49 protein-coding genes and 2 tRNA genes (2 of these 51 running past the window's edge) are annotated in these 57,053 nt (G+C 71.8%); 27 read left to right on the top strand and 24 right to left on the bottom strand.

Features of this window, described 5'->3' with window-relative positions; translation table 11 throughout:
• The 3 genes from ACIQM4_RS04235 to ACIQM4_RS04225 all read right to left on the bottom strand — a co-directional run.
• On the bottom strand, positions 1 to 156 hold the 5' portion of the coding sequence (locus ACIQM4_RS04235; protein WP_401585684.1) for an acyl carrier protein. 93 nt of this gene lie to the left of the window's left edge; 156 of the gene's 249 nt are visible here — the first part of the coding sequence; it begins with the start codon at positions 154 to 156; the stop codon falls past the left edge of the window.
• A 262-nt stretch (positions 157 to 418) separates the two neighbouring features.
• A complete protein-coding gene (gene cqsA / locus ACIQM4_RS04230) occupies positions 419 to 1,609 on the bottom strand; it encodes an alpha-hydroxyketone-type quorum-sensing autoinducer synthase (protein ID WP_401585681.1) in 1,191 nt (396 codons plus the stop codon).
• 259 nt (positions 1,610 to 1,868) lie between these two features.
• Positions 1,869 to 2,708, bottom strand: a complete 840-nt coding sequence (locus tag ACIQM4_RS04225; protein ID WP_401585678.1) for a hypothetical protein — start codon at positions 2,706 to 2,708, stop codon at positions 1,869 to 1,871.
• Between the two features lie 149 nt (positions 2,709 to 2,857).
• On the opposite strand from ACIQM4_RS04225, the gene ACIQM4_RS04220 reads away from it, so the two are divergent.
• Together ACIQM4_RS04220 and ACIQM4_RS04215 are read left to right on the top strand one after the other, a co-directional pair.
• Complete coding sequence (locus ACIQM4_RS04220) at positions 2,858 to 4,036, top strand: protein phosphatase 2C domain-containing protein (protein ID WP_401585675.1); 1,179 nt, start codon at positions 2,858 to 2,860, stop codon at positions 4,034 to 4,036.
• A gap of 156 nt (positions 4,037 to 4,192) precedes the next feature.
• Positions 4,193 to 4,489 (top strand): DUF6355 family natural product biosynthesis protein, encoded by a 297-nt coding sequence (locus ACIQM4_RS04215; protein ID WP_401585673.1) that lies wholly within the window; start codon positions 4,193 to 4,195, stop codon positions 4,487 to 4,489.
• A 22-nt stretch (positions 4,490 to 4,511) separates the two neighbouring features.
• Here ACIQM4_RS04215 and ACIQM4_RS04210 read toward each other — a convergent pair whose 3' ends face one another.
• From ACIQM4_RS04210 to ACIQM4_RS04195, 4 genes are all read right to left on the bottom strand, one after another.
• On the bottom strand, positions 4,512 to 5,114 hold the full coding sequence (locus tag ACIQM4_RS04210; RefSeq protein ID WP_401585671.1) for a hypothetical protein: 603 nt from the start codon (positions 5,112 to 5,114) through the stop codon (positions 4,512 to 4,514).
• Positions 5,115 to 5,296: 182 nt separating this feature from the next.
• Entirely contained in the window at positions 5,297 to 6,109 is an 813-nt protein-coding gene (locus ACIQM4_RS04205) for a VOC family protein (RefSeq protein ID WP_401585668.1), read from the bottom strand.
• Entirely contained in the window at positions 6,106 to 7,380 is a 1,275-nt protein-coding gene (locus tag ACIQM4_RS04200; RefSeq protein WP_401585666.1) for a metallophosphoesterase, read from the bottom strand. Before ACIQM4_RS04200 ends, ACIQM4_RS04205 begins: the two co-directional genes overlap by 4 nt.
• A 139-nt stretch (positions 7,381 to 7,519) precedes the next feature.
• A complete protein-coding gene (locus ACIQM4_RS04195) occupies positions 7,520 to 8,662 on the bottom strand; it encodes a serine hydrolase domain-containing protein (protein WP_401585663.1) in 1,143 nt (380 codons plus the stop codon).
• A 230-nt stretch (positions 8,663 to 8,892) separates the two neighbouring features.
• Here ACIQM4_RS04195 and ACIQM4_RS04190 point away from each other — a divergent pair, with 230 nt between their 5' ends.
• From ACIQM4_RS04190 to ACIQM4_RS04165, 6 genes are all read left to right on the top strand, one after another.
• A complete protein-coding gene (locus ACIQM4_RS04190) occupies positions 8,893 to 9,813 on the top strand; it encodes a phosphotriesterase (protein WP_401585660.1) in 921 nt (306 codons plus the stop codon).
• A gap of 92 nt (positions 9,814 to 9,905) precedes the next feature.
• The gene (locus ACIQM4_RS04185; protein ID WP_401586126.1) at positions 9,906 to 10,721 is read left to right on the top strand and encodes an SAM-dependent methyltransferase; all 816 of its coding nucleotides are present in this window, start codon (positions 9,906 to 9,908) and stop codon (positions 10,719 to 10,721) included.
• A 279-nt stretch (positions 10,722 to 11,000) separates the two neighbouring features.
• Complete coding sequence (locus tag ACIQM4_RS04180) at positions 11,001 to 12,185, top strand: mechanosensitive ion channel family protein (protein WP_401585657.1); 1,185 nt, start codon at positions 11,001 to 11,003, stop codon at positions 12,183 to 12,185.
• 133 nt (positions 12,186 to 12,318) lie between these two features.
• Positions 12,319 to 12,395 (top strand) — tRNA-Pro (locus ACIQM4_RS04175).
• 74 nt (positions 12,396 to 12,469) lie between these two features.
• Positions 12,470 to 13,042 carry a DUF309 domain-containing protein gene (locus tag ACIQM4_RS04170; RefSeq protein ID WP_401585654.1) on the top strand — a complete coding sequence of 191 codons (573 nt, stop codon included), beginning with the start codon at positions 12,470 to 12,472 and terminating at the stop codon, positions 13,040 to 13,042.
• A gap of 493 nt (positions 13,043 to 13,535) precedes the next feature.
• Complete coding sequence (locus ACIQM4_RS04165; protein ID WP_401585653.1) at positions 13,536 to 15,065, top strand: RNA polymerase sigma factor; 1,530 nt, start codon at positions 13,536 to 13,538, stop codon at positions 15,063 to 15,065.
• Positions 15,066 to 15,093: 28 nt separating this feature from the next.
• Here ACIQM4_RS04165 and ACIQM4_RS04160 read toward each other — a convergent pair whose 3' ends face one another.
• Both ACIQM4_RS04160 and ACIQM4_RS04155 read right to left on the bottom strand, forming a co-directional pair.
• A complete protein-coding gene (locus ACIQM4_RS04160; protein ID WP_401585651.1) occupies positions 15,094 to 16,338 on the bottom strand; it encodes a cytochrome P450 in 1,245 nt (414 codons plus the stop codon).
• 239 nt (positions 16,339 to 16,577) lie between these two features.
• On the bottom strand, positions 16,578 to 18,587 hold the full coding sequence (locus ACIQM4_RS04155; protein WP_401585648.1) for a beta-N-acetylglucosaminidase domain-containing protein: 2,010 nt from the start codon (positions 18,585 to 18,587) through the stop codon (positions 16,578 to 16,580).
• Between the two features lie 331 nt (positions 18,588 to 18,918).
• Between ACIQM4_RS04155 and ACIQM4_RS04150 the strand changes: the two genes are divergently transcribed.
• From ACIQM4_RS04150 to ACIQM4_RS04125, 6 genes are all read left to right on the top strand, one after another.
• Positions 18,919 to 19,341 carry a DUF350 domain-containing protein gene (locus ACIQM4_RS04150; RefSeq protein ID WP_401585645.1) on the top strand — a complete coding sequence of 141 codons (423 nt, stop codon included), beginning with the start codon at positions 18,919 to 18,921 and terminating at the stop codon, positions 19,339 to 19,341.
• 495 nt (positions 19,342 to 19,836) lie between these two features.
• Positions 19,837 to 21,531: a sensor histidine kinase gene (locus ACIQM4_RS04145; RefSeq protein WP_401585642.1), complete on the top strand. Its 1,695-nt coding sequence runs from the start codon at positions 19,837 to 19,839 to the stop codon at positions 21,529 to 21,531.
• Positions 21,528 to 21,935: a roadblock/LC7 domain-containing protein gene (locus ACIQM4_RS04140; RefSeq protein ID WP_401585639.1), complete on the top strand. Its 408-nt coding sequence runs from the start codon at positions 21,528 to 21,530 to the stop codon at positions 21,933 to 21,935. The genes ACIQM4_RS04145 and ACIQM4_RS04140 overlap by 4 nt, the downstream gene beginning before the upstream one ends.
• Positions 21,932 to 22,327: a DUF742 domain-containing protein gene (locus ACIQM4_RS04135; RefSeq protein WP_401585637.1), complete on the top strand. Its 396-nt coding sequence runs from the start codon at positions 21,932 to 21,934 to the stop codon at positions 22,325 to 22,327. Before ACIQM4_RS04140 ends, ACIQM4_RS04135 begins: the two co-directional genes overlap by 4 nt.
• Positions 22,308 to 22,922 (top strand): GTP-binding protein, encoded by a 615-nt coding sequence (locus tag ACIQM4_RS04130; RefSeq protein WP_401585635.1) that lies wholly within the window; start codon positions 22,308 to 22,310, stop codon positions 22,920 to 22,922. Before ACIQM4_RS04135 ends, ACIQM4_RS04130 begins: the two co-directional genes overlap by 20 nt.
• Before the next feature lie 42 nt (positions 22,923 to 22,964).
• Positions 22,965 to 24,545, top strand: a complete 1,581-nt coding sequence (locus ACIQM4_RS04125; protein WP_401585632.1) for a cytochrome P450 — start codon at positions 22,965 to 22,967, stop codon at positions 24,543 to 24,545.
• A 100-nt stretch (positions 24,546 to 24,645) separates the two neighbouring features.
• Here the strand turns inward: ACIQM4_RS04125 and ACIQM4_RS04120 are convergent, their stop codons facing one another.
• Together ACIQM4_RS04120 and ACIQM4_RS04115 are read right to left on the bottom strand one after the other, a co-directional pair.
• Positions 24,646 to 25,755 (bottom strand): hypothetical protein, encoded by a 1,110-nt coding sequence (locus ACIQM4_RS04120; protein ID WP_401585630.1) that lies wholly within the window; start codon positions 25,753 to 25,755, stop codon positions 24,646 to 24,648.
• A 635-nt stretch (positions 25,756 to 26,390) separates the two neighbouring features.
• Positions 26,391 to 27,314: a phosphotransferase family protein gene (locus tag ACIQM4_RS04115; RefSeq protein WP_401585627.1), complete on the bottom strand. Its 924-nt coding sequence runs from the start codon at positions 27,312 to 27,314 to the stop codon at positions 26,391 to 26,393.
• Positions 27,315 to 27,480: 166 nt separating this feature from the next.
• Between ACIQM4_RS04115 and ACIQM4_RS04110 the strand changes: the two genes are divergently transcribed.
• Positions 27,481 to 28,809, top strand: coding sequence for an LCP family protein (locus ACIQM4_RS04110; RefSeq protein WP_401585625.1), 1,329 nt, complete (start codon positions 27,481 to 27,483; stop codon positions 28,807 to 28,809).
• A 56-nt stretch (positions 28,810 to 28,865) separates the two neighbouring features.
• Here ACIQM4_RS04110 and ACIQM4_RS04105 read toward each other — a convergent pair whose 3' ends face one another.
• Together ACIQM4_RS04105 and ACIQM4_RS04100 are read right to left on the bottom strand one after the other, a co-directional pair.
• Positions 28,866 to 30,314: an NAD(P)/FAD-dependent oxidoreductase gene (locus tag ACIQM4_RS04105; protein WP_401585622.1), complete on the bottom strand. Its 1,449-nt coding sequence runs from the start codon at positions 30,312 to 30,314 to the stop codon at positions 28,866 to 28,868.
• A 270-nt stretch (positions 30,315 to 30,584) separates the two neighbouring features.
• Positions 30,585 to 32,030 carry an FGGY family carbohydrate kinase gene (locus tag ACIQM4_RS04100; RefSeq protein WP_401585619.1) on the bottom strand — a complete coding sequence of 482 codons (1,446 nt, stop codon included), beginning with the start codon at positions 32,028 to 32,030 and terminating at the stop codon, positions 30,585 to 30,587.
• 242 nt (positions 32,031 to 32,272) lie between these two features.
• Between ACIQM4_RS04100 and ACIQM4_RS04095 the strand changes: the two genes are divergently transcribed.
• From ACIQM4_RS04095 to ACIQM4_RS04080, 4 genes are all read left to right on the top strand, one after another.
• On the top strand, positions 32,273 to 33,292 hold the full coding sequence (locus ACIQM4_RS04095) for a hypothetical protein (protein ID WP_401585617.1): 1,020 nt from the start codon (positions 32,273 to 32,275) through the stop codon (positions 33,290 to 33,292).
• Positions 33,293 to 33,319: 27 nt separating this feature from the next.
• On the top strand, positions 33,320 to 34,855 hold the full coding sequence (locus tag ACIQM4_RS04090) for an amino acid permease (RefSeq protein ID WP_401585615.1): 1,536 nt from the start codon (positions 33,320 to 33,322) through the stop codon (positions 34,853 to 34,855).
• Between the two features lie 260 nt (positions 34,856 to 35,115).
• Entirely contained in the window at positions 35,116 to 37,005 is a 1,890-nt protein-coding gene (locus tag ACIQM4_RS04085) for an NAD-binding lipoprotein (RefSeq protein WP_401585612.1), read from the top strand.
• 155 nt (positions 37,006 to 37,160) lie between these two features.
• Positions 37,161 to 37,586, top strand: coding sequence for a pyridoxamine 5'-phosphate oxidase family protein (locus ACIQM4_RS04080; protein ID WP_401585610.1), 426 nt, complete (start codon positions 37,161 to 37,163; stop codon positions 37,584 to 37,586).
• Between the two features lie 188 nt (positions 37,587 to 37,774).
• Here ACIQM4_RS04080 and ACIQM4_RS04075 read toward each other — a convergent pair whose 3' ends face one another.
• Together ACIQM4_RS04075 and ACIQM4_RS04070 are read right to left on the bottom strand one after the other, a co-directional pair.
• A complete protein-coding gene (locus tag ACIQM4_RS04075; protein ID WP_401585607.1) occupies positions 37,775 to 38,422 on the bottom strand; it encodes a LuxR C-terminal-related transcriptional regulator in 648 nt (215 codons plus the stop codon).
• Positions 38,410 to 40,128, bottom strand: coding sequence for a histidine kinase (locus tag ACIQM4_RS04070; RefSeq protein WP_401585604.1), 1,719 nt, complete (start codon positions 40,126 to 40,128; stop codon positions 38,410 to 38,412). The genes ACIQM4_RS04075 and ACIQM4_RS04070 overlap by 13 nt, the downstream gene beginning before the upstream one ends.
• Positions 40,129 to 40,337: 209 nt before the next feature.
• Between ACIQM4_RS04070 and ACIQM4_RS04065 the strand changes: the two genes are divergently transcribed.
• The 6 genes from ACIQM4_RS04065 (at position 40,338) to ACIQM4_RS04040 (ending at position 48,801) form a co-directional block, all read left to right on the top strand.
• Positions 40,338 to 40,751, top strand: a complete 414-nt coding sequence (locus ACIQM4_RS04065) for a hypothetical protein (RefSeq protein WP_401585602.1) — start codon at positions 40,338 to 40,340, stop codon at positions 40,749 to 40,751.
• A 108-nt stretch (positions 40,752 to 40,859) separates the two neighbouring features.
• Positions 40,860 to 41,897, top strand: a complete 1,038-nt coding sequence (locus tag ACIQM4_RS04060; RefSeq protein ID WP_401585600.1) for an MBL fold metallo-hydrolase — start codon at positions 40,860 to 40,862, stop codon at positions 41,895 to 41,897.
• Positions 41,898 to 42,044: 147 nt separating this feature from the next.
• Entirely contained in the window at positions 42,045 to 42,956 is a 912-nt protein-coding gene (locus tag ACIQM4_RS04055) for a carbohydrate kinase (RefSeq protein WP_401585597.1), read from the top strand.
• A 182-nt stretch (positions 42,957 to 43,138) separates the two neighbouring features.
• Positions 43,139 to 45,259, top strand: coding sequence for an ATP-binding protein (locus ACIQM4_RS04050; protein ID WP_401585595.1), 2,121 nt, complete (start codon positions 43,139 to 43,141; stop codon positions 45,257 to 45,259).
• 33 nt (positions 45,260 to 45,292) lie between these two features.
• Positions 45,293 to 46,897, top strand: a complete 1,605-nt coding sequence (locus ACIQM4_RS04045; RefSeq protein WP_401585592.1) for an ABC transporter substrate-binding protein — start codon at positions 45,293 to 45,295, stop codon at positions 46,895 to 46,897.
• Positions 46,898 to 47,121: 224 nt separating this feature from the next.
• Entirely contained in the window at positions 47,122 to 48,801 is a 1,680-nt protein-coding gene (locus ACIQM4_RS04040) for a purine-cytosine permease family protein (protein ID WP_401585589.1), read from the top strand.
• A 117-nt stretch (positions 48,802 to 48,918) separates the two neighbouring features.
• Here ACIQM4_RS04040 and ACIQM4_RS04035 read toward each other — a convergent pair.
• Positions 48,919 to 48,992 (bottom strand) — tRNA-Pro (locus tag ACIQM4_RS04035).
• Positions 48,993 to 49,226: 234 nt separating this feature from the next.
• On the opposite strand from ACIQM4_RS04035, the gene ACIQM4_RS04030 reads away from it, so the two are divergent.
• Entirely contained in the window at positions 49,227 to 49,874 is a 648-nt protein-coding gene (locus tag ACIQM4_RS04030) for a transketolase (RefSeq protein ID WP_401586124.1), read from the top strand.
• Between the two features lie 43 nt (positions 49,875 to 49,917).
• A complete protein-coding gene (locus tag ACIQM4_RS04025) occupies positions 49,918 to 50,811 on the top strand; it encodes a transketolase family protein (protein ID WP_401585586.1) in 894 nt (297 codons plus the stop codon).
• 11 nt (positions 50,812 to 50,822) lie between these two features.
• Here ACIQM4_RS04025 and ACIQM4_RS04020 read toward each other — a convergent pair whose 3' ends face one another.
• From ACIQM4_RS04020 to ACIQM4_RS03985, 8 genes are all read right to left on the bottom strand, one after another.
• Positions 50,823 to 51,170 carry an MmcQ/YjbR family DNA-binding protein gene (locus ACIQM4_RS04020; RefSeq protein ID WP_401585583.1) on the bottom strand — a complete coding sequence of 116 codons (348 nt, stop codon included), beginning with the start codon at positions 51,168 to 51,170 and terminating at the stop codon, positions 50,823 to 50,825.
• 51 nt (positions 51,171 to 51,221) lie between these two features.
• Positions 51,222 to 52,139: an alpha/beta fold hydrolase gene (locus tag ACIQM4_RS04015; protein WP_401585580.1), complete on the bottom strand. Its 918-nt coding sequence runs from the start codon at positions 52,137 to 52,139 to the stop codon at positions 51,222 to 51,224.
• Positions 52,140 to 52,315: 176 nt separating this feature from the next.
• Positions 52,316 to 52,891, bottom strand: coding sequence for a GAF domain-containing protein (locus ACIQM4_RS04010; protein ID WP_401585577.1), 576 nt, complete (start codon positions 52,889 to 52,891; stop codon positions 52,316 to 52,318).
• Positions 52,892 to 52,904: 13 nt separating this feature from the next.
• Positions 52,905 to 53,552 (bottom strand): GTP-binding protein, encoded by a 648-nt coding sequence (locus ACIQM4_RS04005; RefSeq protein ID WP_401585574.1) that lies wholly within the window; start codon positions 53,550 to 53,552, stop codon positions 52,905 to 52,907.
• A complete protein-coding gene (locus ACIQM4_RS04000; RefSeq protein ID WP_401585572.1) occupies positions 53,530 to 53,901 on the bottom strand; it encodes a DUF742 domain-containing protein in 372 nt (123 codons plus the stop codon). The genes ACIQM4_RS04005 and ACIQM4_RS04000 overlap by 23 nt, the downstream gene beginning before the upstream one ends.
• A 2-nt stretch (positions 53,902 to 53,903) precedes the next feature.
• Positions 53,904 to 54,341, bottom strand: coding sequence for a roadblock/LC7 domain-containing protein (locus ACIQM4_RS03995; protein ID WP_401585570.1), 438 nt, complete (start codon positions 54,339 to 54,341; stop codon positions 53,904 to 53,906).
• A 26-nt stretch (positions 54,342 to 54,367) separates the two neighbouring features.
• The gene (locus tag ACIQM4_RS03990; RefSeq protein WP_401585567.1) at positions 54,368 to 56,377 is read right to left on the bottom strand and encodes an ATP-binding protein; all 2,010 of its coding nucleotides are present in this window, start codon (positions 56,375 to 56,377) and stop codon (positions 54,368 to 54,370) included.
• A gap of 447 nt (positions 56,378 to 56,824) precedes the next feature.
• Positions 56,825 to 57,053 carry the final stretch of an MBL fold metallo-hydrolase gene (locus ACIQM4_RS03985; RefSeq protein ID WP_401585565.1) on the bottom strand. It continues 980 nt past the right edge of the window, so the window shows 229 of its 1,209 coding nt (coding positions 981-1,209); the start codon falls outside the window, past its right edge; the stop codon is at positions 56,825 to 56,827.

The raw sequence follows: 57,053 nt of genomic DNA, 5'->3' as shown, positions 1-57,053 counted from the left end.
CTTCTCCAGGGCCGCCAGTACGCCGATGAGGGCAAGCGAGTCCGCGCCGTGCTCCTCGACGAACCGGTCCCATTCGCTGATCTCGTCCGGCTCCAGTTCCAGTCGGTCGCACACGATCTCGGTGATCCGGATCTGGCGCGTGTCGGTGGTCTGCATGGGGGTGGAGGCTCTCTTCTGTAGGTCCGCGCCGGCGCGCGGGTCGGCAGGAGGGGGTCTGCTCTGCGAGGGACTCAGGCCCGCAGATCGGTTGCGGATACTAGGCTCGATCACGGATCCGCGGTTCGGATGCGGATCCGCAGCTCGCCCACGGATCCGCGGTTCGGTTGCGGATCCGGTGATCGGTTCGGATCCGCGAGGGCTTCGGACGCGCACGGTCGGGCGCACGCGGACGGGTGCGCGGCGCCCGCCGGGCGGGAGGTCAACAGGCCGCGGTCAGCCTGCGGGTGGACTTCCAGTCCCGCAGGCCCACCTCCTCGCGCACGGCCGCACAGCCCGCCAGGATCCGGTCGAGTTCCTCGGCCGTGAGCTCGGAGTGCACGGACAGCCGCTGGACGCAGCGACGGGCCGGCACCGACGGCGGGACGAAGGCCGCGCCGAACACGCCCTGCGCGTCCAGGGCCCGCTGCAGCCGGCACAGCCCGGGTTCGGTGCCCGGCTGGAGGGGGATGATCTGGCTCTCGCTCGGCGTGATGTTGTACCCGAGTGCCGCGAGCCCGTCGCGGAGTTGGCGACTGTGCCCGTCCAGGCGCCTGCGGCGGTCGTCGGCCGCGGCGAGGAGGTCGAGGGCGGCGGCGAGGCCCGCCACGTCGTGCGGCAGCAGGGTGGAGGAGAAGACCGCGCCCATGGAGTGGTACGGGAGATAGCCCGCGACCTCCTCCGTACAGGCGACGAGTCCTGCCCGGCCGGCGAAGGCCTTGGCGAGGCTGGCGGTGCGGTAGGCGACCTTGCCGGTGAGGCCGAGGGAGGTGACCAGGCCCGACCCCTGGTGGCCGAGGACCCCGAGGGTGTGGGACTCGTCGGCGATCAGGTCACTGCCGGTACGGGCGGCGATCGCGGTCAGTTCGGGCAGCGGGCAGAAGTCGCCGGTGACGCTGTAGAGGGTGTCGAAAGCGATGAGGCCGGGGCCGTACCTGTGGATCGCGCGTTCCAGGTGCTCGGTGTCGTTGTGGGCGAACGGGCGGGCGACGGCCTGGGCGGCGGCAATGCCCTCCCAGAGGGAGGCGTGCGCGAGTTCGTCGACGTAGACGGCTCCGCCGGGCGGGCAAACGGCCTGGATGAGGCCGACGTTGGCCGCCCAGCCCGACTGGCAGAGCACGGCGGCCGGGGCGGCGAGCCACTGGGCGAGGTCCGCCTCCAGCCGGCGCAGGGGGTCGCTGTCCCCGGTGAAGGTCCCGGACATCAGTGCGCCGTTGCCGTGTGCGCGCAGGCTGCGCGTCTGGGCCTCGATCACAGCGGGGTGACCGCCCAGTGCGAGGTAGTCGTTCGACATGAGGGTGATGTCGGTGCTGCGCGGGGAGGCCCGGCCCCGGTAGAGGGGACCGCCCCAGCTCGCTCTGCGCACCTCCCAGGCCTTCAACCGCTGCTGGAGATGGGAGATTTCGCCTGACACGACACCTCGCACGGGTTCGACCGAAAGCGGAATTGGCAATTCCGCTTAGACTTTAGGGGGCGAACCGGATTTTCCATGCACCGAGGAGCCCTTAGGACATGTGTCCAGTCGAGTGGCAAATTCATGATCTTCGCAGCTCAGACACAACTCTGCAGAATCGTTCCTGGGTTCCGGCGCCACGCACACTTCACCCCCTTGGAGTCCCACGGTGTCCCACGGGCCCCCGGGCTCTCCCCCGCCGCGCTCCGCGGGCGGGCGGCTACGCCGCGTCCAGGAAGCGGTGCAACGAGGCCCGTACGGCGCTGACGAAGGTGTCGCGGGTCGCCTCGGGAACGCGGTCCAGGGAGAGGTAGGGGTTCAGGTCCTCCAGCTCGACCAGGAGGAGCTCTCCGTCCGGGGCGCGGCACGCGTCGACGCGCTGGATGCCGTGGCCGAGGGTGTTCCAGTCGATGAAGCGCCCGGCGAAGTCGAGGTCCGCCCCGGTGGGTTCGTAGGGCTGGAGCTCCCAGCGACGCTCGGGGTGCGGGGCGTACAGCGCGTACTGGAAGCTGTGGTCGACGTACGTGAAGGAGACTTCGTAGCGGAAGTCGACGCGCGGCTGGACGAGGATCTCGCCGTACGTGAGAGCGGTCAGTTCCTGGCCCGGCACGAAGCGCAGTCCGATGGAGTCGGCGCCCGCCTTCGGCTTGACCGCGTACAGCTCGCTCTCGGGCAGTGCGGACAGGTCCTGGAGCCGGTCGACAGTCGGGATGACCGGGTACCCGGCGGCGGTCAGGTCGATCAGGTACTGCTTTCCCGCCATGTCACCGCGCCCGTTCAGCGGGTTGTAGACACGCACGCCGTCCGCCAGGGCGCGGGCGCGGAACTCGTCGTACTGCTGCTGGTAGTGCAGAACGGGACCGCTGTTGCGCACCACGACCGCGTCGAAGGCGTCCATCAGGGCCGCGGCGTCCAGCGGGTGGCACAGGGCGATGTCGAAGTCCTCGCGCAGCCGGCAGGACAGGAGGATGTCCTCGTCGCAGTAGCGCCTGCCCCTGGCCGGATAGGCGAGGTCGGTGACGTACAGAACGCGCTGCCGGCGGCGGGGGCGGGAGGACACGACGGGCTCCTGGGGTAGTGGATCATCACCCTATCGAGGGACAGGTTGACCTTGCCCCTGGGGTAAAGCACAGCATCGGCGGTGCCGGGCGCAGTGCCCGGCACGACGAGGAAGAGAACGCGGGGGCCGGCATGCGTGGGGGGACGGGCGTGGATGAAGCGGACTCGGAGCTGCTGGCCATCGGCGCGTTCGCCAGGGCCTCACGCCTGTCACCGAAGGCGCTGCGGTTGTACGACGAGCTGGGGCTGCTGCCTCCGGCGCACGTCGACGCGGTGACCGGTTACCGCTTCTATGCCGCCGGGCAGCTGGAACAGGCACGCCTGGTGGCCTGGTTGCGCCGGCTGGACATGCCGCTCGCCCGGATCCGGCAGGTGTGCGCGCTGGACGCGGCCGGGGCGGCCCGGGAGGTACGTGCGTTCTGGGCGCAGGTCGAGGCCGACACCGCGGTCCGCCGGGACCTCGCTTCCTTCCTCGTCGGCCAACTGTCACGGAAGGACACCGTCATGACCACCGCACCACTTCTGGAAATCCGTTACGCGGCCCTGTCCGACTCCGGCACGGTCCGCGCCACCAATCAGGACGCGGTACACGCCGGGGCGCGGCTGCTCGCCGTCGCCGACGGGTACGGCGACGGCGGAGCACCCGCCGCGGCCGCGGCCGTCGGTGTGCTGAAGCGGCTGGAGAGCGACGACTCGCCGACGGCGAGCGGTCTGCTCAACGCCCTGCAGGACGCCGTCGAACACGCCCGGCGGGCCGTGCTCGTCACGGCGGCTGCGGGGTCCTCGCCCGGGGAGGGAGCGGCGACGGCTCCCGTCCCGGCGGGGCCCCGGCCCGGGAAGGGGGCGGGCGCCGGGTCCGAGAAGCGCAAGGCAGGCACCACGCTCACCGCGATGTACTGGACCGGGTCCCAGCTCGCCCTCGTTCACATCGGGGACTCCCGCGCCTACTTCCTGCGGGACGGGGGCCTCTTCCAGATCACCCACGACCACACCCTCGTGCAGTCGATGGTCGACCAGGGCCGGCTGACCCCGTCCGAGGCCGCCTCGCACCCGCAGCGGGCCCTGCTGGCACGGGCGTTGACGGCCGACGAGGACGCGGGGCCGGTCGTGGCGGAGACGAAGCTGCACGACGCGCTCCCGGGGGACCGCTATCTGCTGTGCTCCGACGGTCTCTCAGCGGTCGTGCCGGCCGAGAAGATCCGGGCGGTCCTGACGTCGTCCGACGGGCCTGACGAGGCGGTGCAGGAACTGGTCGCCCTGGCGAATGCCTCCGGTGGGCCCGACAACGTCAGCTGCGTGGTCGCCGACGTGCTCCGTTCGGGGGGATGAACCACCCCTGGGAGGGAGAGTGCGTGACTCCGCGGCCGGGCGGACGCCATGGTCTCCCTGGTGTACGGGTGATCAGCACCCGGGCGCTGTGTTCCCGGAGCGCCGCGTTGTCGACGCAGCGCGTTCTCACCGTTCCCATCTCATGAGGAGACCTCCATGCGTGTTCCCCGTTTCCTGCCGGCCGCCATCGGCGCAGCCGCCCTGCTCCTCGGTACGGCCACCGTGACGACCGCCGCGCCGGCCCCGCAGGGGGTCGCGATGAACCCGTGCGGCTTCTACAAGACGGGCAGTGACGCGTTCTACCACCACTGCACGTCGGACGGTTCGCGCGTCGTCATCAAGGTCGAGGCGAACCTCGCCCCCGACTACGAGCGCTGCGTCTACCCGGGTGAGACCTGGCTCGGCTCCGCCAAGAAGATCAGCGGGGCGTACTACACGGGGCGCACCTGCTGAACCCGGTGACCCTCCGGGGCGCTCAGGCTCCGTCGCCGTCGTCGCCCCGGAGGCCCAGGACGACGCCACGACCGGCGTAGAACCGGTCCAGGTCGGCCCAGGGGACGCGGGCGTACTCCTGCGTCTCGCCCGGGAAACCGGACGGGTTGTGGATCAGCAGGGCGTCGGGGGTGGCGCCGACCGCGAGGACGAGGTGGCCACCGCGACCGGGCGGGGACGGATCCAGTTCGCGCACCGAGGGGTGCACGGAGAGCATCAACAGCCGCCCTTCGGTGAGGAGTTGCGGGATCTCGGCGACGGAGAGCCGGGGCCGGCACTCCGCCGTCAGGGGCCAGTTCTCCTCGACGTGGCGGGCGAAGGGTGCGTAGATCAGTCCGTCGAGCCCGCCGTCCTCGCGTCGTACGTACGCCCCCGCCGTCACGCACCCGGCAGCGAGCTCCATCGCGGTGGGGACGGGCAGCCGCCAGTGGGCGAGGCACATGCGCAGGCAGGCCATGCCGCACAGCCGCCACGACCACCAGTCGTACTCCTCGGCCGTCCCCGCCCCGTACGCACTCCACCTCGGGTCGGCGGACGCGGGCAGCTCGCCCGTGACGTCGCCCGGACCAGTTCGGGCGAGGCCCACTGGGAGAAGTACGGGACGGGGTGGACCACCTCCGGCCACGACTGCCCCGGCGCCGGGGCGGCCGGGGGTACGGGTGCGGGGTGGGCGCTCGGGCCGTCGTCGGTGACATGAGTGGTCATGGTCCGGCATTGTGCCGGTCCGCGGGTCCCTCGTGACCGTGGGGGCGCCGCCCCCGGCCCGGGTCAGGCCGGTGTGCCGTCCGTCAGCAGGTGTACCGACTCCTGTTCGCTCGGGTCGGTGCGCGCCACGACGCACAGCACGGGCTCGTCATGGGTGACCGGCATGTGCGGGGTGTCCGCGGGAATGAACACCATGTCTCCCGGGCCGAGTTCGTCGCTCTCGGTCAGGCCCTCGCCATGCCGGATCTCGTGCCGTCCGCTGATCACGTAGATTGCCGACTCGTGGCCCGCGTGCAGGTGCGGCCGCCCGCTGGTGTGGGGCGGGATCCGCACCTCGTGGAGGCACAGCGCCTTGGTGTCGACCGTCTCGGCGGAGACACCCTGGGTGAACACTCCGCCCTGCACCCCGGGGTAGCCCTCGTCGGTGCGGCGCAACACGACGGCCTTCGGGGCGGGCAGCGGATGAGCGCCGCCGTACCGGTCGCCGGTGCCCGCGCAGACGCGGAACTCGTTGCCCGCCGGGTCGGCCAGAGTGACCCAGCCCCCTTCCACCACCGCATCGGCACTGCCCACGCGGGTCGCGCCGAGCGCCGTCAGCCGCCGGATCTCCGCCGCCCGGGTGCCCTCCGGCTCCAGGTCGATCAGTACCTGGTTCGGCTGCGCCTTCTTCTCCGTGACCCGTACGAACAGCAGGTCGGGGGCGCCCGGAACGGCCGCTAAGGAGACCACGTCGTCACCTGGTGCGTCCTGTTCCCCGACCGCTCTGCCCAGCACCTCGCTCCAGAACCCGGCGATCTCGTACGGCTCGTAAGGCTCGGTGCAGCCGAAGGTGATGTGCCGGATCCTGGACGCCATCCGCTTACTCCTGTCGCTCACGCATACGATTTTGCGGCGGACTCTACCCCCTTGTGAGCCACGGGAGTTGTGGTCCTGGTGCTGTGGGCGAGACGGGCGGTACGGGTGGGGACGTCAACGGTGTACACGTCCACGGTCATCGCCGTCTCGGAGACCTTCAGCACCATGAACCCGTGGTCGGAGAAGTTCTGCCAGCTTGCGGGGTGGCTCGAACGGGCCCTGCCGTCACCCGTCTTGGCGGAGGCACCGCACACAATCTGCCGGGTACCGGCGGTGCGGGTGGTGGGCTCCAGGTGCTGGAGGGTGTGATCGTGGCCGGACAGGATCAGGTCGGCCCTGCCGCACACCACTTCCTCGTACAGCTCCTTGAGGTGGATGCCGCGCGTGTAGTGCCCGACGAGGAAACCGTCGTACGAACCGGCGCTGCCGTGCTTGCCGTTGTTGAGGTACGGATGGTGACCGATGACCACCTTCCAGCGGGCCCGGGAAGCGGTGAGCGCGCCGTCGAGCCACGCGCGCTGGGCGCGCATGTACGGGCCGTCCCAATGGTAGTAGGGGTCGGTCTGGGTCACCGTGGAGGCGACCGGGTTGGTGTCGAGGGCGAAGAACTCGACGACGGGCGCGGTGTCCGCGGCCGGTACGGCGGCGGTGTAGTAGCGGTCCGGCATGTACCAGCGGGGGGAGTTCCTGGCGTAGGAGACCTCGCGGTCGCCGCGCGCGGGGTCGCCGCCGCTGCCGGGCAGCAAGCCGGAGCAGTCGTGATTGCCGAGGACCATCAGCCACGGGACGTCGATGCCGGTGTTGGGTTCCTCGAACTTGGTCCGGAACTCGTCGTCGTGGTCGGACTCGGGGCCGTTCTCGTAGATGTTGTCGCCGAGGCCGACGGCGAGGCCGACGCCCTCGCTGAGGCAGACCTGACGCGCCGCGGCGGCCACGGCGTGCTGGGCCTCGTCCCCCGTGCCCGCGTCGCCGGTGATGAGCACGGTGAACTCGCCCCGCCCGTTGGGGCGACCGGGAAGGGGGAACTTCCCCGCCCCCGCGGCCACGCCGCGCGCTCCTGGCGTCGCCCCGCGTGTTCCCGGTGCCGCCGGGCGGGCCTGTGCGGTGCCGCCGGCCGGCAGCACGGCCAGTGCGGCTCCGGCGACCGCACCCCCCAGCAGGGCACGCCTGCGCACCGCGCTCATCGCGCGCACCCGGTCCCCCACCGGCCCTTCGGCAAGGTCAGGCTCGGCGCGCAGCCACTGTTCTTCGGTCAGGTCCGCCCTGGGCGGTACGAGGTCGTCGTCGCACATGGATGCGTTGTCCCACATCGAGGCGAAAAGCGGGAGACAGAAGAGGCGAACGGGGGGCGGAGGTATGGCGTCGACTTCGTGTTCGGCTCTGGTGGGGGGTGGGGTGGGGTGGGGTGTTTCGGCGTGGTCGGCCTTCTCGTCAGTCGTCGCCCATGCACTGGCGCAACGCTGCGATCAACCGACCGGCGCGGGCGTCGCCATGGCCGATCATCCGGTTGCCCGTGTAGGCGAAGCCCACGCCGAACTCGTCGTCCCCGAAGGCGAACTGGCCGCCCGCCCCGTCGTTCCCGAAGCTGCGGGGGCCGAGCGTGGGACGGAACGGCGAGTTGAGCAGGAAGCCCGATCCCCAGCGCGCTCCCGCGTCGAAGCCGAGCCACGACTCGCCTGCGGACTGCTCCCATACGGCATCGGCCACGGTCTGCGCGGCGAGCAGCCGGGGAGCGCCGTCGACACCGGTCGCGGCGGCCGCGTACAAGGCGGCGAGGGAGCGCGCGGAGGCGACCGCGCCCGCGCCGGGGATCTCGGCGCCCAGCAGTTCGGGGTCGTTCCAGCCGTGCGGTGCGTCGAGTCCTGGGAAGGTGAACGCCCCGTTCATGGTGACCATACGGGTGAGGATTGACTCGGGGCCCGGCATCGGGGGACGCCCCTGTGCCTCGACGAGCCGCGCGAGCCGCCCGGTCTCGGCTTCGGGCAGACCGATCCAGCAGCTCAGACCGAGCGGATCACCGACGGCCCGGCGGAAGTACGCGCCGGGAGTGAGGCCGGTGACGCGCCGGATCAGTTCGCCGAGGAGGAAGCCGAAGACGTGCGCGTGGTACTCGTACGTGGTGCCGGGCGACCACAGCGGCGCCTGCTCCTCGATGGCGCGGACCACCGGCGTCCAAGCTGTGATCTCTTCGAAACTCAACGTCCGGTCCAGCACCGGGAGTCCGGCACGATGGCCGAGCACCGTGCGCGCGGTGATCGTCTCCTTGCCCGCCCGTGCGAACTCGGGCCAGTAACGCACCACGGGCGCGTCGAGGTCCAACTCGCCGTTCTGCGCGAGGAGGTGCACGCAGATGCTGACGATTCCCTTGGCGCAGGAGAAGACGGGGACGACGGTCTCCTCCTGCCAGGGGCGTCCGGAGACTTCGTCCGCGACGCCGCCCCAGAGGTCGACGACCTTGCGGCCGCCCGCGAACACGGTGACGGCGGCGCCGAGTTCACCGAACTCGGCGAAGTTGCGGGCAAAGGTGTCGGCGACCGGGCCGAATCGCTGGTCGGCCCATCCGTTGAGCTGCACGGCACTGTCTCTTCCGTCGTGGGGTGTGCGGTCGGCGCGCACGAGGGGTGGTCATCCCAGCCGCCGGTTGACCGGCACACGCTATGCGTCCCCACCGAACCTCACCAGCGGTTTTCGTGCCACGTATCGCCCCGGCAAAGATCGGCAGGGCCCCGGCCGCGACCGGCAGAGGCCGAGGGTGACCAGCAGGGCAGGATGAGGCCGTACCGCAGCACCGTCAAGGAGATCTCATGTCGTCCACCGCGGCCGTCCGTACCGTTCTTGGTGATGTCACCCCGGCCACGCTCGGGGTCTGTGACGCACACGACCACCTCTTCCTGCGCTCGCCACACCTCGTGGGGCAGGAGCTCGACGACGAGGCGCGGGCGGCGGAGGAACTGCGGGCCTACCGTGCCGCGGGTGGTGCCGCGCTCGTGCAGTGGACGCCCCGGGGGATGGGGCGGCGACGCGAGTCGCTCGCCCGGCTGGCCCGTACGGGTGGCGTGCGGCTGGTTGCCGCGACCGGCCTGCACCAGGCTCGGCAGTACGGGCAGCGGGACACGCTCCTCGACTCGGCGGCCCGGGACTTCGTGTCCGACCTGACCACGGCCGAGGTCCCGGCGGGGCTGATCAAGGTGGCCACGGGCCCCGACGGGCCCGAAGGCTCCGACGGCCTGGACGCCTGGACGCGCTCGGTCATGGCCGCGGCTGCCGAGGCGCAGCACGCCACCGGATGCGCCGTCGGCGTACACCTGGAGCGTCCCGATCACGCCGAAGGCGCGGTCGCGCTGCTGAGCGGGACGCTCGGTGTCCCGCCGGAGCGCATCCTGCTGGGCCATCTGGGCCGCACGGCCGACGCCGACACCTGGCTGCGGGCCGGGGCGACGGGCGCCTACCTCGTACTGGACGGCCCCTCCGCCGCCTACGGCACCACCGACGAGCGGGTGCTGACCGCGCTCGGCACGCTCGCCGCGGCGGGGCACGGGGACCGTCTGCTGCTGGGTGCGGACACCACCACCTCACGAGCCGCCCCCGGGCGGGCCGCCCACCTCCTCGAAGTCCTGCGCCCCGCCCTGGCGGACATGCTCGGCGTCGTCGCGGCGGACCGCGTGTTCGTCGGCAACCCGGCGCGGGCGTTCGCCACCGAGTGGGCCGTGCCGCGGGTGTTGTGAGCCTGCGGGATCGGCTGTCCCACGGGCCACGGCAGGGCACGATGGCCTCCAGCAGTTACTTCAACAACATCGCCCCGTTGAGGAGTTGGCAGATGACCGGCACCCCGCCCGCCGCAGAGCGCATCGACACGAGCAAGCCGCACCCCGCCCGGGTGTACGACTGGTTCCTGGGCGGCAAGGACAACTACCCCGTCGACGAGGAACTCGGCCGGCAGCTCGTCTCCTTCGAACCCGGGACCAAGTACGGCGCCCAGCACAACCGCTGGTTCATGCAGCGCGCCACCCGCCATCTCGCGGGCACGACCTCGATACGCCAGTTCCTGGACATCGGGACGGGCATACCCACCGCCCCCAACCTGCACAGCATCGCCCAGGCCGTCACGCCCGAGGCCCGCGTGGTGTACGTGGACAACGACCCGATCGTCCTCGCGCACGCGGAGGCGCTGCTGCACGGGACGAAGCAGGGCGCGACCGCCTACCTCCAGGCGGACGCGCGCGAGCCCGACCGGATTTTGCAACTCGCCTCCGAGGTACTGGACTTCGAGCAGCCGGTCGCGCTCTCCCTGATCGCCCTGCTGCACTTCGTCACGGACGACGACGGCGCGTACGACCTGGTCGGCAGCCTCGTGGAAGCCCTCCCTTCCGGGAGCCACCTGGTCCTGTCCCAGCTGGCCTCGGACTTCGATCCCGTGCGCACCCGGGAAGCGGTGGAGATGTACAAGGCGGGCGGAGTCACGCTGGTGCCGCGCTCGCGTGCCGAGGTGGAGCGGTTCTTCACCGGGGCCGGACTCGACCTCGTGGAGCCCGGCATCGTGTCGCTGCCCGACTGGCGGCCGGAGCTCGGCGTGGACGAGGTGCGCGACGGCTCGCCGGTGCCGTTGTACGCGGCGGTCGGCCGCAAGCCGTAGGACGGCGGATCGGCTGGCGCAAGACGTAGACGGCAGCCGGCAAGGCGTGGGGGCGGCGGCCCGGCACGGCGTGGGGGCGGCGGCCCGGCCGGGTACGGAGGTGGTTGGCCCATGGGGCAGGATGACGCTCGCGCCGCAGGACACCCACGTTCGCCGGCGTGACCGCACAACCCGGAATGAGCAGGTACAAAAGGTGACGTCACCTCAGATATGGTGCCCGCAGGGGCATTTCCTCCCGCCCGTGCCGACCGGGGCGGGCCCCCGTCGGGGCGTGCGCCGATGAAGCGGACCCTCGAACTGGGCGATCTCGCCGTCGCCGGAATCGCCGTGGCCGCCGGGCTCCTCGCGGCGCTGCTGCTGCGGGCCGTGCTGCGCTGGCTGGGGGAGCGCGCCAGCCGGACGCGGTGGGGCGGCGACGACGTCATCGTCGACGCCGTACGGACGCTGGTCCCCGTCGCGGCGGTCGCCTCGGGTCTCGCCGTGGCCGCGGCGGCGCTGCCGCTGACCGAGCGGACCGGGCAGAACGTGACCCGGGCGCTGACCGCGCTGCTCATCCTGGCCGGGACCGTCACCGCGGCCAGGATCACCACCGGGCTGGTCCGCTCGGTGGCCCAGTCCCGGCAGGGCGTGGCCGGGTCGGCGACCATCTTCGCCAACATCACCCGCGTCGTGGTGCTGGCGATGGGCTTCCTCGTACTCCTGCAGACCCTCGGCGTCTCCATCGCCCCGCTGCTCACCGCGCTCGGCGTGGGCGGCCTCGCGGTGGCGCTCGCCCTGCAGGACACGCTCGCCAACCTCTTCGCAGGCGTGCACATCCTCGCCTCGAAGACGGTGCGCCCCGGCGACTACATCCGGCTGAGCAGCGGCGAGGAGGGCTATGTCGTCGACATCAACTGGCGCAACACGGTCGTGCGCCAGCTCTCCAACAACCTGGTGATCATCCCGAACGTCCAGCTGGCCGGCACCAACATGACCAACTTCAGCCGCCCCGCGCAGGACCTGGAGATCTCGGTGCAGGTCGGCGTCTCGTACGACAGCGACCTGGCGCAGGTCGAGAGGGTGACGACCGAGGTCGTCTCCGCCGTGATGCGTGACGTCACCGGCGCGCTCCCCGACCACAAGCCCGCGGTCCGCTTCCACACCTTCGGGGACTCCCGGATCGGCTTCACCGTGATCCTGGGGGTCGGGGAGTTCAGCGACCAGTACCGGATCAAGCACGAGTTCATCAAACTCCTGCACGAGCGCTACCGGGCCGAGGGCATCCGGGTGCCGGCGCCCGCGCGGAACGTGACCGTCATCCAGGGCGACGTCCCCGAGGGGGCGCTCCCCGACGGCCTTCGCACCGGGGCACCCGTCCCCGGCGGCGACGTGGCCCCCGTGGGCATCCCGCAGGAGACCGTCGCGTCCGCGATCCCCCAGCAGCGTCGCGCCCCCGGCCAGGAGCCGCTGCACCCCACCCACTGACGCGCCGTGCCCACCGGCGGGGCTCCCCCTCGGGTGACGGTCCCCACGGTGGCCGCGGTTCTTCCGCCCGCCCAGGTTGGGGTATTGTTCTCATGCGTGCCCAGCCAGGGGAAACCCCAGGTCAGGCACGCACCGGGACGTGGCGCAGCTTGGTAGCGCACTTGACTGGGGGTCAAGGGGTCGCAGGTTCAAATCCTGTCGTCCCGACCAGCGATCCATCGCAGGTCGGAGCCCGTATCAGAGCATTCTGATACGGGCTTTTCCGTGTCCCCCGGGAGGAAATCATGACCGGTCCTGACGGTACGAACACACAGCGTGACCGGGATCCCGAGGGTCGGGCCCGCAACGCCCGCCCCCGTGACGGTCTCGGCCGGCCCCTTCCGTACGGCGCCCCCGGTGTGGAGCGGCAGCCCGAAGGAGTGGTCCGCTCCCCCGCCGAGACGGTCGTCGAAGCACAGCGGCTGCTGGACGCGGGGATGCCGTTCCACGCGCACGAGGTGTTCGAGGACGCGTGGAAATCGGGGCCGGAGGAGGAGGCTCCGCTGTGGCGGGCGCTGGCCCAGACAGCCGTCGGACTGACCCACGCGGCGCGCGGCAACGCGACGGGCGGCGCTCGGCTGCTGCGTCGGGGTGCCACGAATCTCGCCGGGTACGGGGGCCTCACCTCGGACGGAGGTCCCGCCGACGACGGGAACACGGTGTCCGAGCAGGACGGCGCTCGGGCCGCGCTCCAGGTGCACGGCATGGATCTGGCCGCTCTGGTGCGGTGGGCGCGGGAGCTGGCGGAACAGGTGGGCGCGCCCGGCGCGGACCCGGTGGACGCGGCGGCGCACGCCCCGCGACTGCGTGGTCATTGAGCTCGGGGCTGACGGTTTCGGCGACCCATTGCGCTCCGGGCTGACTGTTTCAGCGGGCCGTCGAGCTCCGGCTGACGGATTCGGCGACCCACCGAGTTTCGGCCTGTCGGCCGAAAGGTGGCGGAAGGCGTCGGAAGGTGTCGAAAGTACGAATCACCCAGCCGGGGGAATTCCGGACGAAAGCTACGGGAGCCGGGGAGGAATGACGCCCCGGGGTACCCTTGGGGTTTGCGCTCGACCCGTTCGGCAAGGGTCCGAACCACCCGACAGACCCCGGTCGTCACGCATCCGGAGCACCCGTAGCAGGCCGGGGCCGGACCGGGAAAGCAAGAGTGGCTCAGGTCACTTCGTAAAAGGCGTAACGAAACAGCGCGGGTGCGCGATGAACCGACAGGTGCCGTCGCGCAGCCAGGCTTTCCGCACGACAAAGAGAGGCCCGGCCAGGGCCTCGCCCCGCCATCACACTTGTATTTCTCGCTACGAGAGGCTCTTCGTGTCGCTCAGTCCGTCCCGCCCGTTCCCACAGGAGATCGCCGAATCGCCGTCCTTGGTCTCGCTCATCGAGCGCGGCAGGGACCAGGGCCACATCAATGGCGACGACGTGCGCCATGCCTTCGAAGCGGACAGCATCCCGATCGACCAGTGGAAGCGGGTCCTGCGCAGCCTGAACCAGGTCCTCGACGAGGAGGGTGTGACGCTGATGGTGACGGCGGCCGCTGCCGCCAAGCCCGCGAAGGCCGCCAAGCGCGCCCCGCGCAAGGCCGCCGCGAGCAGCGAGGCCAAGCCGGCCGCGAAGCGCGCCGTCGCCAAGAAGGCCGCCGTCAAGAAGACGGCAGCCGCCGCACCGGCCGCCCCCGCCGAGGAGGCCGTCACCGCCGACGAGCTCGACGAGACGACCGCCACGGCGGAGAAGCCCGCCCCGAAGAAGCGCGCCACCAAGAAGGCCGCCGCTGCGAAGAAGACCGCGGCGAAGAAGCCGACGGACGAGTGGGCGGGTGACGGCGAGGAGGAAGAGGAGACCCCCAAGCCCGGTACCGCCGGCTACGTCCTGTCGGACGAGGACGAGGACGACGCCCCGCCGCAGCAGGTCGCGGTCGCCGGCGCCACCGCCGACCCGGTCAAGGACTACCTCAAGCTCATCGGCAAGGTGCCGCTGCTCAACGCCGAGCAGGAGGTGGAGCTCGCCAAGCGCATCGAGGCGGGTCTCTTCTCCGAGCACAAGCTGGAGGGCGAGGACGGCGAGGGTGACGACCTCACCCCGCAGTTCCGCCGCGAGCTGGAGATCCTCGTCGAGGACGGCCGCCGTGCGAAGAACCACCTGCTGGAGGCGAACCTCCGCCTCGTCGTCTCCCTCGCCAAGCGCTACACCGGCCGCGGCATGCTCTTCCTGGACCTGATCCAGGAAGGCAACGTGGGTCTGATCCGCGCGGTCGAGAAGTTCGACTACACCAAGGGCTTCAAGTTCTCGACGTATGCGACCTGGTGGATCCGGCAGGCGATCACCCGCGCGATGGCCGACCAGGCCCGCACCATCCGTATCCCGGTGCACATGGTCGAGGTCATCAACAAGCTGGCCCGCGTCCAGCGCCAGATGCTCCAGGACCTGGGCCGCGAGCCCACCCCCGAGGAGCTGGCCAAGGAACTCGACATGACCCCCGAGAAGGTCATCGAGGTCCAGAAGTACGGCCGCGAGCCGATCTCCCTGCACACCCCGCTGGGCGAGGAGGGCGACAGCGAGTTCGGTGACCTGATCGAGGACTCGGAGGCCGTGGTTCCGGCCGACGCGGTCAGCTTCACGTTCCTGCAGGAGCAGCTGCACTCGGTCCTCGACACCCTCTCCGAGCGCGAGGCGGGCGTCGTCTCGATGCGCTTCGGCCTGGCCGACGGTCAGCCCAAGACGCTGGACGAGATCGGCAAGGTCTACGGAGTGACGCGTGAGCGCATCCGCCAGATCGAGTCCAAGACAATGTCCAAGCTGCGCCACCCGTCGCGTTCGCAGGTGCTGCGCGACTACCTCGACTGAGCGGCTTGACGCGACGCGTCACGGGCCGTCAGAAGGTCAGGTGCAGCGCCTGGGGCGAGCGGTGGATCAGAGTGGGTCGCATGACGGCCCGCTGGTCCGCCGCTCGCCCCGGGCGTTTGCCGACCGACAGGCGTACGTCAGGCAGTCTGCGGGCGAACAGCTCCAGGGTGATGCGCACCTGGGCCTTGCCCAGCTGTGAGCCGGGGCAGCCGTGCACGCCGTGGCCGAACGCGACGTGGCGCGCGCCCGCGGTACGGGAGAGGTCGAAGCTGTCGGGGTGCTCGTGCCGCTCCGGGTCTCGGTTGGCGGCGCCGTAGGCCACGAACACGACGGCGCCTGCGGGCAGTTCGGTGCCGGCCAGGGTCACGGGGCGGGTGGTGACGCGGCGGAACCCCTGGATCGGGCTGTCGTAGCGGGCCGCCTCGTCGATCGCGGCGGGAATCCGGCCCGGTGCCGCGCACAGCCGTTCCCACCGGGTGCGGTCGCTCAGCAGGTGCAGCATCGTGCTGCCGATCAGCGCGGTCGTGGTGAGGTGTCCGGCCAGGAGCAGGTTCTGCAACTGGGAGACCAGGTGGCCGCGTTGCTCGCGGGTGAGGTCGCCGGTGCCGGGGACCAGGGCAGTGTTCATGGTGGAGACCAGGTCGTCGCGGGGGTGGGCGCGACGATCACGGATGTAGTTGTCCAGCAGGTGCTGGAGGGTGACGACGTCGCGCGCGCAGGCGATCTGTTCGTCCTCGGCCAGCGGTCGGAACAGCAGTTCCTCGGCGCGCCGGCCTCCGTGAACCGCCGTTCGGGAGTCCTCTTCGGTGAGGCCCAGGAGCCTGCCGATCACGTCGCCGGGCAGCAGTTGTGCGTACTCCCCCATCAACTCGACGCGGCCACGCGGCGCGAAGGCGTCGAGGAGTTCCTCGGCGCGGGCGGTGGCGTACGGAAGGACGGCGTTGACGCGGGCGGGTGAGAGCCCGCTGTTGAGGGGCGCACGCAAGGCTCGGTGGGCGTCGCCGTCGGCGGTGACGACCGTGCCGCGTCCGCCGATGCCCTTCGCGAGCTCGGCAAGGGCCGCGGGGCCCGGGCGCACGTCCGGACTCAGCGAGTTGGCGGAGGAGAAGTCCTCGGGGCGCCGCAGGACTTCGCGCACGTCCGCGTCCCTGGCCACGAGCCAGGAGTCCAGTTCGGGCACGAAGGTGAGACCGTCGGCCGACCGGGCGCGGGCGTACAGGGGGTACGGGTCGCGCTGCAGGGCGTCGAGGGCGCGGTGTTCGGCCAGATCCACGGGGATCATCGTGCCCGAGTGCGCGGAGCGGGGGAAGGGGCCACGGGGAGCGGAGTGCGGGGAGCCGGGAGCGGAGTGCGGGAGCCGGTCGGTTCACCGGCACCCGCGCGCCGGGAAACTCGCGATCGCGCGCCGGCGAGCGCGCGATCGGCTCGCCGGAACCCGCGGCGTGACGGGTCCCGCCCGAGCCCGTCGCGGGCACGACCGTGAGGCCGTGCCCCCGTCCTTCGGTGAATGTCCTACGACTCGTCGTGCGCGGCGCGTACCCGGGTCACGAAGTCCTGGATGAACGGGTCACCCAGCTTCACCTGCCCCAGCTGGTGGTGTTCCTTCGGGTCGACGGTGATCTTGGCGGCGGCCTCGGCCCGCTCGTCCATGGCCTTGCGGGCGGCCGCCGCCTTCGCCGAATCACCGACCTGGAGGGCGCTCAGCGCGTCGAGCCCGTACGCCATCGACCGGCCCCACAGCTCCGTGGCGTCCAGCCAGTTGGCCGCGTCGGAGAGGAACAGCTTGTCCGGGAGGCCGCGCCGGAGGGCGGCGGGTACGCGGGTGATCTCGTCGACCGTCGGCCGGAACGCCCGGATCGCACCGCGCGGATCGGTTGCGTACCGCTGCCAGAAGGCCTCGGTCTTCGGGCCGAGGACCGGCGACTGCGGCTGCCACGGGGTGTCGCCGAAGGTGGGCGCGAGGTGGTTGAGGTCGACGAAGACCTGCACCGCGTCGGCCAGCCGCGGGTCCCCGCCCGCCAGTTGGAGCGCCGCCTGCCGTCCGGAGCGGATGCGGTCGTAACCGCGGTCGTTCCATGCGAAGTCGGACATCGTGAGGACGGCGGGCTTGCTGGCCGCCTCCTGGTTCATCGGGTTGGAGATGAGGCCGGTGAGGTGGTCCGAGAGCCCGGGTTCGCGTTTGTCGTACGGCGCGAGGAGGAGGCGGCCCGCGGTACGGGCGAAGTCGTTGACCGGGTAGTTGTCCCAGACGAAGACCTTGCGGCCGAAGAGGTCGGATGCCTTCTTCGCCTGGTCGACGGTGATGGACGGCGGCACGACGTCGGTGCCCGTCCACATCACCTCGATCGGCTTGTCGAGGGTGGAACGCAGGATCTGCTTGTACGGGGAGTCCTTGAGGTCGCCGTACTCGGTGGGCACCATCTGGAGCGGCCGCATGCCGGGGTGGGTGGCCACGAAGTCCCTCTGGAGCGTGTTGAGCAGGCCGACCTGTGCCTTGGCGGCTGGTCCCTGGCCGGGAGCGCCGAAGGCCGCCTGGTCGGCCTCGCAGTTCCACTTGGTGTAACTGATGTCGTCCAGGGGGACGGAGACCGTGCGTACGCCCAGGTCGTACATGGCCTGGAGCTTGGCGGTCAGCGCCTGGGTGTCCGCGGGGTCGGAGTAGCAGATGGACGCGCCCGGCGAGACGGCGAAGGCGAAACGGACGTGGTTCGCGGTGGCGCGCTCCACGAGTTCGCCCAGCTCGGCCGCCTTGTCCGCGGGGTAGGGCTCGCGCCACTTGTCACGGTGGTACGGGTCGTCCTTCGGCGCGTAGACATAGGTGTTGGACTTGACGGTGCCGAGGAAGTCCACGTGGTCGAGGCGCTCGGCCTTCGTCCACGGCGGGCCGTAGAAGCCCTCGATCGAGCCGCGCAAGGGCATTGAGGGGAAGTCGGAGACGGAGGCACCGGCGATGACGGTCCTGCCGTGGCCGTGGTCCCCGCCCTCCTCGCGGCCGTGGCCGTGTGCCCGCTGCGGCACGATCAGCCGCTTCAGGGTCTGTACGGCGTAATACTGCCCGGTCGCGTCGGTGCCGCCGAGGGCGACAGTTTTGCGGGCGGCGCGCAGCGCGTACCCCTCGGCGTGCTGCGGCACCGCGGTGCCGGTGAGCGCGCGGGCGATGTCGGGGCGGGTCGCGGGGCCGAGCAGGATGCTCAGCCCGGCGTGCCGGGACGGGCTCTCGCGTACGTCCGTGTGGCGTACGCCGTGCTCGCTGAGGGTGCGGGTCAGCAGGGTGCGGGCCGCCTGGTCGGTGTCCTTGCCGACGATGATCTCGACATGGGAGGGGACAACGATGTCAGCACCGGCGCGGGTCATGCTCTGCGGCGTCGGGGAGACCACGGGGAGCGGGGAACTCGCGGTGGCTCCGGCAGGTGCGGCCGGCGACGGGGCGGCGGTCGCCGCGGACACCGCCAGACTCAGCGAGCCGAGCGAGAGGGTGAGCGCGAGACTGCGCACGGCGAGGGATCGGGATACGGCGGTCATGCGGCCTCCGGTGCGGGGGGTGTGCCGTGACGTGTGCGGGCGGGATGTGTGCCGTGACGTGTGGGGGGCGGGGTGTGTGCCATGACGCATGCGGGCGGGCGGCGTGCGCGATCGTGAGCGGTCCCGTGCGAAAGGTCGGGTCTTTCCGAACTACGTTCCAGCGTCATTCACTTGACGATGGCCCGTCAAGAGTGGGTCGCCGACGGTTGTGGGGGCGGGTCCTCTGCGACAGGTCCCTTGCCGCCGCCCGGTACCCGTGCGATAAGTTTTGCGTCTCTTTTGACACGCGCATCGTACTGGTGTGCCTACACCACGGGGACTGAACTTCTCAATGGAAGACATCGTCAACGGAATTGGCCGTGCCGCCGCCTACGGCGCCCTCGGCGTCGTCCTCCTGACCCTGGGCATTTTCCTGGTGGACGCCCTGACACCGGGCAAGCTCGGACGGCAGATCTGGGAGCAGCGCAACCGCAACTGTGCGGTACTGCTCAGTTCGGCGCTGCTGGGTATCGGCGGGATCGTCTTCACCTCGATCTGGACGACGTACAACGACTTCGGCAAGGGCCTGGTGTCGACGGCCGCGTTCGGTGTGCTCGGCCTGGTGATGATGGCGGTGGCCTTCTGGGTGGTCGACGTGGTGACGCCGGGCAAGCTGGGCAAGACGCTGGTCGAGCAGGAGCCGCACCCGGCGGTGTGGGTGACGGCATCCTGCAACATCGCGGTGGCCGCGATCATTTCGGCGTCGATCGCCTGACCCGGGGGGCAGCGCCCCCGGGACTCCCCTGACCCGGGGGGCAGTACCCCCGGACCTCCTCCGTCTTCGCTCGGCCCGCAGCACCGTTGCTGCCGCGCTCGTAAGCCGAGTCCCGCTCGCCGCCGACGGCCGGCCCGCTCGCCCTCCGGGGCGGGCGGGCCTTTTTTGTGTCCCGCGTCCCGTGGTCCCGCGCCCCGCACCCCAACAGCCTCTGGCGTGTGCGTTATCAAGCCCCGCCGACGCCTGTCCTGCGCTTGCGGCATATTCCTTCCATCCGGTGACTCGTCGTACACAACCGAGCGCCGAACGTACAAAGTCGGTGAGTGTATGCCGGGGACGACGATCGGTGCAGGGGGTTGGAGGAACCGGCCGACGGGCTGATCCCACCGGGCTAAGCTCGCTGCGCAACAAGCCGAGTTGATGTGAATTCATCCACTTGTTCCCCTAGGTCGTACTTGTTGGAAGACATCCCCCAATCACCGCCAGAGGCTCTCCATGGTTCGGGTTGAATCCCCATCACGTCAGGCAGCACATCAGACACGCAGGGCCCCGCAGCAGAAGTCACCCTTCGTCCGTCCGCTCGCGCTGGCCGTCGTCCTGACGGTCGCCGCGACAGCGGCCGCGGTGTTCACCGTCGGTGAGCCCGCCCGGATACCCGTCATCTGGGCGGGTGGTCTGGCGACCGTGGTGGTCGCCGTGCTGACCGCTCAAATCGTCCATCGTGGGCGGCTGTTGAGCCGCGCCAAGTCGGAGCACGCCCAGCGGACCGCCTCGCTGGAACGGCGGCTCGCCGAGCACGACGACGAGACGGTGCGGCTGGCCAAGGAACTGATGCCGGCCGCCATCCGGCGGCTGCGCTCGGGCGAGTCGCCCGCCGAGGTGATCAGGGACGTCGTCGACGCGGACGAGCGCTACCGCGATCTGCCGTACGCACAGCGTGAGTTGCTGCGTACGGTGCTCGACATCATCGACCTCGAAGAGGCCAGGCGAGAGTCCGCACAGCGTGCGTTCGTCAACATCGCGCGCCGGGTGCAGGCCATCGTGCACCAACAGGCCAGCGAACTGCGGCAGATGGAGGAGGACCACGGGCGCAACCCGGAGGTCTTCGACGACCTGCTGCGGATCGACCACGGCACCGCCCTGATCGGCCGGCTCGCCGACTCCATCTCGGTACTCGGCGGCGCCCGCCCGTCCCGCCAGTGGCCGCGTCCCGTACCGCTGTTCAGCGTGCTGCGCGGCGCCATGTCCCGGATCCTGGAGTACCGGCGCGTCGACCTGCACTCGATCGCCAAGGTCGCCATCATCGGCACCGCCGTCGAGCCGCTCATCCACGCGTGCGCCGAACTCCTCGACAACGCCACCCGATACTCGCCGCCGCAGACCCGGGTGCACGTCACCGCGGTCGAGGTGCAGACCGGCATCGCCATCGAGATCGAGGACGGCGGCGTCAGTCTCAGCGAGGAGGCCCGCGGCCGGGCCGAGAACATGCTCGCGCAGGCCCAGGCCGGCATCGACCTGAACGCGCTGGGCGACACCCCCCGCCTCGGCATGGCCGTAGTCGGCCGGCTGTCCCAGATGTACAACCTCCAGGTGTCGCTGCGGCAGTCCGCCTACGGCGGCGTCCGGGCGGTCCTGATCGTGCCGCGCGACATCGTCACCACGGGGCCCGCCCCCGGCATCGCCCACGGCATCGGCGCCTCGGCCGTCCCGCGCGGCGGGGTGAGCCAGGGGATGTCCCCGGAGGAGGCACGGGCGCCTCAGCGCAAGCCCCGGCCGGCCGCGCCGAAGCCTCCGGCCCCCCAGGCACCTCAGGTGCCGGCGCCGGCCCCGGCGGCGCGACCCGTCGCCGTACCGAGGCCGGCCATGGAGGAGGACGTCCCCGTGGTCACGGAATGGACCGAGAACGGGCTGCCGCAGCGGCGCAGCCGGGGCCGGGCGCCCCTCGGTTCCCACAACCTCCCGGCGCAGGAGCGCCAGGCCGCCGCCGAGGCGGCGGCAGCGGCGGCGGCCCAGGCCGCGGCGGCCGGTCAGCCGGTCAAGGAAGAACCCGAGCCGGGCATCTGGCTCGAAGCATTCACCAAGGCGGCCAACGGAGTGCCGCTGGATCCGTCGGCCGAGGCGGACGGCCCGCCCTCGCAGCAGGCCGGCCACCCGGGCGACGACATGTGGGACAAAGGAGATCTGAAGTGATCCAGCAGCGGGCCAACTTGGACTGGATTCTCAAGGACCTGGCCACCGGTGTGCCGCAGATCTACCAGATCGTGGTCCTGTCGGCGGACGGTCTGCGCATCGCGCGGCACGGTGGCGACCCGGACGTCGCCGACCGGCTGGCGGCCGCCTGTGCCGGGCTGCAGAGCCTGGCCGCTGCGGTCGCCGCGGAGATCCCGGACAGCGACGGCCGGATGCGGCTGGTCGTCATCGAGGTCGACGGGGGGTTCTTCTACCTGATGGCGGCGGGCGCGGGCGCCTACCTCGCGGTGCTCGCCGACGAGACGGTGGACGCCGGCCTGGTGGGGGCCCGGATGCGCGACCTGGTCGTACGGATCGGAGCCCACCTGACCAGCCCGCCCAGGCACGAGGGGCACCACGGATGAAACAGCCCCGCCGCGAACGCCGGGACAAGCTGTCCGGCTCCGCCGCCGACGCCGAGTCGTCGAAGGGGGACCCGGAGCGGCTGTACGTGATCACCGGCGGCCCGGACGGCGGGGAGCGAGCCGCGCTCGACCTGGTCACCATGGTCGTCGCCTGTTCCACCCCGTCACCCACGGTGCAGCCGGAGCAGGCCGCGATCCTGCGGCTGTGCCGGGCCCCGCTGTCGGTGGCGGAGATCTCCGCGTATCTGCGCCTCCCGTTCAGCGTGGTCACCTCGCTGTTGACCGAACTCCTCGGCTCCGAACTGGTCGAGTCACGGGCGCCCATCGTGCGCGCCGTGCTCCCCGACCGGTCCCTCCTCGAAGCGGTGATGCATGGACTACAAAGGCTCTGACACCATCACGGGCCCCCGGTCCGAGGACGTACTGCCGAGCACGGCCACCGCCGCGGTCAAGGTGGTGATCGTCGGCGGCTTCGGCGTCGGCAAGACCACGATGGTCGGCTCGGTCTCCGAGATCCGCCCGCTGACCACCGAAGAGACCATGACCCAGGCCAGCATCGGCGTGGACGACAACTCGCGGATCGAGGGCAAGACCGCCACGACCGTCGCCATGGACTTCGGCCGGATCAGCATCAGCGAGCAGCTGATCCTGTACCTGTTCGGCACGCCGGGCCAGGAGCGCTTCTGGTTCCTGTGGAACGGCCTGTTCGAAGGTGCGCTCGGTGCGGTCGTCCTCGTCGACACCCGTCGCCTGGAGGTCAGCTTCGACGTGATCGGGCGCCTTGAGGAGCGCGGGGTGCCCTTCGTGGTGGCGGTGAACACCTTTCCCGACGCTCCGAGCCACCCGATGGAGGCGTTGCGGCACGCGTTGGACCTGCCCGACGAGGTGCCGATGGTCAACTGCGACGCGCGGCTGCGAGCCTCCAGCCGGGATGTGCTGATGACGCTCATGCACTATCTGCACTCGCTCGCCCTGCAGCGGTCCTGAGCTGCCCGGCCGCCAACTTTTCTTCCTCTTCCAGGAGTTGCCGTGACTTCCCCGTTCGATCCCTCACCCGTACCGCCCCCCGAGTGCCCTGCCCACGCCGTGGGCACCGCGTTCGGGACGTCGGAGAGCGCCGAGATCGCCGAGTTCGGCCCCGGCGGGCTGCGCCGGCTCTACGGGCCGGCGCACGAGAAGGACCCGATGGGCCTCTACGAGAAGCTGCGCGCCGAGCACGGCCCGGTGGCCCCCGTCCTGATCAACGGCGACGTCCCCGCCTGGCTGGTGCTCGGCCACAGCGAGAACCTGCACATGACCCGGACCCCCTCGCTCTACTCGCGGGACTCGCGGCGTTGGCGGCTGTTGCACGACGGCACCGTCAGCATGAACAACCCGCTGGCGCCGATCTTCGCGTACCAGCCGATCTGTGTGTTCGCGGACGGCGCGGAACACGAGCGGCAGCGTGGCGCGGTCACCGACTCCATCGCCCGCATCGACCACCGCGGGGTGCGCCGCTTCATCAACCGGTTCAGTAACCGGCTGGTCAACGACTTCTGTCAGGACGGACACGCCGACCTGGTCAGCCGGTTCGCCGAGCACCTGCCGATGATGGTGATGTGCCAGATCCTCGGCATGCCCGAGGAGTACGACGAGCGGCTGGTGCAGGCGGCCCGCGACATGATCAAGGGCACCGAGACCGCGATCGCGAGCAACGAGCACGTCATGGCTGCGCTGACCCGCCTCGTGGTGCGCCGCAGGGCCGAGCCCGAGGAGGACTTCGCCTCCTGGCTCGTGCACCATCCGGCCGGGCTCTCCGACGACGAGGCCGCCCAGCACCTGCGGCTGGTGTTGATCGCCGCGTACGAGACGACGGCCAACCTGATCGCCAACGTGCTGCGCATGGTCCTGACCGACCCGCGCTTCCGTGCCCAGCTCAGCGGCGGTCATATGACACTGCCCGAGGCGGTCGAGCAGACACTGTGGGACGAGCCGCCGTTCACCACGATCCTCGGCCGGTGGGCGGCCGGGGACTCCGAGCTCGGCGGGCAGAAGATCAAGGCGGGCGACGCGCTGATCGTCGGTATGGCCGCCGCCAACGTGGACCCGGTGGTACGCCCCGATCCTTCCGCCTCGATGCAGGGCAACCGCGCCCATCTCGCCTTCAGCGGCGGACCGCACGAGTGCCCCGGGCAGGACATCGGACGTGCCATCGCCGACACCGGGGTCGACGCGCTCCTGATGCGCCTGCCGGACATCCAGCTCTCGGTGGCGGAGGAGGAACTGAGGTGGCAGAGCGCACTGATGTCCCGCCACCTGATCGAGCTCCCGGTGTCGTTCGCGCCCCGCCCGCCGCAGGAGATCACCGGGCCCGCGGCGCCGACGCCACGCAGTGCGCGGCGCCAGGAGTGGCAGGTCGGCTCGCGCCCGGCGCCCGTACCGGCGGCGGCGACGGCGTCCGCCCCCGGCAACGACTCCTCCGTGCCGCAGCCGGGGGCCGTGCCGCATCCGGAGTCCGTGCCACTGGCTCCCACGGCCGCGCCTCCGGCGCCCACGATCCCCGCCCAGCGCCGGGGGTCCGCGCCGGTACGGCTGTGGCGGCGCCTTGCGACCTGGTGGCGCGGCTACTAGGCGGCGCGGCCGGCTGTCGGCCTGCCGCCCGGCCGGGGCGGCAGGGGGCAGGGGCCGGTGCGGCTGGGTGCCGGCGTGTCGGGCCTTCCGGGCGGCGCGTTCACGCGGCGTGTCGTGCCGCGGTGCCTCCCTGCTCCAGCTGGTCCCACCACCAGGCGATCGTGGGCAGGGGCAGCGGCTCGCGGCTGTCGTCGGCCGGCCGGTGCTTCCACCAGCTCACCGGTTTCACCTCCACCCCGGGGGGCGACGGCACGATGTAGCGCGGGCAGCGCGACGCCCAGTCGAGGTGTCCGCGGACGAACTGCCCCAGGTCGTGGACGTAGCGCCGGAGTTCGGCGCCTCCCGAGCACAACACCTGTTCGCGCAGCCGCAGGAAGAGCACCATGACGCGGTCGCGCATCGCGATCGCCTGCTCCAGTGCCTCCTCGGGGCCGCAGCCCAGTTCGTGGCAGAGCACGTCGATCAGGTTCAGGTCGTCGTCGGCCCGCAGCAGCTCCTTGTTGCGCGAGTAGAGGTCGTTGTCCCAGCTGACCAGGGTCCAGGTGATCTCGGTGAGGGCCCGCACGCGCGGGTCCTCCATGTCCTCGTCGGGCACCGAGTAGCCCGCGACGATCTCCATCATCGCGGTGGAGGGCGCCATGCCGATGGCGCGCATCCACAGGGTCACGTAGTCGTCAAGTGAGGGCTGTCCCGGGGTGCGGCGGCAGTCCGCCTCCCAGACCAGTCCCGAGGTGTAGACGCGCATGGCGTCGACCCAGCGGCGCAGCTGGCGCGGCGTGGCGTACGTCTCCAGTTCGAGGCGCAGGTCGCGCAGCGCGTCGGCGTGTCGCGACGCGCCGGACGCGGGCACGCCGGGCGCCTCGACGGCACGCATTATTCGGGAGGTCTCCCGGGCCAGCCGCCCCGCGGTGGGCCGGGCCTCGTCGCAGACGCCGTCGTCGAGCGAGAAGAGCACGGCGTGGAACTTCGCCATCAGGGCGAGCGGGGCGAGGCGGCCATAGGGCATGGTCGCCGCGGTGAGTCCGCCGAAGTCGCAGAGCGCGAGGCGCTGTCGCTGCGCCTCCTCGTCGTCGAGCTGCTGTCGGAGCATCCAGTCGACGGTCATCTCGTTCAACACGCCGGAGGCCGGATGGGCGGCGGGCGGCACCGGGCAGTAGAAGGGAACGTGGGGCAACTGCTGAATCAGCCGGTGATCCGAAGCGATGCTCATGAGAAATCCCCCTGGAGTCCAGGTTTCAACGTGCAGTGTGGGGTTCTGCTCTGTGCTGGGGCCTATATGCCCATGTCCGATCGTCAATAACGATGCAACTGCCCATGAGCTGACTCAAGTTGAGCACTCGTTGTCCGGACACGGCGGCTGGGTGTTTTTCGGACCGTTTGGGCGCTGCGGATGATCTGTGGGGGGCGGACGGGGCCATCGGGGCGGATCTTTACGTGTACACCTCTTGCCATCAAGACATGACGGAGTGTTCAACCTCCCAGGTCAGGCCTGAAAAAAACTTCTTTGCCCGCGCGCCGCCCCGGTCGGCGACAACGGGGTCCCAGGACCTCCGTCAGGTGACCGATCTGGCGGGAATCGGTCTTGCTGCGGGCCTTGCGTTCGAAATATCCCGTCCCTTACCGCTCCGGCCTGCGCCGTTCGTACGCCGCCCGGTGCGCCGTGCGCGCCCGTCGTGACCCGACTTCGCACCCCGTGCCGCGTTCGAATTCTTTCGGAGGGGTGCGGAGCTGTCCGAAAGGGCGTCCACGGTGTGGGACACCCCGACCGGTCGTGAACGGGTGTCAACAACGGCATCCCGCCGTACGGCTTGTTTCGGGTGGTTCCGATCGGCGCGTCGCTCTGCCTCAGCCGGCCGCGAACCACGCCTCCGCCACGGCCTCCCAGGTCTGCTCCGCGGGCATGGGCAGCTCGCGGAAGTACCAGGTGAAGTTGGAGTAGACGTGCAGCAGGGCGTGTGCGAGGAGTTGGCGCGCGTCGAAGGAGGCGCCGTAGGCCTGTTGGAAGCGGGCCATCAGGCCGGGCTCGCCGCGGGTCACGAAGAGGCCGACACCCACCAGGTCGTACGCCGGGTCGCCGATCATGGCGGGCTCGAAGTCGATGAGGCCGGTGAGCCGCCACGTTCGCGGGTCGACGAGAAGGTGCTGGCGCATGAACTCGGTGTGCAGCAGGACACGCCGCGGGCCGGCCGGCAGCTCGACGGTGTCGAGAAAGGCGGGGATCCGCGCGATCCACTCCTCGGGGAGGCCGCAGGCGCGCTGGCGCGCGACGGCGCCCGCACGCTGCCCGGCCAGGAAGCCGTGCCAGTCGTCCGGGCCGAGGTGCGGGGCGAGCGGGGCCGGGTCGAGCGCGTGCAGTGCGGCGAGCGCCTCGCCCGCCTGCGCCACGAGGTCTGCGCGGACGGCGGCCGGGACGCGCGGCCAGGCGAGGGCCAGGTCCTCGCCCGGCAGTTGGGACATCAGCACGTACCGCCAGCCCCGGACGTACGGGCCCGAGGAGAACACCTCGGGGGTACGGAGCGGAAGCCGGCCGTGCAGATGGCGCAGGACGCGGCCCTCCCGGATGCCGTCCTCGGCGGCGGAGCCGGGGTACAGCTTGAGGACGTGGTCGCCGCCGACGGCATACACCGGCTGGGAGCCCTCGGCGTAGCGGGTCAGAGCCGCTCCGGGCAGGCCGAGGCGGGCACACACGTCCTCCGCCGCCGGCCGCACGAGCGCCTCGTCCGGGACGACGGCGTCCCATTCCTCGTCGGTGTTCACCTCGGGAAGCATGACGCGGACGCTAGGCAGATGATCAGCCCGGCTGCAATCGATTTGCGGACGGACTGCGCTACGCTGCGAGACACCTTGCCGCTTTTGTCCCGTATTGCGGGTCATTCGGAGCGTGCGTCGCCTCGGAGTCCCGCGTGTCGCCACGGATTGCTTCCTGGAGGTCCCCTTGCTGTCCGGCCGCCGCCGTCTCGCACTCGCCGCACTGCTGGTGGCCTCCCTCGCCGCCGGCCCGTTCCCCGCGACCGCGGACACTCCCGCCCCTTACCCCCTCCCCTACACCATCGAGCACGCCGGCACCCTGTCCCCGAGGGCCGCTGCGGCGCCCGGAACCAACCTGCTGGTCGTCGGGGTCGACCGGCGCAGCGGGATGGCCCCGGAGGAGATCCAGCGGCTGCACGTCGGCGGGCAGGAGTGCGACTGCACCGACGTCATGATGCTGGTGCACCTCGCGCAGGACGGCCGGCGGATGAGCGTGGTCTCCATCCCCCGTGACTCCTATGTGCAGTTCGCCTCGCACGGCCATCCGCAGCACGCGGGGAAGGTCAACGGCGCGTACCAGCACGGCGGTCCGGACCTCGCGGTGCGGACCGTGGAACAGGCCACCGGGCTGCGTGTCGACCATTACCTGGAGACCGACTTCGCCCGTTTCACCGAAGCGGTGGACGGCCTCGGTGGCGCACAGGTCTGCACCGACCGGCCCCTGGAGGACTTCAACTCCGGGCTCTCCCTGGCTCCCGGCACCCAGGTGCTCGACGGTCCGCAGGCCCTGCGTTACGCGCGGGCCCGCAAGCTCTCCCCGCCCGGGGACCTGGGCCGGGTGCGCCGCCAGCAACGGCTGCTGCTCGGCATGGTGACCCGGCTGTCCGAGGCCGGCACCTTCCGCAATCCGGTGGCTCTCGCCGGGGCGGCCCACGCCCTGCTCCCGCGGCTGCGCACGGATGCCGGAACAGGTCTCGCCACCTTGTTCTCGCTGGGCTGGACCCTGCGTGAACTGAGCCCCGGACAGATGGAGTTCGCGACCGTCCCGATGTCGGCCTTCGACCACCGGGTACCGCAGTGGGGATCGACCCTGGTGTGGGACGCGGCGCGGGCCGAGCGGCTGTTCACGGCGATGCGTGAGGACCGGCCGGTGGCCGCGGAGGTCACCCTCCAGGCGGTGCCGGTCGAGAAGGCGCCCAGCACGGTTCCGGTGCGGGTGGACGACCCGGACGTGGCGGAGGCACTGCGGCGCAGCGGCTTCGACGTGACGAAGGCGGAGCCGCCCGCCGTCCGGACGGACGGCCCGACGGTGATCACGTACGACCCGTACTGGGAGCGGTACGCCTCCACCCTGGCCGCCGCACTGCCCGGCGCGCGGCTGCGCCCGGTCGCTGGGCACGGACGCGTCTTCCAGGTGGCGGTGGGCTCGGCGGACCGCGGCGTGACCGAGGTGCGGTACGACCGGAGCATGGTCGAGGGGGCTCCGATGACGGGCGAGCAGCTGCGCTGCCGGTAGCGAGGGCGCCGCAACCTGGCCCGGCGGACCCGGATCAGGGCCAGGGACCGGCCGCGTCAGCCCTTCGGCACGTGCTCCTCGTACAGGGCGCGGACCACCGCACCGCACTGCGCACCGCGACAGTGGCCGGACTCCACCCGGGTGCGGCGGCGCAGACCGCCCAGGGAGCGGGCGGGGACGGTGGCGGTGAGGGCGTCGCGGATCTCGCCCCGGGTGACCGACTCGCACGGGCAGACGACGTCCCCGTAGGCCGGGTCGCGGGCGATGAGGTCGGGGCGGCGGTGGGGGCGGGGAAAGGCTTCGCCGATGTTCGGCATCCGGAGCGGCGCCGGGCCGGTGCGCCGGCCGGCGTCCGGCAGCTCACCCTGCTCCTCCAGCAGGCCGACGACGTACGAGGCGATGCCCATCGAGGCGCTGAGTCCGGTGGACCGGATGCCGCCCACGGTGACGTACCGCAGGCCGGGGTGGGCCCGGTTCCGGAAGTCCTCGTGGCCGGTGGCCGCGCGCAGCCCCGCGTACGACGTGATGACCTGCTCCTTGAGGAGGTCCGGCATGATGCGGCGGCCCTGGTCGAGGAGGTACGCGCGGCCTTCGGGGGTGGTGTGGTGGGCCGTCTTGGCGTCCTCCCCCGTGAGGTCCTCGGCGGTGGGGCCGAGCAGCACGTTGCCGAAGACGGTGGGCGTGACGAGCACGCCCTTGCCCAGTGCGGTCGGGACGGGCAGCAGGATGTGCCGGACGAGGGCCCGGGACGGCTTGGCGAAGACGAGGAGCTGGCCGCGGCGCGGGGTGACGGTGAAGTCGTTGATGCCGAGGAGGCGGTCGATGTCGTCGGCGTGGAGCCCGGCGGCGTTGACGAGGAGGCGGGTGCGCAGGGTGCCTCGGGTGGTGCGGACCTCGTGGCCCTCGGGGAGCGAAGTGAGCGCGACCACCCTGGTGTTGAGGTGCAGGTCGACTCCGGCGCGGACCGCTTGGGTGGCGTAGGCGAGGGTGGTGGTCCAGGGGCAGATGATGCTCTCGTCCGGCACTGCGAGCGCGCCGAGGGCTCCGGGCCCGAGGTGCGGTTCGCGGAGGTAGAGCTCGGCGGGCGTGAGCTGGCGGGTGTCGGTGCAGCCGTTGCGGGCGGCCTTGTCGGCGAGGGCGGGGAGGGCGGCCAGCTGTTCCTCGGTCCAGGCCACGAGGAGGGCGCCGACCTGCTCGACGGGAATGCCGCACCGGCCCGCGTAGGCGAGCAGCTGACGCCGTCCCTCCCGTACGAGCCGGGCTTCGAGCGTGCCGGGGGTGGCGTCGAACCCGGTGTGCAGGATCGCGGTGTTGGCCTTGGACGTGCCGTTGCCGACGTCGTCGGAGGCGTCGACGAGAGCGATCCGAAGTGCGGAATACCGGGCCAGCTCACGCGCGACGGCGGCACCGACCACGCCGGCACCGATGACGGTGATGTCGTACGGGGCAGGGTCGGCGGACGGCATGGAGCTCCGCGTGGGGTCGTGCTGCCGGGCGGACGGCATGCGGCTCCTCGGGGGAGGTTCTGCGCCGGGCGGGCAGCTCGGAGGCGGGAGGGCTGGGAAAAGTGGGCGGCGGGCCCGTCGTGCGTAACAAGGGACGGGCCCGTCCTGCGCAACAAGGCGGGACAGGCGGGCCGCCCGGTGGGGGGGCAGGGCCGGGCCGTACGGACGTGCGAGCCGGTGGCGGCAGGCGGGGTCCTGGAGGGTCCCTGGGCGCGGGTGAGGAGTGACGGGTGAGGGGTGACGGGTGGCGGGTACGGGCAGCCGCGGCGGTCAGTGGTTGTCCACCGCCCTTCGGAACGACGCCCTTCGTTGTTGTGCTTCGTCCGCCGACATCCTCGGCTCGTAGACCGCCGAGGGCTTTCCGGTCGGGGGCAGCGCGTCCGTGACGCCGAGGTGCGGGTTCAGGCCGAGGCGGGCGGCCGTCGCCACTCCGAGCGCTGTCGCGTCGGGCAGTTCCGCGACGACGACCGGGAGCTGCAGCAGGTCTGCCTGCGCCTGCATCAGGAGGGCGGAGCGGGTCAGACCGCCGTCCACCCTCAGTTCGCCAAGACCCGTGCCCAGGTCCCGGCCCATCGCGTCCGCCAACTCCGCCACCTGGGCCGCGATCCCCTCGCACAGTGCGCGGACGAGGTGGCCGGGCCCGGTGTCCAGACCGAGGCCGGTGAGTGAGCCCCGCTGCTGCGGGCGCCACCACGGCGCCGCCAGTCCCGCCAGCGCCGGTACGAACGTCACTCCCCCGCTGTCGGGGACCGTGGAGCCCACCCGGTCCAGGTCCTCGGGGCCGCTGATGACACCGAGTTCCGTAAGCCAGCGCACCGCCGACGCCGCCGTGTAGACCTGGCCGTCGAGGCAGTAGTCGGTACGGCCGCGCAGCTGCCAGGCCACACAGCCGGCCAGGCCCGTCGTGGGGCGCACCGGCCGCCCGCCGGCCTGGGCGAGCAGGAACGCCCCTGTTCCGTAGGTGCACTTGGCGGACCCCGCCGCCACCGCCCGTTGCGCGAGGAGCGCGGCCTGCTGGTCCACCATAAGTCCCGTCAGCGGGAGTTCGGGGCCGAAGGCCCTCGTCGTACCGACGTGCCGGTCGCAGGAGACGACCTCCGGAAGGTCCTCGTGGGCGAGGCCGAACACGTCCAGGGCGGCCCCGGACCACTCCACCCGGTCGAGGTCGAGGAGCTGGGTGCGGCCGGCGGTCGACGCGTCGTTGACGAACACCCCGGTGAGACGGTGGACGAGCCAGGCGTCACTGGTGGTGACCACCCCCGCGCGGGTGAGCCGGCGCCGTATCCAGGCCATCTTGGGCGCGGCGAAGTAGGGGTCCAGGGGGAGGCCGGTGAGTTCCTGCAACCCGGCTGCCTGGTCCGCGAGTTCCTCGCACAACCCTGCGGCTCTGCGGTCCTGCCAGACGATCGCCTCGGTGAGCGGTTCGCCCGTCGCCTGGTCCCAGGCCAGTACCGTCTCGCCCTGGTTGGCGAGCCCGACGGCGGCGACGGGCTCGCCCGCCGCGGCGAGTGCGCGCCGGCCGGCCTCCAGCACGGAGGCGTACAGCTCGGCGGGGTCCACCTCGACGCGACCGCCGGGCAGGTGGCGGGGGCGTACCGGCGCCTCACCCGTACCGATCACTCCTCGCCCGGGGCACACGACGAGGGCCTTGGTCGCGGATGTGCCCTGGTCGACGGCCAGCACCGGGGCGTCCCCGCCCGCAGATCCCCTTGCCATCCCCGCACCCCTCGCCCTGTGATCGACGCCGAAAGACTGGGCCAGCCCCGCTGCCGTAGTCAAGGGGCCGCCGGGGAAGTGGGCTCCGAACCCGGGGCCTTCGCGGCAAAAGCTGGACCGGAACGCCGCATCCATGGTCAACTACACGGCGTCCCAACCGGGTTGACCCGACAGAATCGCGCGGCGGAACGGGCTCTGCCGGACCGTCCCCCCACCCCGCCGCACCTGAGGAACCAGTAGAGATGCCCAGCGACGAGTTCCGCCCGGTGTACCACCCGGCCGGTCATGACGCCGAATTACGGTTTGCCGTACAGGAGTTACGCACCGGCCGGTGGGTGGCCATGCGGAACCTGCTGGCCGGTACCGCCGACTGGGCGTCGTGGACCCGGCGCACCCAGGTGCTGGCCGCGGTGGCCGCCGGTACCGACACCGTACGCGCGTGGCGCACGGAGGAGCCGCACAGCCTCGCCGCGACGGTGATGCACACCCGCGTCGCGGTGGAGCGTGCCTCCCGCGCGCACCGCGAGGGACATCCGCGGACCGCCGAGCTGTGGCACGAGGCGTGGGAGGCGTGTCAGGTCTGCGCCCAGCAGGCGCCCGACGATCCGGTGCCGTGGGTCTGCCTGCTGGCGCTGTCGCCGCTCGACCGCCGACAGCGGGTGGCGGAACACCGGGTGCCCCCGCCCGGGCCGATGCTCTTTCCCGGCCCGTGGGGTCTGCTGGACGAGGTCGTCAAGCGCGATCCGGACAACCGCGAGGCCCATCACCGGATGCTGCAGTTCGTGTACGCGCGCAGTCCGCGCGGCTCGCTGCCCGAGGCCGTGAACTACGTGCGCTGGGCGGTCGGCCCCGCCCCCTTGGGGTCGGCGGTGCACGTGCTGCCCCTGTACGTGCGCATCGAGCGCTACCGCCGCGAGCGCGGCCAGGACAGGGCCCTGGACCTGCACTGGGTGACGGACGACGCGATCCGGGACGCACAGCAGGCGCTGCACCACTGGTTCGACGGGGCCGAGGCCGTGGGCCGCGGCGACCCGGCCGGTGCTGGCGCACACTCGCTGCTCGATCTGAGCCACCTCGCGCACGCCCTGTGGGGCGCCCACCAGTTCTCCTCGGCGGCGCGGGTGTTCGAGGCGCTCGGGCCGTACTACGCCGCCGCCCCTTGGACGTACCGCATTCCCGACGACCGGGGTGACACCGCGCGCGAGGCGGAGGAGCTGTTCCTGCGCGCCCGCACCCGCTCGCTCCAGGCACCTCCCCCGTAACCGACCACCCCCACCGGAGGAACACCCGTGTCCATATCGCCACCGAAGCAGCCCCGTACGAGGCCGCCCGCCCAGCGCGACGAGGAGCAGCGGTTGCGCGAGCTCGGCTACCAGCCGGTGCTGGCCCGCCGGATGGGCGGCTTCGGCAACTTCGCCATCAGCTTCTCCGTCATCTCGGTCCTGTCCGGCTGCATGACGCTGTACGGCTTCGGCCTCGGCACCGGTGGGCCCGCGGTCATGATGTGGGGCTGGCTCGGGGTCGGCCTGTTCGTGCTGACCGTCGGTCTGGCGCTGGCCGAGGTGACGAGCGCGTACCCGACGTCGGGCGCCCTGTACTACATGGCCGACCGGCTCGGCGGCCGCAAGTGGGGCTGGTACACCGGCTGGCTGAACCTGCTGGGGCTGCTCGGGGCGATCGCGGGCATCGACTACGGCGCGGCGCTGTTCACCGGCGCGCTCCTCAACCTGCGGTTCGGCTTCGAGCCGACGCCCGGCTCCACGATGCTCATCTTCATGTGCATCCTGCTGCTGCACGCCGTGCTGAACCTGTTCGGCGTCCGGCTGGTCAGCGTGCTCAACTCGATCAGTGTGTGGTGGCACATCGCGGGCGTCGCGGTGATCGTCGGCGCGCTGGTGATCGTTCCGGACCACCACCAGTCGGCGAAGTTCGTCTTCACCGAGTTCGTGAACGACACCGGTATCGACAGCCCGGTCTACGTGGCGGCCATCGGGCTGCTGCTCGCGCAGTACACCTTCTGCGGTTACGACGCTTCGGCGCACCTGTCGGAGGAGACGTCGAACGCCTCGGTGGCCGCCCCGCGCGGCATCGTGCGCGCGATCTGGGTGTCGTGGATCGCGGGCTTCGCACTGCTGGCCGGTCTCACCTTCGCCATCCAGGACTACGCGGGCACCGTGGGAAGTGCGACCGGGGTGCCGCCGGCGCAGATCCTGCTGGACGCGCTGGGTTCGGGCGGTGCGACGGCGCTGCTGCTCGTGGTGATCGTGGCGCAGTTGTTCTGCGGCAACGCCGAGGTCGCCGCGGCGAGCCGGATGGTGTTCGCGTTCAGCCGTGACAACGCGCTGCCCGGCTCGAAGCTGTGGCGCAGGGTCAGCAGCCGCACCCAGACGCCCGTTCCCGCGGTGTGGCTGTCGGTCGGTGTGGCGTGCCTGATCGCGGTGCCCTCGCTGTACTCGGCGACGGCCTACGGCGCCGTCACCGCCATCAACGTCATCGGCATCACGCCGGCGTACGCCATCCCGATCTTCCTCCGGCTGCGGGCGGGCGACCGTTTCGAGCCGGGGCCGTGGAACCTGGGCCGGTGGAGCAAGCCGGTGGGCTGGTTCGCGGTGTCGTGGGTGGCCGTGGTGACCGTGCTCTTCCTGCTGCCGCAGAAGGCCCCGGTGAACTGGGAGACGATGAACTACGCGGTGATCGCGCTGGCCGTGGTGCTGCTGCTGTCGACGGCGTGGTGGTACGCGGCCCGCAAGTCGTACGGGACCCCTTCGGAGGCGGCGTACGGCACCAAGCGGGAGCGGGAGGAGATCGCGGAGGGCATCGTCTGACCCGCACGGCCAGGCCGGGCCAGGCGCGTCCACCGGTAGGGCAGTTGGCCGGTCCCGGCGCAGGAGGGGCACAACCGGGCACAGTTGGCTGAAAAGCGCCGGTGAACGCACCCGTTCGGGCGGGGCGCCGCCAAGTCAGCTGCGGCGGCCCCGCTTCCGGTGGAAGATCGGGAACGCGTGGGCGGTTCGCCGCTTGCGCCCCCTTGTTCCCGATCGCCCGCTTGGCTCAGGTCGGTGCGTTCCCGGAGGTGAACTGCGGCATGGCCCGCACATCTGTCGTCGGATCCCGGCTTCGGTACTGGTTCGACAACACCATGACCCGGGGCACCCCGGCCCTGATCGGCTGGCTCTCGTTGATCTGCCTGGCGATGGTGGTCCCGCTGAGCTCACTGCTGGTCTGGGTGGACACGAGCAGGCCCCCCACCCTGCACAACCAGCTGCTGGAGATCTGGAAGAACGTGAGCGCGGCGTTCAAACTGGGCGGCGCTGTCGGCGCCCCGGTGTTCGTGCTGCTCTCCGTTCTGCTGGCGCTGGTGGGACTGCTCTTCGCGAGCGCGCTGATCGGGTTGATCGCGGCCGGCGTCAACCGCCGGATCATGGATCTGCGGCGTGGCAGGTCGGTGGTGCTGGAGAACCACCACACGGTGCTGCTGGGCTGGTCGGAGCAGGTCTACCCGATCCTCGCGCAACTGGTGGAGGCGAACAGCAACAAGCGCAGGAGCGCGGTCGCCGTCCTCGCCCCCGGGGACAAGGTCGAGATGGAGGAGCTGATCCGGGCCCGGGTGCCGGACACCCGCAACACGCGGGTGATCTGCCGCACCGGCAGCCCGGTCGATCCCGCGGACATCGAGCGGGTCAATCCGAGCGGCGCCCGCGCGGTGATCGTCATAACGCCGGGTGGTGACGACGGAGACGCCGACCTGGTGAAGACCCTCCTCGCCGTCACCAGGAGCCCCGGGATACAGGACGGCCCGCACCATGTGCTGGCGGCCGTGCGGGACGTACGCAACCGGGACACGGCCCGGCTCGCGGCGGGCCCGGGGGCATGCGTGCTCAGCATCGACGACATCGCGGCCCGTCTCATCGTGCAGACCTGCCGCCGGCCCGGTCTCTCGGTGGTCTACACGGAACTGCTCAGCTACGAGGGCACCGAGTTCTACCTCGGCGCCGAGCCGGGCCTGGTGGGCCGCACCTACCGCGAGGTGCTCATGTCGTACGCCACCTCGGCCGTGGTCGGCCTGCGGCGGGCGGACGGCTCGCTCGCCCTCAACCCGGACTCCGCGGCCGTCGTCCACGAGGGCGACCAGATCGTGGCGATCTCCTGGGACGACGACACGCTGGTCCTCTCGGATCACAGCTGGACGATCGACACGGCGGCGATCGTCACCCCGCCACCGCGCGTCCCGCAGCCCGAGCGGACCCTGATGCTGGGCTGGAACCGGCGTGCCGCCATGGTGATCGAGCAGCTCGACGAGTACGTCGCCGACGGCTCGACCCTCGACGTGGTCGCCCGGGAGCGCGAGGTCGCCGACACGGTCGCCTCGGTGCCGCTGGGGCGGGCCGCGCTGACGGTCGGGTTCCGGCCGGGCGACGTGACCGAGCCCGCGGTGCTGCGCGCTCTCGACGTCGGCGGGTACGACCGTGTGATCGTGCTCGGTGACGACGCCGACGGCACGATGGGACTGCGCGCCGACAACCGGACCCTGGTGACGCTGCTGCAGCTGCGGCACCTCGCGAGCGGGCTGCCCTGCCCCCTGCCGGTCGTCGCGGAGCTGAGCGACGACCGCAACCGCGCGCTGGCGCCGATCAGCGAGAGCGACGACTTCATCGTCAGCGACAAGCTGATCAGCCTGCTGATGACGCAGGTCTCCGAGAACCGCGACCTGGCCGCGCTCTTCGAGGGCCTCTTCCGGGCGGGAGGCAGCGAGATCTACCTCAGGCCCGCCCGTGACTACGTGTTGGCGGGGCACGAGACGGACTTCTACACGGTGGTGGAGTCGGCCCGCCGCCAGGGGCAGTCGGCGATCGGCTACCGGCGGATGTCGGAGGCTGCGGTGCCTCCGAAGTTCGGCATCCACCTGAACCCGGACAAGAGGCTGCCGCTGAGCCTCGCCGAGGGCGACAGCGTGATCGTGCTGGCGAACACCTGACGACTTGCCACTCCCCGCAACGCAGCGCCCCGTGCGGGCATTTGGGGCGTGGCGGCAATTCGCCTGCCGGGTCGGTCGTTTGCGGTGTCGATTCGGACCGATGTGATGTAGTTGATGACGCAAGTGGCCGTGTCCCCCGCACCGAAGGAGTCCTCGTGGCACTCTCCCGCGAAGAACGCGCACGCTTTCTGGCCGAGCCGCACACCGGCGCCCTCTCGGTGGACGCCGGCCCCGGCCGCGCTCCGCTGACCGTGCCCATCTGGTACCAGTACGCACCGGGCGGCGAACTGTGGATCCTGACCGGCGCGGCCTCCCGCAAGGCCGAACTGATCCGGGCGGCGGGCCGGTTCACCCTGATGGCCGACACCACGCAGCCGTCCGTCCGCTACGTGTCCGTGGAGGGGCCGGTGGTCTCCTGGGAGCGGACCACCCGGGAGCAGCTGACCGAGATGAGCGCCCGCTACCTGCCCGCCGACAAGGTCGAGGGCTACGTCGAGTGGTCCTGGAAGGAGCACGGCGAGCAGACGACCGTCCGGATGCGCCCCGAGCGGTGGCTGAGTGCGGACATGGGCACGGTCTGAGCCCTCCGCCCGGCCGAAGGACCGCTTGGTTCCGGATCTCAGGGCTGGCCCTGATGCCGGGCCCGCCGCGGCTGCCTATCGTTGTGTTCACCGGCACCGTTCCGGGGACGACGACGGGGGAAGCACGGGGGATCTCGGGGGAGACGTCGTCCCGGAACGGTTAGCTGGTGCCTCTTGCCGCGGGTGGTTCAGGCCGCCCGCAGATACGTGAGCACGGCCCGCACCCTGCGGTGGTCGTGCAGATCGGTCTCCAGCGCGAGTTTGGCGAAGATGTTGCGCACGTGCGTCTCGACCGTCTTCGCGCCGATCACCAGCAGGCCGGCGATGGCGTCGTTGCTGCGGCCCTCGGCCATCAGGGACAGCACCTCGCGTTCCCTGGCGGTGAGTCCGTCGAGCGGGCCCGGCGCGCGCGGGACGTTCAGCAGCCGGGCCACCACCTGCGGGTCGAGCACGCTGCCGCCTGCCGCGACGCGGGTGAGGGCGCTGCCGAGTTCGTCGATGTCGGCGACCCGCTCCTTGAGGAGATAGCCGAAGCCCCGCGGGTCGTCGGCCAGCGCCCGCACGGTGTCGGTCGTCTCGACGTACTGCGACAGCAGCAGCACTCCGGTGCCGGGGTGCAGGGCGCGGATCGAGGCGGCCGCCCGAAGGCCCTCGTCGGTGTGGGTGGGCGGCATCCTGATGTCGAGGAGGACCGCGTCCGGACGGTGGCCGGTCACCAGCGCGGGCAGCCTCGTCGCGTCTCCCAGCGCGGCTACGACGTCGAACCCCGCGTCGGTCAGCAGTCGCACGATCCCCAGTCGCAGGATCGCCGAGTCCTCGGCAACTATGACCCGCACGGCAGCTCCGCCCTGATCCTGGTCCCGCCGCCCGCGGGAGAGTCCACGTGCAGTATCCCGTCCACGGCGGCCAGCCGGTCCGCCAGCCCCCGCAGTCCGCTGCCGCGCGCGGTGTCCGCACCGCCGACGCCGTCGTCCACGGTCTCGACGACGAGGCGGTCCCCGCTCTGACGGGCGGTGACGCTGACGGCCTTGGCGCGGGCGTGCTTGGTCGCGTTGGCGAGCGCCTCACAGACGGTGAAGTACGCGGTGGACTCCACCACCGGGTCGTAGCGCCGGGGTTCGGCGGCGACCACGACCGGCACCGCCGCCTGCTGGGCGAGAGCGGTCAGCGCCGGGCCGAGGCCCTCCCGGGTGAGGACGGCCGGGTGGATGCCGTGGGCGATGCCGCGCAGTTCTTCGAGGGCCAGGGTGAGGCTCTGCTCGGCCTCGCCGACGGACCGGCGCAGCGACGGATCAGGGTGGTCGGCGAGCCCCTTGTCGACCCGGCGCAGCGCCATCAGCGCGAAGACCAGGCGGGCCTGCGCGCCGTCGTGCAGGTCCCGCTCCAGACGCCCGCGCTCGGCGTCCGCCGCCCGGACGATCCGCGACGTGACCTCCTTGGCCTGGGTGCGCAGCCATACGTTCTCCAGGGCGAGCCGCAGCGCCGCGCCCACGGCTTCGAGGAGTTCGCGGTCGTCGTCGAGCGCGGGGTCGTGGTGCAGCACGGCCAGCGGCGTGCCCCGGGACGAGTCGACGCGGGTCCGCCCCGGGCCCTCGCCGCGCACGCTCCCGCCGGTCCCGTCCACGTACCCGCCCTGCTCCTCCCGCCAGAGGCCCAGCCGCAGTCCGGGGTCGCCCAGCACCCGGCCGAGCACCGTGCGCAGCCGGTCCTCGTCGGGGTCGCTGCCGAGGTCGATGACGAGGTCACCGACCTCCGCGCGCTGGAGCCGCATGCGCAGCAACCCGACGAGGAAGGCGACGGGGACGGCGACCTGGGCGACGTCGGAGAGCAGGAAGACCGCGTCCTCGAAGGTCCCGGTGGGCGGCGTCGGCAGGGTCAGCATCAGCAGGTCCCACAGCAGGAACGCGGAGGCGATCACGATGGCGATCCAGGCGGGCAGCAGTGCCCGGCGGCGGGCCACCGAAGCCTGCTGCCAGCGCCGCACGATGGCGACGACGAGCACGATGGACAGCACCCAGCCGAGCACCCGGTAGCCGGTGTCGACCGGGGTGAAGAGGTCGGTGAGGGCCGGGACGTGCAGCAGGTTGGGGCCGCAGTCGTCGCAGGACAGGTAGGTGGCCTCGACGGCGACGACGGCCGGGTCGTAGGTCATGGCGCGCAGCAGTCCGCCGACGGCGACCACTGCGTAGGAGAAACCGACGAGGCGGCGGCCGGCCGCCGAGCCGATCCGGCCGTCGGGGAAGGAGAGGACGAGGTGGACGAGGACGGCCATGTTGAGCGCCTCCCACCAGGCGCCCAGCGCGAACAGGGCGGGCACGCCCGAGCCCTGGAGATTGCCGAGGAACCAGCTGATGCCCTCGGCGACCATCAACTGGCCGGTGCGGTTGGCGGGCCGGTGCCACCAGGCGGTGAGGCCGCCGCCCGCGTAGGCGACACCGACGGACAGGTCGCGGACGATGTCTCCCGCGGTGCCGCCCGCGCGCGCGTAGGCCCAACTGCCCACGGAGGCGGCCGCGACCGCGGCGAGCGCTGCCACTGCCATGCGTGTCCGGAGGGGGCCGGACGACCCGGGAGTTCTCTTGCTGCACTGCCTGTCCACGGCCCACACGCTAGGCCATCCGGGCGAAAGGACGGCCCGGCCGCCGGAGGGCGCGGCCGACGGGCGTCCGCGACGGCTCCGGGTTCGGCGGGCGCGACGAGCCCGGCGCTCGCGCCGCACATCAGCCCGGCACAACAGGACACACGCAAGGTATGACCCTCGACGACACGAACGCGAATCCCGACTCCGACAACACGGCGAAGGACACGGACCCGGCGAAGGACGCCGGCTCCAACCCGCCCGACCCCGTGGGCGCCAGGACCCAGACCGAGGTCGAAGCGGCACTGAGCGAGCTGGAGGCGGCGAGCGCCGCTCCGGACCGCCAGACACAGATCAGCCGGGGTGCGCTCGCCGGCTACGTCTGGTCGTTGGGCGGCGGGGACACCACCCCCGTCACCGGCTCCCGCAGCTCGGTCGCACCCAACACGGAGCAGTTGGAGGCGGAACTGGACGCGACGGAGCAGCAGTTGCACGACCCGGTGCGCCGCGACATACCCAGGGAGTACGTACAGGGCGTGTGGGACGCGCTCGCCTGGGTGTGCGGACGCACCGACAAGAAGGCGTGAGCGCCGCGGTCGGCGCGCACGTCGTACGTACACCCGGGTCCCAGGCTTACGGCTGGGACCCGGGTGTCGAAACTCCCTCAACCGCCGTGGAATCGGAGTGGCCCACCGATGCCGAAGCCCCTGCCCGACCAGCCGGACGACTGGACCGAACCCGGAGCCCACGCGGTGGGCGACGGTGTGCACCGCATCCCGCTCCCGCTCCCCCTGGACAGCCTGGCCGCGGTCAACGTCTATCTCGTCGAGGACGCGCGGGGCCCGGTGCTCATCGACTCCGGCTGGGCCCGCCCGCAGACCGAGAAGGCCCTGAGCGAGGCGCTGCGCCCCCTCGGGTACGGGCTGGGCGACCTCTCCCAGATCCTGGTGACGCACGCCCACTGGGACCACTACACACAGGCATTGGCGCTGCGCGAGTCCATGGGCGCGCGGGTGCGCATCGGGCGCGGCGAGCGGCACTCCATCGAGGGCCTCGACCTCACCCGGACCCCGCACCCCCGCCAGTCCGCCGCGCTGCGGGCGTGCGGCGCGGGGGACCTGGCCGACCGGGTCGACGCGTGGCCGGTCACCCCCGAGGAGCGGGCGATGCCGTTCGGGCCGCCGGACGCCTGGCTGGACGACGGCGATGAGGTCCCCCTCACCGGCAGGCACCTGACCGTGGTGGCGACGCCCGGCCACACCCGGGGCCACGTGGTGTTCGGCGACGCGGCGGCGGGCCTGCTGTTCTCCGGTGACCACGTGCTGCCGCACATCACGCCGTCCCTGGGGTTCGAGTGCGTACCGGAGAAGTCTCCGCTGCGTTCCTTCCAGCAGTCGCTGCGCCTGGTGCGGGAGTTGCCTGACGCGCTTCTCCTGCCGGCGCACGGCAGGGTGGCGGCCAGCGTGCACACCAGGGTGGACCAGCTCCTCGCCCATCACGAGGAACGGCTGGACGCCGTGCACCGCGAGGTGCGTGCGGGGGCGCCCACCGCGCACCAGGTGGCGCGGGCGCTGCCCTGGACCCGCCGGCTGCGTCGCCTGGACGAACTTCCCGACCAGCACAGGATGCTGGCCGTTCTGGAGATCGACGCCCATCTGGAGGTGCTCACCGAGGTAGGTGTACTCACCTGGGCGCACGTCGAAGGGGTGCGGCACTTCGCGGTACGGGGGTAGGGGCACACCGAAGACGCGCGGGCACTTCGCGGTACGGGGTAGGGGCACACCGAAGACGCGCGGGCACTTCGCGGTACGGGGGTAGGGCGCGTGCGAGGCTCGGGCCGGTACACTCCGGCCGCCCGGCCCCTCGGAAAGGACACCCCCGTGATCGTCGTAGCCGGTGAGGCCCTGATCGACCTCGTCCCGCAGGCCGCGGGCGACGCCCTGGCCCCGCTGCTCCCCGCCCGCGGCGGCGGCCCGTACAACACGGCCGTGGCACTCGGCAGGCTCGGCGCGGACGTCGCCTTCTGCTCGCGGATCTCCACCGACGCCTTCGGTGCCTCGCTCGTCGAGCGGCTGCACGAGGAGAAGGTGTCCACCGCCCTGCTCCAGCGGGGCCCGGAGCCGACCACGCTGGCCGTCGCCTCGATCGACCCGGGCGGCTCGGCCGCGTACGGCTTCTACGTCGAGGGCAGCGCGGACAGGCTGTTCGAAGCTCCGGCGCAACTCCCGGACGCCGTGACGGCGTTGTCCTTCGGAACCTGCTCGCTGGTGCTCGAACCGGGGGCCTCCGCGTACGAGAGGCTGATGCGCCGGGAGGCGGCGCGCGGCACGTTCGTCGCGCTCGACCCGAACATCCGGGCCGGGCTGATCGCCGACCCCGACGCCTACCGGACCCGCTTCCTCGGCTGGCTCCCGCACGTCGCGCTGCTCAAGCTGAGCGAGGAGGACGCCGACTGGCTGGGGCGCGACGTCGAGGGCTGGCTGGCCGCGGGTCCGGCCGCCGTCGTGCTCACCCGGGGCGGCGCCGGACTGACCGCCTACACCCAGAACGGCGAGCACTCCGCCCCCGGGGTGCCGGTGGACGTCGTCGACACCATCGGCGCCGGGGACACCGTGAACGCGGCGCTCCTGCACGCCCTGTCCGCGCGCGGCGCGCTGTCCCGCGAGGCGGTCGCCGCGCTGGACCCCGCGGGTTGGCGGGAGGTGCTGGCTCTCGCCGTCCGCGCGGCCGCCGTGACCTGCTCGCGGGCCGGCGCCGAGCCGCCGTACGCCCACGAACTCCCGGAGCTGTAGGGCCCGCCCCCGCCCGGCCGCACCACGCCCGCGCACCACCGCGCACGCCGTACCCCGCGCCACGCCGCGTCCACCGGTGCAATCCCTATGCCGTGCGGGCGAGTTCGTGAAACGATGCGTTCACCGCGATCACTCCTACCCCACAGGGACCCACCGGGACCGGCCACCGCAGGGAGACCCAGATGCCACAGGGCTCAAGCACTCCCCCCGCCGGGCAGACCGAGATTGCCGACTTCGTCAGGGACTGCTGGCGGCGCAGGTCTGCCCGGCCGCTGCCGCTGGTCGTGCTGCTCGGACGGCCCGGCAGCGGCAAGACGTACGCCTTGGACCACCTCGCCCGCGAGGCCGAGGGCGGGATCACCGCGCGGGTGGACTTCGACCGTCCGTCCGTGCTGGAGGCGTACCGCGAACAGCGCCCGTACCAAACGGCGTTGCAGCTGGCGTTCCTGCTGTCCCGCAAGCACCGCGGGGTCACCCCGCCGAGCTTCCCCCGGCTGATGCTGGGGCTGCTGGCCATCGGTCTCAGGCTGCCGGCCGACAACCGGGAGGAGGCGCGCACCAAACTCAAGAAGGAACTGGCCAGCGCCCGTACGGACACCGCCTACGAGCAGGCGGGCGAGGTGCTCAGCTCGGTCGCCGAGACCTTCGACCTCTCGCCGGTGCCGCTCGGTTCCGCCGTCGCCCTGCTGGTACGGGCCTTCGCGCATCTGCCCTCCGAGTGGGTGCTGCGCAAGTCGCTGCGCAGTTACGGCGCGGGCACGTCGAAGGAGGGTCTCGAAGCCCTGATCGACCTCAACCAGCTGCACCACAGCGACACCCCCGACAGCCGTGAGCGGGTGGACCGGGCGATGTGCGAGGCGTTCCTCGACGACCTGGTCGCCTCCTTCGAGCACGGCAGCAGGCTCTACAACTGCCTGGTGCTGCTGGACAACATCGACAACCGGCCGGACGTCGTGCACTTCCTGCGGACCCTGACCTCGCTACGCGCGGAGAAGGCCAGGGGCGGGGTGTACGACCCGCTGCTGCTGGTCGCCACGTCGGCCACCACGCGCGCGGTGCCGGGGCCCGCCGACGGCAGGCCCGACGACCCGCACCTGCTGCACCCGGACTCCCTGTCGTACGAGCTGTGGCGGAGCAGGCCGAACGCGCCGCCGCCGCAGTGGTGGTGCCCGGTGCGGCTGCGCGACCTGGACGAGGTCGAGGTCACCCAGGAGGCGATCCGGTACGAGCAGGAGCGCGCCAGGGCGGCGGGCCACCCGCAGGAGTGGGTGCTGCCGGGGGCCACCCCGCTGATCCACCGGCTCACCTACGGGCATCCGTGGAGCGTGCACACCCTGCACGGGGTGCTGGTTTCGCTGCGCGGCGGGGCCCCGAGCGAGAGCGATCTGCGCGGGCTGCTGCTGGTCCGTCCGCAGGGCGCCGAAGGTCCGCCACCCGACAGCCCGGTGACCGAGTCCGCCCGGCTGGCCGACCTGATGCGCGAACGGCTGCTGGCCGGTCTCGGCGACGACCAGCGCCGGGCGGCGCTGCTGATCGCCGCCGCCCGCACCCCGAGGGCCGCGGTCAACGCCGGGCTGCTCGGCGACCAGCCCGAGGACGCCAGGGCCACGCTGATGCGGGAGCTGCGGGAGCGGATGTGGCTGTCCAGGCGGGTTCCGGAGGACGCCCACACCCGGGGTGGCCGGGGCCCTTCCGGGTATCTGCTGCCGCGCACCGACGAGCGTGGCCGGCCCGCGTCGGACGAGTCGGACACCACCTTCGACACGCAGCCGGTGCTGCACCCGTGGCTGCGGCTGCTGCTCCTGGACGCGCTGGCGGGGCCGCCGAACGGTTCGCTGGAGAGCTGGCGGGCACTGCACGGGCAGCTCGCCCACTGGCACCGGACGCACCACCAGCCCCTGGACGCCCTCTACCACCAGCTGGCGCGGGGCGGCCTGTCGGACGTGGTCGACCACTTCACGACCCGGGTGCACGACCCCGACCTGGTGCCGTGGCTGCGCGAGCTCTACCACGTGACGGCCGCGCCCATGTACCACTCGTGGCTCTCCGACGAGCCGCCGCGCCGGCTGGCCACGGACCTCGCCCGCGAGCTGGCCCCCGACGCGGTCGCGGATCCGGTGCTCGGGCGGCCGACGGCCGAGCTGTGCGCGGCGCTGTGGCTTGCCGTGGACCCACGCAGCAGGCTGCCGGTCAACAGGCCCGACCTCAACCAGAAGATCGGCGCGCTGCTGCGGCAGCTCGCGGCGGTGGCCGACGCGGACGCCGACACGCTGCTGGACGAGGCCGCACGCTACTCGGGCTGACGGGCCGAACCAGAATCAGAGAGGGAGCCGCAGATGAGGTGGCCGCGCAGGAACCGGGAGCGCCGTTCCGGCTGGATGGGCGAGCTGCCCCCGTGGTGGCGGCGCTACCCCGGCAACGCGATCTGCATCGTGCTGGCCGTGGCCCTGCTCGGCGGCGGACTGTCCTGGCTGCTGTGGCCGGACCCCCCGGAGGACACCTCCTGCGCGACGGGGGTGGAGCGGGTGGAGTCGGAGTGCGTGGGGGTGACCGACGGCTCGTACTCCTTCGGTGACGGCGACGGCGAGGGCGGGAACCTCGCCGGGGTCTTCGGGCGGATCCGCACGGAGAACGACGCCGTGAACAAGGCGACGGCGAAGAAGGACGGCCCGAGCCACGTCAGCGTCGTCTACCTGATGTCGATGGTCCCGCGGGCGAAGAACGGCGACACCAACACCCCGGACTCCGTACGGCACGAGATCCAGGGCGCACACACCGCACAGATGGAGGCCAACCACTCCGGCAAGTACGGAGACCTGCCCAAGATCAAACTCTTGCTCGCGCACGTCGGCAACAGTGCCGCGCAGGCCGACGCGGTCCTGGCGGAGATCCGCGACCGCGTTCCCGGCGACCGGATCGTGGCGGTGGCGGGCCTCGGCACCAGCACGGTGGCGACGGAGGGGCTGATACGGAGACTGACCGGCCCCAAGAGCTCCGGCGGGCTGCAACTCGCCGCCGTCGGATCTGTGTTGACGGCCGACACCCTGAAGAAGGTGCCGGGCCTGGTGCGTGTCGCCCCGGTCAACTCCGACGAGGCGTCGGCCGCCGCGGCCTTCCTCCAGCAGAAGGAGTACGCGAAGAAGCGGGTGCTGGTGGTGCAGGACGAGAAGCCGGACGACCAGTACACCAAGACCCTCGGCCAGGGGTTCCTGCGCGCCTTCCCCGCGTCGCGGCTGGCCGCGAAGACGGAGACGTACGACTCGTCGCAGGACGGGGTGGGCACCGCGTTCAAGACCCGGATGTCGACGATCTGCGCGGCCAGGCCCGACGTGATCTTCTTCGCCGGGCGGGGCACCCACCTGCCTGCCTTCCTGGCCCCGCTGAAGGACCGGCCGTGCGCCAAGGAGCGGCAGGTGCTGGTGGTCTCCGGTGACGACGCCTCGCAGAGCGCCCAGGCGGACGGCTTCCAGGACATCAAGGACACCCTGCGCGACGGCAACGTACGGCTGGTCTACACCGGCCTCGCCCACCCGGAGAGCTGGTCGCTGCGCCCGGATGCCTACCCGGGGGCCTCGAAGCCCTCGTTCGGCCCCGAGGGCCGTTTCCACCAGCTGTTCAAGGAGGAGGCGCTGGACGACGGACAGGCCATCATGGGGCACGACGCGGTGCTCACGGCGGTGGCCGGCATCCGGCTGGTCGCCAAGAACTCGAACACCAACAACGGCCTGGTGAGCGGTTCCGAGGTGATCCAGATCTGGCGTTCGCTGCACGGCCGCGAGACGGTGCTGGGCGCGAGCGGGCTGATCTCCCTTGACAACGAGGGCTCGCCCGAGCGCAAGGCGGTCCCGCTCATCGAGATCCGCGCGGACGGCTCGGTACACACCCTCGCGGTCTCGGCCCAGGGCGGCAAGCCGCTCACCTTGCAGGAGTTGGGCGAGTAGGCCGGGCAGCACGACGACGCCCAGGCGGACACTGCCCGGACACCCCGACCGGCCCGGCCCCGGGCCAGGCCTCCCCGCAGCCGTATACGCGTCCCACCTCGCCTCCGGGGCCCCACCGGACAACCCCCGCACCGAAATACGTGTGTTACACACGGAGCCGGGTGCGGAAACACCCGCTGCCTACTGTCGCCCGTCACGCACCCCCACCCTCATTGGAGGACCCCGTGACGGTCGACCAGTCGCCCGCTGTCGAGCCGCGGCCGCAGCAACCGGCCCCCGCCCCCGGTTCCCCACCGGACACTGCGCCCGTCGGCCGCGCGGCGAAGGAGACCCTGGAGGACTACACCCTCCGCTTCGCGCCCCGCAGTTACCGCCGCTGGACCCCCGCCGTGGTCGGCGCATCCGCGCTCGGCGGCATCGCGTACATGGCGGACTTCTCCATCGGCGCCGGCATCGGCATGACCCACGGCACCGGCAACGCGCTGCTCTCGATCCTCGTCGCCGCGGCGGTCATCTTCGTCTCCGGCATCCCGCTCGCCTACTACGCGGCCCGCTACAACCTCGACCTGGACCTGATCACCCGTGGCTCGGGCTTCGGCTACTACGGCTCCGTGATCACCAGTGTCATCTTCGCCAGCTTCACCTTCATCTTCTTCGCCACCGAGGGCGCCATCATGGCGCAGGGGCTCAAGTTCGCCCTGGGCATGCCCCTTTGGGCCGGGTACGCGCTGTCCACCCTCGTCATCATCCCGCTCGTCATCTACGGCATGAAGGCGCTCACCAAGCTGCAGTCGTGGACCAACCCGCTGTGGATCGTCCTGATCGTCGCCCCGCTGGTGTACGTCGTCGCCACCGAGCCGGGCTCGGTGAGCCGGTTCCTGTCGTACGAGGGGAGCACCGGTGGCGCGGGCGTCTCCTCGGCCGCGGTGATGCTGGGCGCCGGGGTCTGCCTCTCGCTCATGGGGCAGATCGGTGAACAGATCGACTATCTGCGCTTCATGCCGCCGAAGACCGAGGCGAACAAGCGCTCCTGGTGGGCCGCGACCCTCCTCGCCGGCCCCGGCTGGGTGGTCTTCGGCGCGCTGAAGCAGGCCATCGGCGTCTTCCTCGCGGTGTACATCGTGGACGCGGTCGGCGTGGCGGCCGCGGTCGAACCGATCGAGCAGTTCATCGCCGCCTTCCGGCAGTTGATGCCGGGCTGGCTGGTCGTGCCGCTGGCGCTCCTGCTGGTCGTGCTCAGCCAGGTCAAGATCAACGTCACCAACTCCTACTCCGGCTCGCTCGCCTGGACGAACTCGTACACCCGCGTGACGAAGCACTACCCGGGGCGCATCGTCTTCGTCCTGGTCAACCTCGCGATCTCGCTGATCCTGATGGAGGCGAACATGTTCGCCTTCCTCAACGACGTGCTGAGCTTCTACTCGAACTGCGCGATGGCCTGGGTCGTGACGGTCGCCACCGACATCGGCGTCAACAAGTACCTCCTGAAGCTCTCCCCCAAGCAGCCGGAGTTCCGCCGCGGGATGCTTTACGCGGTCAACCCGGTCGGTGTGGTCTCCTTCCTTGCCTCCTCCGTCCTGTCCATAGCCGTCTACTTCGGCCTGTTCGGGGACGCGGTCCAGCCGTACTCGCCGCTGGTCGCCGTGGTCGTCGCCGTACTGCTGACCCCGGCCGTCGCCGTACTCACCAAGGGCCGCTACTATCTGCGCCGCACCGACGACGGAATCGCGGAGCCGCTGCTCGACGCGGAAGGCAACCCCGCCGCGACCGTCTACGAGTGCGGGGTCTGCACGCAGCCCTTCGAGCGTCCCGACGTCCTGGCGGACGCCTCGGGCGGCGTCATCTGCTCGCTGTGCCTGACCACGGACAGGACGGGTACGCGCGTCCTGCCCGAACAGCGGTGACGGCCGTCCCGGCACCGGCCGCCGGGAGCCGATGACGTTCGTCGGCCGTCGCTCGCACAAACGCCGCAGGGCCCGTCCGAGGACGGGCCCTGAGCGGTGAAACTTCCGACATCACTGTCGGGACGACAGGATTTGAACCTGCGACCCCTTGACCCCCAGTCAAGTGCGCTACCAAGCTGCGCCACGTCCCGATACGCGCTGACCTGGGGTTTCCCCTGGCTGGGCGCGCATGAGAACGATACCGCACTTCCGGACGTGGTCGCGAACGCCTTTGCCCCTTCGCCGCGCTTGACCTCAAGTCTGGTTGAGGACGCATCGTCGTGTCCATGAACACGCAGACGAGGGACATCACCGACCACACCGACGGCCTGCGGGGCGCTCAGGGCGCTCGCGGCTCCTACGGCCGTGCGGATCTGCCCCGCCTGATGGGGCTGATGACCGGCGACGAGAAGCACGGGCCGGCCGCGACCTCCACCCTGGACGTGCTGTGGGTGCTCTACGACCGGGTCCTGCGGGTGTCGCCCGGCACCGCCGCGGACCCCGGGCGGGACCGGTTCCTGCTGTCCAAGGGGCACGGACCGATGGCGTACTACGCCGTGCTCGCCGCGAAGGGCTTCTTCGCGGAGGAGGTGCTGCCGGGGTTCGGGTCGTACACGTCGCCGCTCGGGCACCACCCGGACCGGCTGCTGGTGCCCGGCGTCGAGATCGGCAGCGGCTCGCTCGGGCACGGCCTGCCGCTGGCGGTCGGCACCGTGCTGGGACTGCGGGCACAGGGGCTGACGGATCCCGCGGTCTGGGTGCTGCTCGGGGACGCGGAGCTGGACGAGGGCAGCAACCACGAGGCACTCGCGTACGCGGGTCCGGCCGGGCTCGGTCAGCTGAACGCGGTCGTGATCGACAACTCGTCCGCCACCCACGGCTGGCCCGGCGGCATCGCGTCCCGCTTCGAGGCGGCCGGGTGGTCGGCGCAGACCGTCGACGGACGGGACCACGAGGCCCTGTACGCCGCCTTCCGCGCGCCGCACCCGGGGCGGCCGAGGGTCGTCGTGGCGCGGGTCGAGCCCAAGAACTGAAGCAACAGCAGGCGAAACAGGCATCAGAGCAGAGGAGTTCACCGTGGATACGATGCGGGACCGTTTCATCTCCACCACCGGCCGACTGCTGGACGAGGACCCCAAGGTCGCCGTCGTCCTGGCCGACATCAGCTCGGACGGCTTCGCGCCCGCCCGCCGCGAGCACCCGGACCGGGTGGTGAACGTCGGGATCCGGGAGCAGTTGCTGGTCGGCGTGGGCGCCGGGATGGCGCTCGCCGGGCTGCGGCCGGTGGTGCACACCTTCGCCAGCTTCCTGGTGGAGCGGCCGTTCGAGCAGGTGAAGCTGGACTTCGGGCACCAGGGGGTGGGTGGTGTCCTGGTGAGCGCGGGAGCGTCCTACGACTGGCCGGCCGGCGGGTTCACGCACATGGCGCCCGGGGACGTGGCCCTCCTGGACACCCTCGACGGCTGGACGGTGCACGTGCCGGGCCACCCGGACGAGGCCGAGACCCTGTTGCGGCACGCGGTGGCCGCCGGGGACGACCGGGTCTACCTCCGGCTCTCGCTGCAGAGCAACCGGCGGGCCCGTCCCGTGCGCGGGGAGGGCGGTTTCCACGTCGTACGAGAAGGACGGCGGGGCACCGTCGTCGCGGTCGGGCCGATGCTCGACAACGTCCTGGCGGCGGCCGAGGGGCTGGACGTGACGGTGCTGTACGCGGCCACGGTGCGCCCATTCGACGGGACGGCGCTACGGAACGCGGGCCACACCGACGTCGTGCTCGTGGAGCCGTACCTCGCGGGGACGTCCACCGCCGCGGCGAACGACGCGCTCGCCGAACTGCCGCACCGGGTGCTCGGCCTCGGCGTGGCACGGCGCGAACTGCGGCGGTACGGGGCACTGGACGAACACCTCGCCGCACAGGGGCTCGACGCGGCCTCGCTGCACCGGCGGATCGACTCCTTCCTCACCGGCTGAGCCGCCGCGGATCAGGCCAGTTCCGGGTGCGCCGCGACGAGGCGGCGCGGGGCGGCCTGCCGCCAGGAGTCGAGGAGGATCGCGCGGAGTTCCTCCTCGTCCCGCAGGGCGGCCAGGTGGGCCCGGAGCCAGTCGTAGCGGTCGTCGTGGCCCGCCCGGACGAAGAACTTCGCCGGTTCCGCAGCGATCAGCTCCGGCCGTTCCTCCTTCGGGCACTTGAAGGCCATCGACCGGTCGTCGTCACTCAGCGCGGCGAAGATCTTCCCGGCGACCCGGAAGGTCGGGCTGCCCCAGGAGAGCTTCTCCGCGGTCTCCGGCAGGGCGAGCGCCACCCTGCGCACATCCTCGGAAGTGGTCATGGGGAAACCGTACGGGCCGCCACTGACAACCGCCCTCGGACCGCCGCCGCCTCAGACGTGCTTGTCCAGCCAGGCCGTGAGGTCGTCCTGGACCTCGGCCCGGTTGGTCTCGTTGAGGATCTCGTGCCTGGCTCCCTCGTACCCCTTCCAGCTGAGGTCCTCGACGCCGGCGTAGCGCAGGTCCTCCAGGAGCTCGTGGACGAGCGTCATGCCCTGGTTGCAGGGGTCCTCGGTGCCGACCGCCAGGTGGAAGGGCAGGTCGGCGGGGATACGGGCGAGGTTGCGCGGGTCGTTGAGCTTGCGGATGCCGTGGACCCAGTCGAGCGAGAGGCCCGCGCTGAAGGGGAAGCCGCAGCGTTCGTCGGCGGCGTAGGCGTCCACCTCGCTCTCGTCCCGGGACAGCCACTCGAAACCGGTGCGGTGCGTGAACGCGTCGTTGAAGGAGGCGAACCGCTCGCCGGTGAAGGACGCGGTCGCGTCCCGGCCGTCCTTCTCGATCTTCCGTTCCAGCTCGGTCACCGCCGCGTCGAGATCGGTGCCGGGCAGCGTACGGAAAACCCCGGAGAGGATGACGCCGGCGAGGTCGTCCGGATACTCCTGCGCGTAGTCACGGGCCAGCATCGCGCCCAGGCTGTGGCCGAGCAGCACCACGGGGACACCCGGGTGGAGGGTGCGCGCCTGGTCGCCGACCGTGCGCAGGTCGGCGACCGTCGAACGCCAGCCGTCGTCGCCCGCGACGCCGAACCCTCCGGTACCGGTGGCGGTCGCGCCGTGGCCGCGGTGGTCGGAGGCGATCACGCCGTAACCCCTGGAGACGAGGTGGCGGGCGAACCGCTCGTAGCGCTGGGCGTGTTCGGCCGCGCCGTGCGCGATCTGGACGAGGGCGCGCGGGCGCCCGCTCTCCGGGAGCCAGCTGTACGTCGCGATCTGGACGCCGTCGTGCGCGGTCGCCGTGCCGGGGGTGGTCATGGGATCGGCCTGCCTCTCTTCGGGACGGGGTACGGGGGTGACAGGGGCGGAGGGTGACAGGGGCGGGGGTACGCTGCTGCCCCTCCCTGACCCTCCCCCGCCGCCGCGCGGATACCCGGAGCCGGATCAGATACCCGCCCCGCGGATATCGGGATGTCCGAGTATCCCGCCCCGGGTCAGATACCCGCCCCGCCGTCCTCGCGGCGGCCGATCTCCGCCATCAGCTCGGCCGCCATCGCCTTGATGATCTCCAGGCCCTCCTTGCCCCATTGCCGGGGCCTGGTGTCGACGACACAGATCGCGCCGAGCGCGATGCCCGAGCGGTCGATGAGCGGGGCGCCGAGGTAGGAGCGGATGCCGATCTCGTCCACGACCGGATTGCCCGCGAAGCGCGGGTAGTCACAGACGTCCTCCAGGACCAGGGCCTTGCGGCGGGCCACCACGTGCGGGCAGTAGCCGTGGTCGCGGGCCATCGCGCGCCCGATCCGCCCGGCCGCGGCCGCCGCGCCGAGGTCGCTGCCGGACAGGGTGCCGTGCGGGGTGTGCAGCCCGGCGAAGAACTGCCGGTTCTCGTCGATGAAGTTGACCATCGAGTACGGCGCCCCGGTCGCCTCCGCCAGCCGCACCGCGAACGCGTCCAGCATCGGGTCGGGCCGCCCGCCGAACCCCAGCTCCCGCAGCCTGCGCGCCCGTTCGGGGCCCTCCCGGTCGGCGGGCGTGAGCAGCAGGTGGCCGATCCTGTCGTACGTCATGTGTGGGCTCCCGTCATGGGTGGGCTCCGTGGGTCGTGGGCGGGACAACGGGCGTGCTGTTCAGGAGGTGCTTGACGAGGGTGACCAGGGTGGCGATGCCGGAGCTGGCGAGCCGGGCGTCGCAGATCACCACCGGGACGTCCGGGTTGAGGTCGAGCGCGCCGCGCACCTCCTCGGGTTCGTACCGGAAGGAGCCGTCGAACTCGTTGACCGCGACGACGAATCCGATGCCGCGCTGCTCGAAGAAGTCGACGGCGGCGAAGCAGTCCTCCAGCCTGCGGGTGTCGGCGAGGACGACCGCACCGAGCGCCCCCTTCGACAGCTCGTCCCACATGAACCAGAACCGTTCCTGTCCGGGGGTGCCGAAGAGGTACAGCACGTGCTGTGCGTCGAGCGTCATCCGGCCGAAGTCCATGGCGACGGTCGTCATGGTCTTGTTCTCGACGCCCTCCAGACTGTCGGTGGCTGCCCCCGCCTGGGTGAGCAGCTCCTCGGTGCTGAGCGGGTCGATCTCGCTGACCGCTCCGACGAAGGTCGTCTTGCCGACGCCGAAGCCGCCCGCGACGAGGATCTTCAGAGCGGTCGGGAAGACCTCCGGACCGGGTTCCGCCGCGTGGCCGGGGTTCTCGGAGCCGTGATCAGAGTTGTCGTCGTAGACCATCGAGCACTGCCTCCAGCAAGTCGCGGTCGGTCGGGGGGTGTTGGAGGGGCGGTGCGTGGGTGACGACCGCGCCGCTGTCCACCAGGTCGGACAGCACGACCTTGGCGACGACGGCGGGCAGCCGCAGATGGGCCGCGATCTCCGCCACCGACATGGGGTCGTCGCACAGACCGAGCGCGGTGAGGTGCTCGGGTCCGAGGTGCACGGGGAGGGCGGCGCCGGTCGCCATCACCATCGTCAGCAGGTCGAGTTCCGCGCTGGGGCGGGTACGGCCGTTGCTCACGGTGTACGGACGGATCAGCCGGCCGGCCGCGTCGTCGAGCCACGGGCCGTCCTGCGGGGCCGCCACGTTCAGTGTCCCGGGGCGTTCGGCGCGGCGCCCGCCCGTTGCCTGACGGGCGTCACCAGGTACGGCCGTACGCTCTTCACCAGCATGGCCATCTCGTACCCGAGGACGGCGGCGTCGGCCTCCCGCCCCGCGAGCACCGCGAGGAAGGTGCCGGAACCGGCGGTGGAGACGAACAGCAGCGTCGAGTCGAGCTCGACCACCACCTGCCGGACCTCGCCGCCGTCGCCGAACCTCATTCCCGCGCTGCGGCCCAGCGAGTAGAGCCCCGACGCGAGGGCCGCCATGTGGTCGGCGCTGTCGGTGTCGAGTCCGTGGACGGACTTGACGAGTCCGTCGGAGGAGAGCAGGACGGCGCTGCGGGTGTAGGGGACCCGTTGGACCAGTCCGCTCAACAGCCAGTCCAGGTCGGTAGCTTGGCCGGTCGGCGCATCGCTCACCATGGGTTGCTCCTTGGGGGTGGGAGAGTTCACGTCGTGGGGTGGGCGTCCTCGGGGCGCTCGGGCCGCCCGGCGCGCTCGAAGCGCTCGGTGCGTCCCGCGCCGTCCGTGCGCTCCGTGCCGTCGGTGCGGGGGCGCTCGGAGAGAAGGTCCTCGGAGCGCACGTCCGCCGCCTCGGCCAGGCCGATGCCACGCTGGAAGGCGGCCATCAGCCCGGGGTCGTGCAGGACGGGTTTGTCGTCCTCCTTGCGGGGGGCGGGGCCGTCCTTGAGCTGCGGCACGAGGTTCTCCTGGCTGCGCCGCCTGGGCAGCCCGGGCTTGCCGACCCGGCCGCGTACGGTCGTGTCGGCGGTGGTCCGGGCCGCGTTGTGGACCGGTTCGGCGGGCACCGTGAACGCCGTCGGTCCACCGGCGCCGTGGGTGACCCCCGGGACGGCGGCGGCCGGATTGGGGCGGTCGGCGCGCTCGCCCCTGACGGGCAGGGGGTGGTGCCCGGCGCTCCCGGTGGGCGTCCCCTGGGGATGGTTCCCGGCGTTCCCGGTGGGCGTCCCCTGGCTCGGGACGGTCCGCTGCCCGTCCGCGGAGGGTGCGAGTTGCCCGTCCGCGCTGCCGCGTCCCGGCTGCTCGTCCGTGCCGCCGTACTCGGGCCGGTCCCCCGTGCCGCCTCCGTACGGGGCTTGTTGTTGTCCCAGGGTGGCGTGGGCGGGCCGCCCGTCGCCCCCGCGGTCGTGCACGGGCTGGTCGCGCGCGTACGCGGGCGCCGGGTCCGGCTCGGCGCCCGAGGGCTCCCTGGAGGCGGTGGAGCGGTGGGAACCGGCGGGCGTCGCGGATATCGGGGGCGAGCCGCCCTGTTGCCGCGCCGGCTCCGGCACCGTCCGGCGCGCCGCCGACGCGCCGGCGGATTCGTGCTCGTCGCCCAGCAGCGCCTCGGGGAGCACCAGCACGGCCTGCACCCCGCCGTAGATGTTGTTCTGCAGCCGGACCACGATGCCGTGCCGGCGGGCCAGCGCGGACACCACGAACAGGCCGATGCGGCCGTCCTGCAGCAGGTGCTGCACATTGACCTGGTCAGGGTCGGCGAGCAGCGCGTTCATCTTGTTCTGCTCGGTGACCGGCATCCCCAGCCCGCGGTCCTCGACCTCGATGGCGAGCCCGGCGGTCACGAACTGGGCGCGCAGCAGCACCGTGGTGTGCGGGGCGCTGAACACCGTGGCGTTCTCCACCAGTTCGGCGAGCAGGTGGATGATGTCGGCGACCGCGTGGCCGCGCAGGGTGCCGTCGATCGGCGGCACCAGCTTGACCCGCGAGTACTGCTCCACCTCGGCGATGGAGGAGCGCATCACCTCGCTCATGCTGACCGGGTTGCTCCACTGACGGCGGGAGATCGCCCCGCCGAGCACGGCGAGGTTCTCCGCGTGCCTGCGGATGCGGGTCGCCAGGTGGTCCACCTGGAACAGGCCCTTGAGCAGGTCGGGGTCCTCGACCTCGTTCTCCATCTCGTCGAGCAGCTGGATCTCGCGGTGCACCAGCGACTGGAGGCGCCGTGCGAGGTTGACGAAGACCTCGACCTTCTGGTCGGTGCCCGCGCTGCTGGAGAACTGCGAGGCCTGTACGACGGCGGTCACCGCCGCGTCGTGCGCGCGTCCCATTTCCTGCGACAGGAGGTCGAACTCATCACCCGTACGGGGGGTGCCCGGCGGTACGGTGCGCCGTATGTCGGGGTTCTCACCGCGTCGCAGGCCGTCCACGACGGCGCGCAGTTCGTCCTGGCGGCGCGCGCTGACGCGGCGCAGTTCGTCGCACCGTACGGTGACGGACCCGGTGGCGCGCAGGGCGGCGAAGGCGGCCACGAACACGGCGAGGGCGGCGAGCGAGGCGGCCACGGCCAGCCCCGCCCATAAGCTCTGCGTCGGCCGGGCGCCGGTGGTGCGGACCGTGTAGAGCACGGCGCCCGCCCCGCTGAGCGCGACGACGACCGCCGGGAGCACGGCGGCGCGCAGCATCTGGGAGCGCAGCTGCGCCTCGGGAGCGGGCTGCACGGGGGTGCGTGCTCCCGGCCGGCCGTGCCGCCCGCCCTCACGGCGCTCCGCCCGCGCCGGGGGTCCCCCCTGCTCGGAGAGCCGGGGGGAAGGTGCGCGAAGATGAGACATCAGCGTCCTCGGTACGTGGGGCCCCAGGGATTTCGGCGTGACTTCGGCGTGTCTGAGCACTCGCGCAGGGCTGGACTCAACTCGGGTGGTGGGGGCCCCTGTTGATCACCGAGCACTCACAGTAGTCGGCAACATTCCATGGGTGAGGGGCTGTTGCCAAACTTCCCCGCCCGGCGTCCCGCTCTGGTATGAGCTCTCGTACGCACGGACGAAACCGGCCGCCCCCGATATGGGGGCGGCCGGTTCACCGGGAAACGCGCCGGGAACGCCTCGGTCTCACGCTCGGACCCACGCGGACGCGGCGGTCTCGTCTCACGCGGACGGGGCAGTTTCCACTCACGCGGACGCGGCGGTCTCCTTCTGCGCGACGACGGCGGACGTCACGGGCCGCACGGCCTCGGGCGCCCGCTCCCCCGGGCCGGGCGCGGCGACGGCTCGCCACCAGGGCGACGAGGGCACCGAGTCCGACGTGGGTTCGAAGGGCTCCCCCGGGCACGGCACGGCGATCCGCGCCCCGGCCCCGGCTGCGGCGGCCACGGTGCCCTCCGCGGGCTCGTCCCACGGG

Source organism: Streptomyces sp. NPDC091272 (genome assembly GCF_044757485.1).
Classification (GTDB): domain Bacteria; phylum Actinomycetota; class Actinomycetes; order Streptomycetales; family Streptomycetaceae; genus Streptomyces.
This window is presented reverse-complemented; position numbering and strand designations above follow the sequence as displayed.

Bases quoted from the DNA above. Each gene is read 5' to 3' on its own strand.
- ACIQM4_RS04215 (WP_401585673.1), top strand. From the start codon at position 4,193: ATGCGTGTTCCCCGTTTCCTGCCGGCCGCCATCGGCGCAGCCGCCCTG.
- ACIQM4_RS04200 (WP_401585666.1), bottom strand. From the start codon at position 7,380: ATGTGCGACGACGACCTCGTACCGCCCAGGGCGGACCTGACCGAAGAA.
- ACIQM4_RS04190 (WP_401585660.1), top strand. From the start codon at position 8,893: ATGTCGTCCACCGCGGCCGTCCGTACCGTTCTTGGTGATGTCACCCCG.
- ACIQM4_RS04185 (WP_401586126.1), top strand. From the start codon at position 9,906: ATGACCGGCACCCCGCCCGCCGCAGAGCGCATCGACACGAGCAAGCCG.
- ACIQM4_RS04180 (WP_401585657.1), top strand. From the start codon at position 11,001: ATGAAGCGGACCCTCGAACTGGGCGATCTCGCCGTCGCCGGAATCGCC.
- ACIQM4_RS04170 (WP_401585654.1), top strand. From the start codon at position 12,470: ATGACCGGTCCTGACGGTACGAACACACAGCGTGACCGGGATCCCGAG.
- ACIQM4_RS04155 (WP_401585648.1), bottom strand. From the start codon at position 18,587: ATGACCGCCGTATCCCGATCCCTCGCCGTGCGCAGTCTCGCGCTCACC.
- ACIQM4_RS04150 (WP_401585645.1), top strand. From the start codon at position 18,919: ATGGAAGACATCGTCAACGGAATTGGCCGTGCCGCCGCCTACGGCGCC.
- ACIQM4_RS04145 (WP_401585642.1), top strand. From the start codon at position 19,837: ATGGTTCGGGTTGAATCCCCATCACGTCAGGCAGCACATCAGACACGC.
- ACIQM4_RS04135 (WP_401585637.1), top strand. From the start codon at position 21,932: ATGAAACAGCCCCGCCGCGAACGCCGGGACAAGCTGTCCGGCTCCGCC.
- ACIQM4_RS04130 (WP_401585635.1), top strand. From the start codon at position 22,308: ATGGACTACAAAGGCTCTGACACCATCACGGGCCCCCGGTCCGAGGAC.
- ACIQM4_RS04120 (WP_401585630.1), bottom strand. From the start codon at position 25,755: ATGAGCATCGCTTCGGATCACCGGCTGATTCAGCAGTTGCCCCACGTT.
- ACIQM4_RS04115 (WP_401585627.1), bottom strand. From the start codon at position 27,314: ATGCTTCCCGAGGTGAACACCGACGAGGAATGGGACGCCGTCGTCCCG.
- ACIQM4_RS04105 (WP_401585622.1), bottom strand. From the start codon at position 30,314: ATGCCGTCCGCCCGGCAGCACGACCCCACGCGGAGCTCCATGCCGTCC.
- ACIQM4_RS04100 (WP_401585619.1), bottom strand. From the start codon at position 32,030: ATGGCAAGGGGATCTGCGGGCGGGGACGCCCCGGTGCTGGCCGTCGAC.
- ACIQM4_RS04095 (WP_401585617.1), top strand. From the start codon at position 32,273: ATGCCCAGCGACGAGTTCCGCCCGGTGTACCACCCGGCCGGTCATGAC.
- ACIQM4_RS04085 (WP_401585612.1), top strand. From the start codon at position 35,116: ATGGCCCGCACATCTGTCGTCGGATCCCGGCTTCGGTACTGGTTCGAC.
- ACIQM4_RS04070 (WP_401585604.1), bottom strand. From the start codon at position 40,128: ATGGCAGTGGCAGCGCTCGCCGCGGTCGCGGCCGCCTCCGTGGGCAGT.
- ACIQM4_RS04065 (WP_401585602.1), top strand. From the start codon at position 40,338: ATGACCCTCGACGACACGAACGCGAATCCCGACTCCGACAACACGGCG.
- ACIQM4_RS04060 (WP_401585600.1), top strand. From the start codon at position 40,860: ATGCCGAAGCCCCTGCCCGACCAGCCGGACGACTGGACCGAACCCGGA.
- ACIQM4_RS04050 (WP_401585595.1), top strand. From the start codon at position 43,139: ATGCCACAGGGCTCAAGCACTCCCCCCGCCGGGCAGACCGAGATTGCC.
- ACIQM4_RS04045 (WP_401585592.1), top strand. From the start codon at position 45,293: ATGAGGTGGCCGCGCAGGAACCGGGAGCGCCGTTCCGGCTGGATGGGC.
- ACIQM4_RS04030 (WP_401586124.1), top strand. From the start codon at position 49,227: ATGGGGCTGATGACCGGCGACGAGAAGCACGGGCCGGCCGCGACCTCC.
- ACIQM4_RS04020 (WP_401585583.1), bottom strand. From the start codon at position 51,170: ATGACCACTTCCGAGGATGTGCGCAGGGTGGCGCTCGCCCTGCCGGAG.
- ACIQM4_RS04015 (WP_401585580.1), bottom strand. From the start codon at position 52,139: ATGACCACCCCCGGCACGGCGACCGCGCACGACGGCGTCCAGATCGCG.
- ACIQM4_RS04010 (WP_401585577.1), bottom strand. From the start codon at position 52,891: ATGACGTACGACAGGATCGGCCACCTGCTGCTCACGCCCGCCGACCGG.
- ACIQM4_RS04005 (WP_401585574.1), bottom strand. From the start codon at position 53,552: ATGGTCTACGACGACAACTCTGATCACGGCTCCGAGAACCCCGGCCAC.
- ACIQM4_RS03995 (WP_401585570.1), bottom strand. From the start codon at position 54,341: ATGGTGAGCGATGCGCCGACCGGCCAAGCTACCGACCTGGACTGGCTG.